We start from the raw sequence: 50,372 nt of genomic DNA, 5'->3' as shown, positions 1-50,372 counted from the left end.
GGTCGTGACGCTCACCCGGCCGCCCGCCCGGTTGTGCCGGACCGCGTTGGCCAGCAGGTTCCGCACCAGGTGGCCGAGCAACGCCCGGTCACCTGCGACCGTCAACGGCCCGAGCTCCCGTACGACGGTCGGCGTCGACCCGGACGGTACCGGCGTCCCGCGCGCCGAGATCTCGGCGGCCAGGTCCCCGACCCCCGCCGCCCCGCCCGCGACCCCGTCCCCGCCCGCCGGCGCGCGGCCGCCGCCCACGACCACCGCGTGCACCGTGGTCCCGTGCGCGGCCGCCCCGTCCGCCACGGTCCCGACCCCCGCCGCCCCGACCACAGCGGCCGTTCCGACCGTCGCCGCCCCCGCCGTCGCGGCCTTGGCCGTCCCGGCCGCCCCCACCGACCCGACCGCGGACCCGGCCGCCGCGTCCGCCACCGCGTCCGCCACCGTCGCCGTGAGGGCCGCCAGGTCCACCGGTGCCGTCGTCTCCAACCCCTCCTCCGAGACGGCGAGGAGCAGCAGCGACTCGATGAGGTGCTCGCTCGACTCCGCGACGCCGATCAGCTTGTGGCGGATCCGGGCCACCTTCTGCGGTGTCGGCTCCCCCGCCAACCCGATCTCGGCCGCCGCCCGCTGTACGGCCAGCGGGGTCCGCAGCTCGTGGGCGGCGTTCGCGGCGAACCGGCGCTGCGCCCCGACCAGGCCCTCCATGCGGTCCAGCATCCCGTCGAAGGTGTCGGCGAGCCGCTTCAGTTCGCCGGGCGGCGCCTGGAGGTCGATCCGTTCGTGCAGGTTGGCGCCGGACAGCCGGCGGGCCGTCTCCGTGATCACGCCGACGGGGCGCAGCACGCGGCCGGCCATCCACCAGGCCAGCCACATGGACACGGCGGCGAAGACGGCGAGGGCGACGAGGGACACGACGAGGAGCTCGTGGAGGGTGGCCTGTTCGACGGCGGCGGAGACGTTGCGGGTGACCCGGTACGACTCCAGTTGCTCGGCGGTCGGCACGGCCTCGGCCGGGAGACGCTCGGCGGGCACCCAGACCTTCTCGCCGGGCACCGGGCCCGCGCCCTGCCGGAAGGCGGGGATGGTGGTGGTCACGGCGCCGTTGATGCGGGAGGGGAGCCCGTTGCGGACGAGTACGTTCACCAGGGCGACCAGGCCGCCGCCGGCGAGCAGGAGCAGCGCGCCGTAGAGGGTGGTGAGGCGGGCGCGCTCGGAGCGGAGCACCGCTCTCATCGCGGACCACCGATCCGGTAGCCGGCGCCCGGCACCGTCTCGATCAGCGGCGGCTCGCCCAGCTTCGCGCGCAGTTTGCTCAAGGTCACCCGTACGGCGTTGGTGCGGTAGGAGGTGTCCTCCTCCCACACGCGCTCGATCAGGTCGTCGCTGCTGAGGACCGCTCCCTCGGCACGCAACAGCGCCTCCAGCACCGCGAACTCCTTGCGGGACAGCGCCAGCCGGTGGCCGTCGCGGGTGGCGGACCGCCGGGCGGTGTCCACGGCGATGCCCGAACGCTCCAGCACGGGAGGCAGCGCCGGATGGGCGCGCCGGCCCAGTGCCAGGACCCGGGCGAGCAGCTCGTCGTAGGCGAACGGCTTGGTGAGGTAGTCGTCCGCGCCGAGACCGAGGCCCTCCACCCGGTCCCGGACGCTCCCGGACGCGGTCAGCATCAGCACCCGGGTCAGCAGCCGCTCGCGCACCACCTGGCGGCAGACCTCGTCGCCGTGCAGGCCGGGCAGGTCGCGGTCGAGCACGAGGACGTCGTACTCGCCGAGGCGCAGCCGGTGCAGTGCCTCCAGGCCGTCGCCCGCCTCGTCGACGGCCAGCGCGTCGCCGCGCAGCCCCTCGGCGATCATCTCCCGGAGGAACTCCTCGTCCTCCACCACCAGAACTCGCATTCGTCCTCTTTACCCGAGAAGGACATTTCCTCGTCGTAAGGCCGGTGGGAGAGGGAAGCGAAACCCCGCCTTGCCCCAGGGTCGGGCCCATGAAGCGACTCATACGGCGGCCCTCGCAGCGATCCATGACCCTCGGCACGGCCGCGGTGCTCACCGGTCTGACCCTCTTCGTGACCGCGTGCACGGGCGGAACAGGTGCCTCCGACGGTTCGGGCGGTTCGGGCGGGTCCGACGGTACGGGCGGATCGGGCGGATCGGGCGGCAAGAAGGACGGCGCGGCCGACGGCAACGCGTCGAGCGGGAGCGGAGGCGGCGGCGACAGCGGGAAGATCGCCGACGACGCGCTCAAGATGCGCACGTGCCTGCGCGAACACGGCATCGACGCGCCCGATCCGGAACCCGGCCAGGATCCGCGCGGCATGACGCTCGGCGGCGGCGCCGATCCGGAGACGATGCGGAAGGCGATGGAGGCGTGCGGGATGAAGGGCCCCGGCTCCGGCGCCGGTCCCACGCAGGAGGAGAAGGACAAGGAACTCAAGTGGGTCCGGTGCATGCGCGAGCACGGCGTCAACCTCAAGGACCCCGAGTACACGGGCGGCATGAAGAGCGCCACGGAGATCCCCAAGGGCCAGGAGAAGGCCTTCGAGGAGGCCCAGAAGAAGTGTGAAGCGGCGTGAGGAGGCGGCGCGGGTGGCTGCTCGCTTCCCTGGCCGTGCTGCTCGCCGCGTCCGGCGGCGGCTACGTGGTGCTGGCCGGACCACAGGAGGACTCCGGCCGTTCCGGTGACCGCCGCGCCGACGGCCTCCCGCCGGCCACCGCCCCCGTCAAGCGCGGCGACCTCGACTCCGGCCTCCAGGTCGAGGGGACCCTCGGCTACGCGAAGGAGCGCAAGCAGAACGCCGCCGGGCCCGGGGTGCTGACCTGGACGGCGGCGGAGGGCTCGGTGGTCGAGCGGGACGACAGGCTGTACGAGGTCGACGGCAGGGCGGTGCGCCTCATGTACGGGGCCACGCCGATGTACCGCCCGCTGAAGGGCGGGGACAAGGGCGAGGACGTCAAGCAGCTCAAGCAGAACCTGCTGGCCCTCGGGTACGGGACGGGCCTGGACGCGTCGGACGGCACCTTCACGGCGGGCACGACGGCGGCGGTCAAGCGGTGGCAGAAGGCCCACAAGGAGAAGGAGACGGGCGAGCTCGCCAAGGAGGCCGTCGCCTTCGCCTCCGGCCCGCAGCGGGTGCAGAAGAACGACGCGGCGGTCGGCGACGAGGCGGCTCCGGGCAAACCGGTGCTGACGCTGACCGGGACGCGGCGCTCGGTCCGTTTCGCGTTGGACGTGGCGAAGGCGGGCTCGGTGAAGACCGGGGACAAGGTCACCGTCGACCTGCCGGGCGGCGGCACGGCCGGCGGGACCGTCGAGTCGGTGGGCAGCACCGCCAATCCCGACGATCCCCCGGGCGGCGGGGGCGGGGGTGCGGGCGGCGGCTCCGGCGGAGGCGACAAGCCGAAGGTGGAGGTGACGGTGGCCCTCGACGACGCCGCCGGGGCCAAGGGACCGGACCGGTCCCCGGTGACCGTGCGGCTGACCGGCGAGACCCGGAAGGGGGTGCTGTCCGTACCGGTCAACTCGCTGCTGGCGCTGGCCGGCGGCGGCTTCGGCGTGCAGGTGGTCGAGGGCGGCGCGGCGCGCGACGTACGGGTCGACCTCGGCATGTTCGGGCAGGGCCGGGTGGAGGTCACGGGCGACTCCCTCAAGGAGGGCATGCGCGTGGGGGTGCCCACCACATGACCGCGCACGACACGCCCGACACCCCGCACGACACGCCCCCGGCCACACCCACACCCACACCCACGCACGACACGACGACACGCCCCTGGGACCGGCCCGGGGCTCCGTCCGCGGACCGACGCGCAGACCCGCCCGCGGACCCGCCCGCGGACCCGCTCGCGGACCGGCCCGCCACGACCGTCGTGGAGCTCACCGGCGTCACCAAGGAGTACCCGGGCGGCGTCGCGGCCCTGCGCGGGGTCGACCTGACCGTCGCGAGCGGCGAACTCCTCGCCATCGTCGGCCCGTCGGGCTCCGGCAAGTCCACCCTGCTGCACATCGTCGGGACCCTGGACCGGCCGACCGCCGGCTCGGTCTCCATCGCCGGGTACGACATCGCGACCCTGTCCGACCGGGCCCTGTCCGCGCTGCGCTCGCGTCATGTCGGCTTCGTCTTCCAGTCCTTCCACCTGGTACCGGGCATCAGCGCCCGGGCGAACGTCGCCGAGGGGCTGCTGTACTGCGGCTTCTCGCGGGCCGAGCGCGGCCGGCGGGCGGCTGCGGCCATGGAGCGGGTCGGCCTCGGGGACCGGATGGACCACCGGCCCCACGAACTGTCCGGCGGGCAGAAGCAACGCGTCGCCATCGCCCGCGCGGTGGCGGGCGAACCGGATCTGCTGCTGGCGGACGAGCCGACCGGGGCGCTGGACACGGCGTCCGGGGAGTCGGTGATGGAGCTGTTGCGCGAACTGAACCGGGACGGTGCCACCATCGCCGTGATCACCCACGATCAGGAGATCGCCGCGAGCCTGCCCCGGCAGGTGCGGATCCGCGACGGCGAGATCGTCGCGGACGTGTGGAACCCCGGCCCGGGACAGGGCGCGGGACAGGGCGCGGACCGGAACCGGTCGGGGGCGGTCACATGAGCGACACCCCCACGAGGGCCCGTACGAAGGGCCGCACGAGGGGCCGTACGAGGACCGGTGCGAGCACCGGTACGAGGATGCGCGCGCGACGGCTCGTCCCGCCGCGGCTGAGCCCCCGCGACGTGTTCCACGTCGGTTCGGCGGGGCTGCGGTCGCGGCCCGTGCGCGTGTTCCTCTCGGCGCTCGGGATCGCCATCGGGATCGCGACGATGATCGCGGTCGTCGGGATCTCCTCGTCCAGCCAGGCCAAGCTGCTGCGGGAACTCGACAAGCTGGGTACGAACATGCTGGTCGTGACGCCGGGGCAGTCCATGTTCAGCGGGCAGGACACGAAACTGCCGAAGGACGCCCCGGGCATGATCGGCCGCATCGAGGGGGTCGAGTCGGTCGGTACGACGGGTGACGTGAAGGAGTCCGTACGCCGGTCGGAGAACATCCCGAAGGAGGAGACGGGAGCCATCGCCGTGAAGGCGGCCCGCGATCGGCTGCTCGACACGCTGCGCGCCCGGATGGCGAAGGGGACCTGGCTCAACGAGGCCACCGGCCGCTATCCCTCCGTCGTGCTCGGCGACGTCTCGGCGCGCCGGCTCGGCATCACGGAGCCGGGCCGGCAGGTCTTCATCGGCGGGCGGTACTTCACGGTGATCGGCATCCTGGAGCCGATCCCGCTGGCCCCCGAGATCGAACGCTCCGCGCTGGTCGGCTGGGAGGCGGCGGAGCGGCTGCTCGGCTTCGACGGCCACCCGACGGCCGTCTACGAACGCTCGGCGGACGACCGGGTCACCGCCGTCCGCGACCTCGTCGGCCGGACGGCCAACCCGTCGAGTCCCAGCACCGTTTCCGTCACCGATCCCTCCGCGGCGCTCCAGGCCAAGGCCGCCACGGAAGGGGCCTTCAGCACCCTCCTGCTCGGCCTGGGCGGCATCGCCCTGCTCGTGGGCGGGGTCGGGGTGGCCAACACGATGATCATCTCGGTGTTGGAGCGCCGTCACGAGATCGGCCTGCGCAGGTCGCTGGGTGCGACCAAGGGGCAGGTCCGGATCCAGTTCGTCACGGAGTCCCTGCTGCTGTCCGGACTCGGCGGCGCGGCGGGCATCGTCCTCGGCGGCGCGGCCACGGCCGTCTACGCCCGGGTCGGCGACCTGCCCTGGGTCGTCCCCCTCTGGGCCGTCACCGGCGGCTTCGCCTCCACCCTGGCCATCGGGACGTTCGCCGGCCTCTACCCGGCGGTCCGCGCCGCCCGCCTCTCCCCGACGCTGGCGTTGCAGGCGGGGTAGGAGGGGCAGGGCGGAACGGAGGGACTGGACCCGGGGGGACGGGCGCGGCCATGATCGCTTCGAACTTCCCGGTGTCTTCCCACGATTGCGAGAACGATGACCGACGCCTTGGTCGAGGACGGCTTCCTGATACTCCACGGTTGGCAGAACCAACGGCCCGCCGGCCACTGGGAACACTGGCTGGCCGACCGGCTCACGGCCTCGGGGCACGCCGTGGACTACCCGGCCCTTCCCGACCCGGACCATCCGGACCTGGAGGTGTGGCTGGCCGAGCTGCGCAAGCGGCTCGGCGCGCTGCCCGGTCGGCGGCGCACCGTCGTCTGCCACAGCCTGGCCTGCGTGCTGTGGCTCCACGCGGCGGCCCGGGGCGACGTGGCGGTCCCGGTCGACCGGGTGCTCCTCGTCGCCCCGCCGTCGGCGGGCTACCTGGGCCGGTACCCGGAGGTCGCCGCGTTCGCGCCGCCCCGGGTTTCGTCCGCGCAGCTGTACGCCACGGCCGGGTACGTCCGGATGGTCGGCGGCGACGACGACCCGTGCTGCCCGGAGGGCGCCGCCGCCGTCTTCGCCGAGCCGCTCGGCCTGCCGGTGGACGTCCTGGCCGGCCAGGGGCACCTGGGCGAGGACGCGGGATACGGCTCCTGGCCCTCGCTCCTCGACTGGTGCGTCGAGCGCGACGACGACGCTCCGATCCGGTCCCGCGCGCGGTGAACCGACCCCGCACGGATCGACCGGGCCCGCGCGGGGTCACCCCGGCCCGCGCCGTGTGAACCGGACCCGCGCCCTTCGGGGGCGCGGGTACCGCCCACCGCCGGGCGGGCACCGCCCACCGCCGATCCCGATTTCGTCAACGGCCCCGCGGAAACGGCCGACTCCCCCGATTTCGGCGTGTTCAATCGTCTGCGCTCCGGGGAATTCGGGAAATGCGCCCGACTGCAGGACAGTTACCGTCCGGCCTTTTCAGTCGTACCCTGATCTGATGAGAACTCCACGTCAGGCAGCGCGCATTGTGGTCCTGTCGCCCACGGGATCGGTATTTCTCTTTCGGGAGAACAACGTGGAAGTGGGCATCCACTGGCTTCCCCCCGGCGGGGGAATCGACCCCGGGGAAAGCCCCGAGGAATGTGTGCGGCGCGAGTTGCGCGAGGAGACCGGGTGGACCGATCTCGAACCTCGCCGGCTGCTCTGCACCTGGGAGCACGACTTCACCCACCAGGGCATCCCCGTCCGGCAGCACGAGCACATCTACGTCACCTCGGGCCCGCTGCGCGATCCCGTCCCGGAGTCGCCCGACGCCCAGTGGAGTTGGCTCTCGCGGGACGCGCTGGCGGCGCTCGGGGAGCCGCTGTGGCCGCCGCGGTTGGCGGACCTGCTGGCGGACGTGTCCGCCGAGCCGGTGCACCTCGGCCTGATGGTGTGAGCCGGGGCCGGCCCGGCTCCGGCCCGTCGGGACGCGGCGCGGCGCGGGACGACCGCGCCGGCGTACCGACGCGGCACGGGACGCCACGGCACGGCGCGACCCACCGCGGCACGACCCACCGCAGCGCGGATCAGCTCGGCACGGCCCACCGCGGTGTGGCTCACCCTGCCGCGATCCACCGCGCCGTGACTCACCCCGCCGCGGATCACCGCGGCGCGGATCACCGCGGCGCGGATCACCGCGGCGCGGCGCTCCCGGGCGTACTCGCGGTCCCGGGCGCGGTCCCGGTCGCGCGGCGGTAGAGGGTGGCCGCGTACTCCCCGAGGACGGTGCTCGTCGAGACGTCGTCCGTGTCGCCGCCCGTCAGCACGCCGACGATCTTGCCGTCGCGGGCGATCCACGCGCTGCCGCTGGTGCCCCCGGGGAAGTCGGCGCAGTCGAACCGCTGCTCCGCCGCCTTCTCGCGTACCGCCACCGCCGTGCAGGTGCGCGGCACGCCGCGGTCGGCCGGGTAGCCGGTCACCGTGACCTGCTCGCCCGTGCGGCCCGTGGTGTCCAGGACGGCCGCGCCGGTGACGTCCTCGATGTTGCGGCCGGAGGAGTCGGGGGCGAGACGGGCGAAGGCGAGGTCGTAGTCGTCGTTCGCGTCATCCGTCCAGCGCTCGTCCTCGTAGACCTCTTCGAGCCGCCAGGCACCGAGCGGGGCCGTGGTGCCGGCGTACGCGGGTGCGAATATCGGGCCGTTCGCGCCCTGTTTGCCGGGGGCCAGGCAGTGCCCAGCGGTGACGATCAGGTTCCGTCCGGGGCTGTGCACGACGGTCGCCGTGCAGAAGTGGTCGCCGTCCACACGGCCTTCCGGGTTGCCTTCGAACAGCGCCCCGGCGAACTTCACGGGTCCGCCCGGGCCGGGGGTCACGGCGGTCGGTCGGGGCGCCGGAGACGTGGACAGTTGCGGTTGCTTCGGCGATTGCGATCGCGATGACGGGCTGGGTGACGCCGACCCCGAGGGAGCACCCTCCGCCCGTGTGGCCGCCGCCTGGTCTGCGGCCGGCACCACCTTTGTCATGGCGGCGGATGCCCCCAGTGCGGCCACCGCGCACAACACCACGGTCACCACGGTCCGCTTGTCCACCACAGCTGTCCTCCCCCGGTTTGCTCTGGCGAATCATGCCCTGGCGTCGCTCCCGCCCGCAAGGCGGGGGTGCGCCAAGGTCGCGCCGGATCAAGCCCCTTGCCCGCCCCGACCCGTCGAACGCCGCGGCGCTCGGCCCCCGGACGCGTTCCGTCCGGGGCCGAGCGCCGTGCCGGGGGTCGCGTCCCGCCGGCCGCCGCGGGCCGGGTGGGGCTTCGGCGCCCGGGTCTACGCGCCCGGCCAGAGACCCTCCGGGGTGAGGCCCAGCAGGTCGATGGCGTTTCCGCGGACGATACGGTCGACCACGTCGGGGGCGAGGTGTCCCATCTGGGCCTCGCCGACCTCCCGGGACTTGGGCCAGGTGGAGTCGGAGTGCGGGTAGTCCGTCTCGTAGAGGACGTTGGCCACGCCGATGGAGTCCAGGTTCCGCAGCCCGAAGGCGTCGTCGAAGAAGCAGCCGAAGACGTGCTCGGCGAAGAGTTCCGACGGCGGGCGCAGCACCTTGTCGGCGACCCCGCCCCAGCCGCGGTTCTCCTCCCACACCACGTTCGCGCGCTCCAGGATGTAGGGGATCCAGCCGATCTGCCCCTCGGCGTACATGATCTTGAGGTTGGGGAAGCGTTCGAACTTGCCGCTCATCAGCCAGTCCACCATCGAGAAGCAGCAGTTGGCGAAGGTGATGGTCGAACCGACCGCCGGAGGGGCGTCGGCGGAGGTGGAGGGCATGCGCGAGGAGGAACCGATGTGCATGGCGATGACCGTGCCGGTCTCGTCGCACGCCTGGAGGAACGGGTCCCAGTCGTCGGTGTGGATGGACGGCAGCCCGAGGTGGGGCGGTATCTCCGAGAAGGCGACGGCCCGCACGCCCCGGGCCGCGTTGCGGCGGACCTCGGCCGCGGCGAGTCCGGCGTCCCACAGGGGGACGAGGGTGAGGGGGATGAGCCGGCCCGCCGCGTCGGGGCCGCACCACTCCTCCACCATCCAGTCGTTGTAGGCGCGGACGCCGAGCAGTCCGAGCTCCCGGTCCTTGGCCTCGGTGAAGGTCTGCCCGCAAAAGCGCGGGAAAGTGGGGAAACACAGGGCCGACTGGACGTGGTTGACGTCCATGTCCGCGAGCCGGTCGGGAACCGCGAAGGACCCCGGGCGCATCTGCTCGTAGGTGATGACTTCCAGTTTGATCTCGTCGCGGTCGTACCCGACCGCGGTGTCGAGGCGGGTGAGCGGGCGGTGCAGGTCTTCGTAGACCCACCAGTCGCCCACCGGGCCGTCGTCGCCCTTCGCCCCCATGACGGGGGCGAACTTGCCGCCCAGGAAGGTCATTTCCTTCAGGGGGGCGCGGACGACGCGCGGGCCGACGTCGTGGTACTTGGACGGGAGCCGGTCCCGCCAGACATGAGGGGGCTCCACCGTGTGGTCGTCCACCGAGATGATCTTCGGGAAGGTCTCCATGTGAACCACGGTAGCGTCGATCTGACGAACCGTCAGCTAGTTGGACGGCACCGGGGAAGCGATCAGTCCGCCGCGGGCTGACGTGTACGTGCAAGACAGGGCAGACTGACCCTTACAACGACGGAAGGCAGGGGGGACGACAGATGGACGGCGTACCGGCCATCCCGCACCAGCGGAACCACCCCGAGGCAGCCCGGACCACCACGGACGCGGTCGACGCCCCGCCCGAAACCCCCTCCCGAACCGTCGCCGGGAGCACCGCCGCGACCGCCCCCCAGAAGACCTCGCCCGCCGGGAGCGCCACCGCCCCGAGGGCCGCCACAGGGGACACCGACCGGCCCCGACCCACCCCCTGCGGGAACCGCTTCGCCGTCCTCGGCCCCATCCGGGCCTGGCGCGGCCCCGAGTTGCTGCCCTCCGGCAGCCCCCAGCAGCGGGCCCTGCTCGCCGTCCTCCTGCTCCGCGACGGCCGCACCGCCACCGCGCCCGAGCTCATCGACGCCATCTGGGGCGAGGACCCCCCGCAGCAGGCCCTCGCCACCATCCGCACGTACGCCTCCCGCCTGCGCAAGGTCCTCGACCCCGGGTTGCTCGTCACCGACGCCGGCGGCTACGCCATCCGCACCCCCGCCGGAGCCCTGGACCTGGGCATCGCCCGCGCCCTGGCCGGCGACGCCGAGAAGGCCCGCGCCGGCGGGGACCGCGCCCTCGCCCGTACGCTCCTGGCCCGCGCCCTGGACCTGTGGGACGGGGAACCCCTCGCCGGGGTGCCGGGCCCGCACGCCGACACCGAGCGCACCCGGCTCGCCGAGTGGCGCCTCCAGCTGCTGGAGACGCGCCTGGACCTCGATCTGGAGGTCGGCCAGCACGCCGAGGCCGTCTCCGAGCTCACCGCCCTCACCGCCGCCCACCCCCTGCGGGAGCGGCTGCGCGAGCTGCTGATGCTCGCCCTCTACCGCAGCGGCCGGCAGGCCGAGGCCCTCGCCGTGTACGCCGACACCCGCCGGCTCCTGGCGGACGAGCTCGGCGTCGACCCCCGGCCCGAACTCTCCGCCCTCCAGAGCCGGATCCTGTCCGCGGACGCCGAACTCGCCCTCGCGGAGGACCCCACGCCGGCCGCCGCACCCGTCCTTGTGAGGCCGGCCCAATTGCCCGCGACCGTACCGGACTTCACCGGCCGCGCCCCGTTCGTCACCGAACTCGGCAAGATCCTGTCCGGAGCGGAGGGCCAGGTCATGGCCGTGTCCGCGCTCGCCGGCATCGGCGGCGTCGGCAAGACCACCCTGGCCGTGCACGTCGCGCACGCCGCCCGCCCGCACTTCCCCGACGGCCAGTTGTACGTGGACCTCCAGGGCACCGAACCGCGACCGGCCGAGCCCGTCGCCGTGCTCGGCTCCTTCCTGCGGGCCCTGGGCACCCCCGACACCGCCATCCCCGACTCCCCCGCCGAACGGGCCGCGCTGTACCGGTCCACCCTCGACGGCCGCCGCGTCCTGGTCCTGCTCGACAACGCCCGCGACGCCGCCCAGGTCCGCCCGCTGCTGCCGGGCACCGCGGGCTGCGCCGCGCTCGTCACCAGCCGGGTCCGGATGTCGGGCCTCGCCGGCGCCCACCTCGTCGACCTCGACGTGATGAGCCCGGAGGAGGCGCTCCAGCTCTTCACCCGGATCGTCGGCGCCGAACGGGTCGGCGCCGAACGGCAGGCCGCCCTCGACGTGGTCGGGGCCTGCGGCTTCCTGCCGCTGGCCATCCGCATCGCCGCGTCCCGGCTCGCCGCCCGCCGCACCTGGACGGTGTCCGTCCTCGCGGCCAAGCTCGCCGACGAGCGTCGCCGCCTCGACGAACTCCAGGCCGGGGACCTCGCCGTGAAGGCCACCTTCGAGCTGGGATACGGACAGTTGGAGCCGGCCCAGCAGCGGGCGTTCCGGCTCCTCGGGCTCGCCGACGGGCCCGACATCTCCCTCGCCGCGGCGGCGGCCGTGCTCGACCTGCCCGAGCACGACACCGAGGACCTCCTGGAGGCTTTAGTCGACTGCTCCCTCCTCGAATCCGCCGCACCCGGCCGCTACCGCTTCCACGACCTGGTCCGTCTCTACGCACGTGCCTGCGCGGAGCGCGACGAGCAGCCGCCGAGCGGGCGCGACGCCGCCCTCGACCGACTCCTGGACTTCTACCTGGCCACCGCCGCCGGGGTGTACGCCCTGGAGCGGCCCGGCGACCGGCTGCCCGCCCACATGGCCGCCACCCACCACCCCGGCCTGGTCTTCACCGAGCCGCGCGCCGCACTGGACTGGCTGTTCGCCGAGGCGGACCCGCTGTTGGCGTGCGTCCGACAGGCCTCCGTGCGCACCACCGGGCGCGGCGGCCTGGTCGACGTGCTGCGCCGCTCCGTGGACCTGCTGTGGGCGGCCAAGGACCTCACCGAGTCGGGGGCCAACTCCAAGCAGTACGAGTCGGCCGCCGTCGCCCTGTGCGAGGCCGCGCACGCCGCCGGGGACCCGCACGCCGAGGGGCGGGCGCGGATCACGCTCACCATCGTGCACCTGGTCGCGGGCCGGTTCGCCGAGGCCGACGGCGAGGCCAGCCGGGCCACGGCGCTGGCCCGCGAGGCCGAGGACCCGCTGCCGAACTGCTGGGCTCCCAACGACCGAGGCATCATCGCCCTGTACGAGGGCCGGCACGCGGACGGCGAACGGTTCCTGTTGGAGGCCATCGAGAACTTCCGGGCCGACGGGAACTTCGTCGGCGAGGCCAGTGCCCTGTGCAACCTCTCCCGGATCCACGTGATGCTGGGCCGGCTCACCAGCGCCATAGAGCTCGCACAACAGGGCATCGACATCTACGACCGGATGGGCCTGACCCTGCGGCTGGCCAACGGCCGGTACGCGCTGGGCATCGCGCTCACCCAGGCGGGCCGGCTGGGAGAAGCCCTGGCGCAGCTCGCGGAGGCGTTGACGCTCTTCCACGACAACCGGCAACCGCTGTGGGAGGGCGTGACGCACTTCCGGCTCGCCGAGGCCCATCTCGCCGCCCGCCGGCCCACGTTGGCGGCCTCGCACGCCGAGCAGGCCATCGCCCTGCGCGGGATCGGCGGCGAGTGGCGGCGGGCCACGGTGCTGACGGTGCTGGGCAAGGCGCTGGTGCGGTTGGGGCAGACGGACCGGGCGCGGGTGTGCTGGCGGGACGCCGAAACGGTCTTCGAGCGACTCGGTTCCTCGGAACTGGCCGAAGTACGCACCCTGCTGGCCTCGCAGGTAGCGGCCTGACCAGCGCTTTCGCCGGATGAACGGGACGTTCATCGTTCGTTTATCGCCGCGGGCCATGATGGGTACATCGACTCGACGCGTCGGGGGGACTCGCGGGTCGACTGGAGGACTACCCGTTCGGCGGTCCACGGGGGAATCGCCGAACGGGCCCGACTCATCCATCAGGAGATCCGATGACGACGAACGAGAACGCTCTTCCCAAGGAAGGCGACATCAAGCCGCTCGACAACCACGCGTCGGGCATCGAGATCAAACCGCTGGACAACCATGCCTCGGGCGGTACGCCGCTGCTCGGGCAGGAAGACAAGGCCGCGGACGAGGAGATCGTGACGCTGGACAACCACGCGTCCGGTCCGCGTCCGTAGCGGAGGCGAGCACGACACGTACGGGGGAAACGTACGGGGACAGCACGGGGGAAACGTACGGGGGACCCACGGGGAACGACTCGGGGGAACGTACGGGGGACGGCGGCCGCGGTGGCCCGGGGGGACCACCGCGGCCGCCGCACGTGCGCGTCCGGACTCGTCGGGGCCACCCCGCGGGCGGGCGACGGCGGCCCGACGCCGTCGGTGATTAGGCTGAGGGCGTGTTCACCTCACAGGGACCAAGCCTTCGCGAACTGGCCGTACAGGCCCTCTCCTCCGTCGAGCGCGGCTACGACCTGCTCGCGCCCAAGTTCGACGGGACGCCCTTCCGGACCCCCGACCGGATCCTCGACTCCGTCGAGGAGACCCTGGCCCTGCACGAGGGATCCTTCGACGCCGGGCTGGACGTCTGCTGCGGCACCGGGGCGGGGCTGCCGATGCTGCGCCGGCTGTGCCGGGGCCGGGTGACGGGGGTCGACCTGAGCGCGGGCATGCTCGCGCAGGCGGCGCGGTCCCTCCCCGAGGGGGTCGATCTCCTCCGGGCGGACGTGCGGGCCCTGCCCGACACGCTCCGGGACACGTACGACCTCGCGGTCAGTTTCGGGGCGTTCGGGCACTTCCTGCCGGCCGAGCGGCCCGCCCTCTTCGCCGCCGTGCACGACGCGCTGCGTCCCGGCGGGGTGTTCGCCTTCCCCGTCGGGGCCCCGCTGCCGCCGAGTTCGCCGCTGTGGTGGGCGACGGCCGGCTTCGACGCGGCGATGCGGGTGCGCAACGCCGTGTGGCGGCCGCCGTTCGTCATGTACTACCGCACCTTCCCCTGGGGTCCGGTCCGTGCGGACCTCCGCGCGGCGGGCTTCACCGTGGAGACGACCCCGCTGGAACACTTCGGGTACCGCCCCGACGGCGCCCCCCGCTGGCGCCTCGCGCTGGCCCGACGGTCGGCCGGCCGACCGTCGGCCTCCGGCTGATCACCGGCCGGGGGCACCGGCGGTCTTCTCAGGCGGGGCGCGCGCGCAGTCGCGTCTTGAGTACCTTGCCGCTCGCGTTGCGCGGCAGGTCCGTGACGAACTCCACCTCTCTCGGCACCTTGTAGTTGGCCATCTCCCGCCGGGACCAGGCGATCAGGTCGTCGGAGGTGAGGGTGGAGCCGGGGCGGCGGACCGCGTACGCCTTGCCCACCTCGCCGAGGCGCGGGTCCGGGACGCCGACCACCGCGACGTCGGCGATGTCCGGGTGCAGGCCGAGGAGCTGCTCGATCTCGGCGGGGTAGGCGTTGAAGCCGCCGACGATGAACATGTCCTTGATCCGGTCGGTGATGCGCAGGTTCCCCGACCGGTCGAGCACCCCCACGTCACCGGTGCGCAGCCAGCCCTCGGGGGTGATGGCGCGGCCCGTCTCCACCGGGTCCTCGAAGTAGCCCCGCATGACGTGGTGGCCGCGGACCCACACCTCGCCGGCTGCCCCGACCGGTCGGGGCAGCCCGTCGGGGCCGGCGACGCGCACCTCGGTGTCGGGGATGGCCCGGCCGGAGGTGGCGGCGATGACCTCGGCCGGGTCACCCCGCCGGCACATGGTGACGATGCCGCCGGCCTCGGAGAGCCCGTACGCGGTGAGGACGACCCCGATGCGCAGCTCTCCCCGCAGCCGTTCGACGAGCCGCAGCGGGACCACGGCGGCGCCCGTGACGACCAGGCGCAGGGCGGACAGGTCGTGGTGGTCGCGTTGGGGGTGGTCGAGGAGGGATTGGTGGAGGGTGGGCGGGCCGGGGAGCACGGAGATCCGTTCGGCGGCGACGTTGGCCAGGACGGTGTCGATGTTGAAGACGGACTGGGGCACCATCGTGGCCCCGCGCATCAGGCAGGCGATGATCCCGGCCTTGTAGCCGAAGGTGTGGAAGAAGGGGTTCACGATCAGGTAGCGGTCGCCCTCGCGCAGCCCGGCGAGTTCGCTCCACACCTCGTAGCAGCGCAGGGTCTGGGCGTGGGTGATGACGGCGCCCTTGGGGCTGCCGGTGGTGCCCGAGGTGAAGATGATGTCGGAGGGGGCGTCGGGCGCGATGGCGTCGGCGCGTTCGCGGACGACGGAGGCGGGCACGCGGTCTCCGCCCGCCAGGAAGTCCTTCCAGGTGCGGAAGGACTCGGGGGCGTCGTCGGCGAGGACGACGACCTGTTCCAGGTGCGGCAGCCCGGGCAGCGGGCCCGTGCCGGCGCCCTCGGCGGTGGCGCGGCGCAGGGAGGCCACGTAGGAGGTGCCGAGGAAGGTGCCGGTGATGAAGAGGAGTCGGGCGCGGCTGCGCCGGAGTACGTACGCGGCCTCGGCGCCCTTGAAACGGGTGTTGAGGGGGACGAGGACGGCGCCGGCCGAGACGGCTCCGAGCGCGGAGACGATCCAGTCGAGGGTGTTGGGCGCCCAGACGGCGACCCGGTCGCCCGGTTCGACGCCGGCGGCGACGCAGGCCGCCGCGGCGCGTTCGACCCGCTCTCCCAGCTGGGCGTAGCTGACGCGGACGCGGCCGTCGACGACGGCCTCGTGGTCGGCGTGGCGGGCGGCGGCGGCGCGCACCAGGCCGGGGATGCTGCGCCAGCGCAGGTCGCCGCGGGGGTCCTCGTTCCCGCCGGCGCCGGAAGGGCCGTCGTTGGCGTTGCCCCGCGTGGTGCCTCGCCCGGTGGTTCGCGCGTCGCCCCGCGTGGTGTCGTCGTCGCGACGGTGTTCGCCCATCGTGCGCCCTCCCCGATGCCCAGTAGCTGACTATCCGTCAGATTAGCTGTAGCCTTCGCGGCTGTCAGTACTGGTGCAGCCCCGGAGGTGGCGATGGCGGCAACGCTCAAGGACGCTACGGCAATAGTCGGCATCGGCCAGACCCCCTTTGCCAAACGACTGCCGGGCTCCGAGAAGGAACTGGCCTGCCGGGCCATCCTCGCGGCGCTCGCGGACGCGGGCATCGACCCCGGCGAGGTGGACGCGTTCGCCTCGTACACGATGGAGGAGACCGACGAGGTGGAGGTGGCCAAGGCCATCGGCGCCGGCGACGTCACCTTCTTCTCCAAGGTCGGCTACGGAGGCGGCGGTTCCTGCGCCACGGTCGGCCATCTCGCCGCCGCGGTGGCCACCGGCCAGGCCTCCGTCGGTGTCGCCTGGCGCTCGCGCAAACGCGGCTCCGGCCCGCGCCCGTGGAAGAACACCGCCGTGCAACTGCCCACGCCCGGCCAGTGGACCCGCCCCTTCGGACTGCTGCGCCCGGCCGATGAGATAGCCATGCTGGCCCGGCGCTACATGCACGAGTACGGGGCCACCCGCGATCACCTGTTCAACGTCGCGATGGCCTGCCGCAACCGGGCCAACGAGAACCCCGCCGCGATGATGTACGAGCGCCCGCTGACCCGCGAGATGTACATGACCTCCCGCATGATCAGCGACCCGCTCTGCCTCTTCGACAACTGCCTGGAGACCGACGGGGCGCTCGCCTGCGTGATCGTCTCCGCCGAACGGGCCCGCGATTGCCGCCAGAGACCCGTCTACGTGCACTCCGTCGCCCAGGGCCTGCCCGCCCAGCACCACGGGATGGTCAACTACTGGAACGACGACCCGCTCTCCGGCCCCGCCTGGACGGCCGCCCGGCACCTGTGGAAGCAGGCCGACTTCGGCCCCGAGGACGTGCACGTCGCCCAGATCTACGACGCCTTCACCCCGCTGATCCCGCTCTCCCTGGAGGGCTACGGCTTCTGCGGGCGCGGCGAGGGAGCCGCGTTCACCGAGGGCGGGGCGCTGGAGATGGGCGGCCGGCTCCCGATCAACACCGGAGGCGGCGGACTGAGCGAGGCCTACGTCCACGGCTTCAACCTGATCAACGAGGGCGTGAAGCAACTGCGCGGCGTCTCCACCGCCCAGGTGCCGGACGCCGCGACCTGCCTGGTGACGGCGGGCGAGGGTGTCCCGACGTCCGCGATCCTGCTGAGGAGCTGATCCCCGTGACCGCCGCCGTGACCCCTTCCGCGACGCCCCCTGCCGCGTCGACCCCGCCCGCGACGCCTGCCTCCGCCTCGGCTCCGGGCGCGGCCGTTCCCGGTACCGACGCGCTCCTCCTGCCCGTGCCGGACGAGGACGGCGCCCCCTTCTGGGAGTACGCCGCCCGGGGCGAACTGCGCGTCCAGGCCTGCTCCGACTGCGGCAGACTCCGCTTCCCGCCGCGCCCGTGCTGCCCGCACTGCCGGTCCTTCGCCTCCGAGTGGCGGCCGACCAACGGCCGGGGCCGCATCTGGTCCTACGTCCGGCCGCACCCGCCCCTGCTGCCCGCCTACGCCGCGCAGGCCCCGTACAACGTGATCCTCGTCGAGCTCGCCGACGCCCCGCACATCCGACTGGCCGGCAACCTCGTGACCTCGGCCGACGCCCCACTGGACTCGGTGGACCCGGCCCGGCTGCGGATCGGGGCGCGGGTCCAGGTCGTGTTCACCGAGACCGGCGGGATCGCCGTGCCGCGCTGGGTCCTGGAGAAGTCGTGACCGTGCGGGTGGAGCGGGACAAGGCGACCGGGGTCGCGGTCGTCACCCTGGACCGGGAGCACCGGCACAACGCCGTCGACCTGGCCACGGCCGCCGAACTGACGTCCACATGGCGGGAGTTCCGCTTCGACGAGGACGTGCGGGCGGTGGTGCTCACGGGCGCGGGCGGCGCGGCCTTCTGTACCGGCGTCGACCGGTCCGTGGAGGTGCCGCAGCCCGCGTCCCCGTACGCGATGGACGATCCGCTGATCGCCATCGGCCCCAAGGCGGCCGACCTGTGGAAGCCGGTGGTCGCCGCCGTCAACGGCATGGCGTGCGGCGGCGCGTTCTACCTGCTGGGCGAGTCGGAGTTCATCGTCTCCTCGTCGACGGCGACGTACTTCGACCCGCACACCAGCTACGGGATGGTCAGCGCCTACGAGGCCGTGTACATGGCACAGCGCATGCCCTTCGGCGAGGTCGCCCGGATGTCGCTGATGGGCACCGCCGAACGGCTCTCCGCGCGGCGGGCGTACGAGATCGGCCTCGTCTCGGAGGTCACCGCCCCCGAGGAACTGCTGCCGGCGGCGCTTCGGTCGGCCGAGATCCTGGCCGGCCATCCGACGGAGGCGGTACAGGGCACCGTGCGCGCGCTCTGGTCGGCGAAACGGGCCGCGCTGCACCAGGCCCTGGACCAGGCGCCGGCGCTGATCACCCTGGGCAACCTGCCGCCGGAGCGACAGGCGGCCCTGTTCACCGACCGGCGATCGGCACCGCGACCGCGGGTGCGCTGACCGCGCGGCGGCGACCGGTCACCGGCCCGACGGGCGGCGTGCCGGCGGGCGGTCGCGCCGGGGCCGGTCGCGGCGGCCGGGTGCGGTGGCCCAGCCTCAGCGGTTGGACCGCGGCTTCGGTTTGGTCGTGGTCTTGGGCCTGCTCGTGGACGTGGACCCCGAGGTGCCGCCGGAGCTCCTGCTCGGGGTCGACGACGGGCGGGCGGTCGAGGACGAGACGGTCTCGACCCGCCCGACCACGCACCGCAGGACGTCGGCGACACGGTCCGGGAACGTCATCGGCACGTCCACGGCGCGGCTCTCGCCGGCTTTCAGCCGCACCTCGGCGGAGCCGGAGTCGACCCGCCCGTTCGCGCCCTCGAAGACCACGGACACCGAGAAGGTGCCCTCGACGCCCGACACGGAAGTGACCTTGAGCGTGGCCTCGGGCCGGCCCGGAGCGGCGCAGGTGACGAGTTCCGCGCGGGCGCCGGCGGCGGTCGGGGTGGGCGAGGACGTCGAGTTCCCGCTGCCGCTTCCACCGCTGCTGCTGCTGTTGCTGTTGCTCCCGCTGTAGGACTTCTTCTTGGAGCCGCTCTTGGAGCTGGAGCAGCCTCCGCCACCGCTCTTGCTCTTGCTCTTGCCGCTCGACCCGCCGTGCGAGGAGAAACCGGTGAGCGCGAGCACCACCCCCACGAGGACGGCGATGAACCTGACACGACGTCCAGCCACCATGGCCTGACCCCTCCCCTGGGCAACGGCGCGTCACGCTACCAGCCGTACGGGCCGGTGGGCGGGGTCGAAGCGACGGGCCGGCCGGACGTATCGGCATTCGTCCACCCATGACCGGAACAATTGATTCCGCTCTCTCCGCCGCCGGCGAAGATCCCCGGGCCGCCGGCCACGGCGGACGGAATCCGTGGTTCCATCCCGACGACCGAACCCGGTGGCGGAACCGCACACCCCCGCGTCCCTTCGGTGCACACCGACCACCACGAGGAGCACCGCACCAGTGCGCACCATCTCCACCACCATCACCATCGACGCGACACCGGAAGAGGTCTGGGCGACGCTGTCCGACCTGCCCCGCCACTGCACGTGGAACCCGTACATCCGCGAGGCTTACGGCGAGCCGGTCCCGGGCGGGCGACTGACCCTGCGGACGCACCCGGAGGCCGGCGACCCGGTCACCCTGCGACCGAGGGTCGTGGCGGCCCGGCCCGCCGCCGAACTGCGCTGGGTCCGCCGGACCCTCGTCCCCGGCCTCCTCGACACCGAGCACTTCTTCCACCTGGCCGAGGGTCCGGGCCGCACCACCCGGCTGGAGCACGGCGAACGCGTCCGCGGGCTGCTGGCCCCCTTCCTCGGCAGGCTCCTGACGAGGAACGCCCGGGACTTCGCGGCGATGAACGAGGCCCTGCGCGCCCGCGTCGAAGCCGCGCCCACCACCCCCTGAGCCGCCCCACCCGTCGGGCGCCCCGCCGGCGCCCGACCCTCCCCCGCCCCCGCCCCCGCCCGCCCCGTCCGGCGTGCGGGGTCGGGGGACGGGGGCGTAGCGTCGGGATCACGACCGACCAGGACCGCTACCTCGGAGGGCCGGGCATTGATCCGCAACGTACTCGGCTCCCTGCTGGGCCTGATCGGGGCGACGGTCGCCGTGTGGAGCCCCTTCCGCGTCTGGTACGAGGGCCGGCACGGGCGCGACTACCGCCTCGCGGACCTCTTCTCGTCGGCCGGCGTGACCGACGCCAGGGGCGCGCTGCTCGCCTCGTTCGTGATGCCGTTCGTCCTCGCCGCGCTCCTCACCCTCACCGCGATCCTGCTGCGCTCACGGCTTCTGATGGCCCTCGCGGGCGTGGTCGTCATCGGCTTCGCCGTGCTGTGGATGGTCCGCCAGGGGCAGGCCGCGGGCAGCCTCTCGGTCGGCGGTGACGGCGGGGGCCTCGGCGACGGGGTCGCCAACGCCTTCGGGGGCGGCGCGCTGCTCATCCTCGCGGCGTTCGTGATGCGCGGCCGCCCCGCGCGCCGCCGGCCGCGGGACCTCCCCGCCACGGACGCCCCGTACCCGCCGAACACCTCGTACCCGCCGAACACCTCGTACCCGCCGAACACCTCGTACCCGCAGGGCGACCCGTACCCCCCGCCCGCCTCCCACCCGCAGGGCGACCCGTACCCGCAGGGCGGGTCGTACCCTCCGGACGCCTCGTACCCGCCGGCGACCGAGCCGTGGCACCGGCCGCCCCCGACGCGGGAGCAGCCGTAGTCCGTCGGTTCGGCGCGTCGGGTCGGGTCAGTGCGGTGCGTCGGCCGCCGGGCCGCGTTGGCGCAGGTCGTCCAGGGAGTCGACGTACTTGAGCATGAGGCGGGCGAAGTCCAGGCGTTCGCCTTCCGGCCAGTCGGCGGTGATGTACTCGAAGGCCGAGCGCTGATGGCGACGGAAGCGTTCCATGAGTTCGCGCCCGGCCGGGCTGAGGTGGAGCACGCTGCGGCGGCCGTCCTGCTGGGAGGCGCCGCGGACCAGGTAGCCCGCCTTGATGTTGTCGGTGACCATCCGGCTCGCGACCGAGGGATCCACCGCGAGGAGTTCGGCGACCCCTCCGACGGTGATCTCCTGCTCCGGGTCCCGGGTGGCCTCCATGACGTGGTTGAGCACCAGCGTGCGGCTGAGGTCCTTCGCCGAGATGGGGTTCTCGACCTCCAGCAGTGAGGTGCGGCGCAGCTTGGAGAAGGCCGGGCCCACGGCGTCCAACAGCTCGTCGGCCGTCTTCGGCTCGTTCGGCTCGTTCGTCGTCATGTGCCGCATCGTACATTCATGGCACCGACCACATATGTGTTGACGTGAAATTACGTGCGTGCAAGCATGCATATGTACGCAACCATGAATGGAGACCTCCCATGACCGTCCTCGTCACCGGAGCCCGCGGCAGGATCGGGCGGGCGGTCGTCGACCGCCTCCACGCGGCCGGCACCGCCGTCCGCGCCGCCAGCGCCCGACCCGCCGAACTGGCCGTCCCGGCCGGCGTCGACACCGTCGAACTGGCCCTGAATCGCCCCGAGACCTTCGCCGCCGCACTCGCCGGCATCCGCCGCGTGTTCCTCTACCCCGAGCCCGACGGCATCCACGACCTGGTCGAGGCGGCCGGATCCGCCGGGGTGGAGCACGTCGTCCTGCTGTCCTCCGCCTCGGTCCTCGCGCCCGACGCCGACACCGATCCGCTCGCCTCGCACAGCCTTCGGGTCGAACGCGCCCTGGCGGACGCCCCGTTCACCGTGACGCTGCTGCGCCCGGACGCCTTCGCCGGCAACGCGCTGGGCTGGGCGTACCCCATCGGCCGGCGGCAGCCCGTCCGGCTCGCCCACCCCGACGCCGCCCTCGCCCCCATCCACCCCGACGACATCGCCGACATCGCGGTCCGCGCCCTCACCGGCGACGACCTCGCCGGCCGCGCGATCACCCTGACCGGGCCCCGGTCGCTGACGTTCCGCGAGCAGCTCGCCGTCCTCTCCGACGTCCTCGGCCGGGACATCCCCGTGGAGGAGATCACCCGCGCGGAGGCCGAGCGGGAGATGGGCCGATACATGCCGGCCCCCGTGGTCGCCTCCCTGCTCGACCTGTGGGCCGCCGCCACCGTCACCCCGGTCGCCCTCGCCGACACTACCGAGACCCTGCTCGGCACCCCCGCCCGCACCTTCGCCCGGTGGGCCCGCGAGAACGCCGCCGCCTTCACCGACCACTGACCACCCCACCAACCCACCGGCGGGGGTAACGGGCCGGACATGGCGGCGGCCCCGGTCCCCCCGAAGGGGGCGGGGCCGTCCGGCGCGAACGCGGGTGGGTCAGATCACTTCTCGACGACGCCCGAGGCGGCGATCTCGATCTTGGCGCGGGTGGCGCCCGACTGGGAACCGAGGGACTCGATCTTCTGGACCAGGTCCGAACCCTCGACGACCTCGCCGAAGACGACGTGCTTGCCGTCGAGCCACGGGGTGACGACGGTGGTGATGAAGAACTGCGAGCCGTTGGTGTTGCGGCCGGCGTTCGCCATCGACAGCAGGAACGGGCGGTCGTGCTTCAGGTCGAAGTTCTCGTCGGCGAACTTCTCGCCGTAGATGCTCTTGCCGCCCGTGCCGTTCTGGTTGGTGAAGTCACCACCCTGCAGCATGAACTGGGGGATGACGCGGTGGAACGGCGAACCCGCGTAGCCGAAGCCGTGCTGGCCGGTGGCCAGCTCGCGGAAGTTCTGCGCCGTCTTCGGAACGACCTCGTCGAAGAGGTTGAAGACGATGCGGCCGGCGGCCTCGCCGTTGATGTTGATGTCGAAGTAAACGTTGCTCATGGGGTCCATCCTGTCACTCCCGGTGCGGTACGCGAATCGGCGGGGCCGCGGCGCCGTCACGTGCCGGTACGGGTACCCGTGCCCTTCGCCGCGTCCAGGGCGTACACGCAGCGGTCCTTGCTGCACGCGTAGACCACCCCCGCCTCCGCCACCGGAGCCCCGGTGATCTCCCCGCCCGTCGCCAGCTTCCAGCGGAGCTGACCGCCCGCCGCGTCCAGGGTGTAGAGGCAGTGGTCCGCCGAGCCGAAGTGCACCCGGCCGTCCGCGACCGCCGGCAGGCCGGTGATCTCGCCGCCCGCCGCGAACCGCCACTTCGGGGTGCCGGTGACCGCGTCGAGCGTGTACAGGGCGCTGCCCGACCCCAGGTGGACGTTGCCGTTGGCCACGACCACCGGGTCCGCCGACTGCCGGGGCTCGGTGGCGATGCGCCAGCGGTCCTTGCCGGTGACCGCGTCGAGGGCGTACACGGTGCCCAGGTAGTCGACGAGGTAGACCCCGCCGCCGGTCACGGCCGCGCCCGGCGCGAACGCCGGGGCCGCCAGGAACACCGCCGGGGCCTCGAAGTGCCAGCGGACCCGGCCGGAGGCCCGGTCCACGGACAGCACGCGGGTGCCGGCGGCGACGTAGACGTTGCCGTCGGGGGCCGGCGTGACGCGTACGGGGACGTTGCCGCACGCGGCGGCGTCTCCGACGGGATACGACCAGGCCTCCAGGCCGCTGCGGGCGTCCAGGGCGCGCAGCCGGGCGTCCTGCCACACGTAGACGGTGCCCTCGTGCAGGACGGGAGCCGCCTCGGGCGTCTCGAAGTCGGACTGGGCGCCGGTCAGCTCCCACAGCTTCTGACCGTTGGAGGCCTCCCAGCCCTGCACGCCGCCACCGCGGGTGGCGGTGATGACGGTGCCCCGGTCGGCGCGCAGCGCGTACACCCAGGCATCGGTGGCCAGCCGCCACCGCTCGGAGCCGTCGGAGGAGTCCAGCGCGTACAGGGAGGGCCCGTCGGAGGCGTGGATACGGCCGTCGGAGACGGCCATCGACCAGGCGACGTCGCGGGTCTTGAACTGCCTGCGGCCACTGCCGACGTCCAGGGCGTGCACCTCGAAGGAGGTGACGTACAGCAGATCGCCCGCGACGGTCGGGGTGCCCCAGACCTCGTTGGACATGCGGAAGCGCCACGGGCGCCAGCGGCCGCTGTCCGGGGACGGGCCGGGGCTCGGGACGGCGGGCGCGCCGGTCACGGCCGGCACGGCCTCCACCGCCGAGGCGGTGCCCCCGCCGGGCGGCCGGATCCAGCCGGTCGCCGTGTCGGCCACCATCGCGGAGGACGCGGCGGCCGTGGCACGCGGCCCGGGCCCGATCGGCACCGGCGAGGCGCCGAGCCGCACGGGATCGCCGGAGGGCACCAGGCCCGGCTGCGGCGGGTGGTGCGGGCGCGGCGGGGCGGCCTGGCCGGTCCGCGGGTCCGCCCAGGGGTCGGCGCCGCGCTGCCGGCGGTGCGTGGAGGGGCCGGAGGCCGGCCCCTGGCCGCCCCCGGAGGCGGGACGGCCCGGCGCGGGGCGACCGGGTGCGGACCGACCGGACGGGACGGCCGCCGTGCGCAGGCCCGCGCGGCGGGCCTCGATCATCGCGACGGCGCGCCCCGGGAGCCACGCCGAGGCGGTACCGCTGTCGTCGTCGCCGTCGAAGAGGTGCGGGGCCAGTTGCGCCTGGAGGTCGGCGGGACTGGGGCGCCGACCGGCCTCCATCTGCATGCAGGACTCGATGAGGGGCCGCAGCTCGTCGGGGAGCCCTTCGAGGTTCGGACCCTCGCGCAGCAGCATGAACACCGTCTCGACGGGGTTCGCGCCGTGGTAGGGCGGGTGACCGGTCGCGGCGAAGACCAGCGTGGAGCCGAGCGAGAACACGTCGCTGGCGCCCTTGACGCTGCGGGAGTCCTTGGCCTGCTCCGGCGACATGTAGGCGGGGGTGCCCACGGCGACGTTCGTCATGGTCAGGCGGGTGTTGGAGACCCCGCTGGCGATGCCGAAGTCGATGACGCGCGGGCCGTCCTCGACGACGAGCACGTTCGACGGCTTCAGGTCGCGGTGGACGAGTCCGGCGCCGTGGATGGACTGCAGGGCCTCGGCGATGCCCGCCGCGAGCCACCGCACGGCCTGGGCGGGCATGGGCCCGCACTCGTTGACGATCTCCTCCAGCGAGGGCGCCGGAACGTACGCGGTGGCCAGCCAGGGCACCGCCGCCCGCGGGTCGGCGTCGACGACGGCGGCGGTGTAGAAGCCGGAGACGGCGCGCGCCGCCTCCACCTCGCGGGTGAAGCGCACCCGGAACAACTGGTCCTCGGCGAGTTCGGTCCGCACCGTCTTGATCGCGACCCGACGTCCGGACGCCGACCGCGCGAGATAGACCAGCCCCATGCCGCCGGCGCCGAGCCGTCCCAGCACCTCGAAGGGGCCGATCCGTCTCGGGTCGTGCTGCGTCAGCTGCTCCACCACTCGCCTCCACACCTCCCCGTACGGGCCCACGCCGGACCCGCTTCCACCAGCACGCACAACGGCACGGCGGTCGATTCCGCGCAGGGCCTGCCGTGCGGGTCCCACATGCGGGTCCCGCGTACGGGGGTTCGCCCCACCGCACCCGTGCAGCGTCTCACCCCGGCGGTGCCGGACGTCGCGCAAGACTCGATTCTGTCAGGCCCGCGCCGGGTCCGGCCCCGGGTCAGGCGTGGCTTTCGGGAGCGGCTTTGGTCCGGGGCTCCGAGAGCAGGCCGAAGACGGCCCCCTGGTTGTCCGCGACGACGGCGATCCGACCGTACGGCGTGTCGAAGGGATCGGCGGTGACCCGGCCACCGAGACGCTGCACGGTGGCGACGGTCTGGTCGCAGTCGGGGACGGCGAAGTAGACGAGGAAGTGCGCGGGCATGATCTCCGGGAAGGCGGCGGTGATCAGGCTGCGCCCCAGCACGGCGGTCTCGGATCCGGCCCGGTTGCCGGGCGGGGACCAGACGCGGTACTCGATGCCGGTCTCCGGGTCGTCCTGGTCCTCGGCGACGTAGCCGAAGACCCTGTCGTAGAAGACGTCCACGGCGTCGCGGGCCCGGGTGTAGACCTCCGACCAGCAGTAGCTGTAGGGCTGTTGCTGCGCTTCGAAGCCGTGGTGGGTGCCGGGCTGCCACAGCCCGAAGACGGCCCCGCCGGGGTCGGCCGCCATGGCGGCGGTGCCGTACGGGCCGACGGGCTGGGGGTCCATCACCATCTGGCCGCCGGCGGCCCGGATGCGGGCGGCGCAGGCGTAGGCGTCGGAGGTGTACAGGTAGACGCCCCAGACGGTGGGCATGCGGCCGTCGGGCTTGGGGGCGAGGGCGGCCACGTTGTGGCCCCGGGCGTAGGCCTGCGTGTAGTGGCCGTACTGGGCGCCCGCACTGTCGCCGAAGGACCATCCGAAGAGCTCACCGTAGAAGCGCTTGCCCGCCTCGACGTCCGGAAGCGAGGCGTCCACCCAGCAGGGGGAGCCTTCCGCGAATGCGGCCATCAGCCCGGTTCCTTCCGTTGTGCGGGGGTGTGTACCCTCCGTACCTCCCAGCCATGATGTGTCCGAAAACTTGTCCACAGCCTGTTGACAAGACTATTCGGGGGATACGTCACGATACGCACGGGGTCCCGGATGCGGGCCTGGGCGGGCCCCGAACACGGGCGTGGGCGGGTCGCGAGCGGGGGCGGGGGCGGGTCGCGAGCGGGGGCGGGGCACGGGCGGGGCACGGCAGTGACGCCGGTGGTGCGCGCCGGCCGGAAACCGCCGGCTCGAACCTTCGCCCGCGGGGCGCGGAACCCGCCCCGCGGGCCCGGTCGGGGAGCCGACCCGCAGCTGCTCCCGTGCAGGCCGGCGGCCTCGTAACCCCATTTGCAGGCGGCCGAATAGCGCCCCGATCACCCCTCGGTAAGCTGACGGCATGACAGGACAAGTACGCACCGTCGACGGGCGTGTCGCCGGCCGGCGCGGCCAGGCGACGCGGCAGAAGCTGCTCGACTGCCTCAGCGAGATGCTCAGCTCCTCGCCGTACCGCGACGTCAAGGTGATCGACGTCGCCCGCAAGGCCGGAACCTCCCCCGCGACCTTCTACCAGTATTTCCCGGACGTCGAGGGCGCCGTCCTGGAGATCGCCGAACAAATGGCCACGGAGGGCGCGCAGTTGACGGCGCTCGTCGAAGGTCGCAACTGGGTCGGCAAGGCCGGCTGGGCGGCGGCCGAGGAACTCGTCGAAGGGTTCCTGGAGTTCTGGCGACGCAACGACGCGATCCTCCGGGTCGTCGACCTCGGCGCGGCCGAGGGCGACAAGCGGTTCTACAAGATCCGCATGAAGATCCTGAACTCCGTCACGAACTCCCTCACGGAGTCGATGAAGGAACTCCAGGCCAAGGGCAAGGTCGACAAGGACCTCAGCCCGGCGGCGATGGCCGGTTCGCTGGTCGCGATGCTGGCCGCGGTCGCCTCGCACCAGAAGGGCTTCCAGACCTGGGGCGTCAAGCAGGCCGAGCTCAAGCCGAACCTGGCGCTGCTCGTCCACCTCGGCATCACCGGCAAGAAGCCGACCAAGTAGCGGCGGACCCCGGGCCCCCGCCAGGGGTCCTGGTCCGCCGCCCGGGCCCGCTCCCGCAGCCCCCACCACCCGCCGGTCCCCGCCGGCGCCCACCCCCGACCCCGTCGGTTCACCCCCGGCTTCGCGCCGGGCCCCCGGCTTCGCGCCGGCGCTCCACCGGCTCCCCGCCGTGCTTCACCCGGACCTCCGCCGCGATCAGCGACGCTCCAGGCGGAACAGCCGGATCTCGCGCTCGATGCGCGCCTGGTACGTCGCGTACGGCGGCCAGAACCTCAGCGCCGCCTGCCACGCCGCCGCACGTTCCTCGCCCTGCAACAGCCGGGCCCGTACGGCGATGTCCCGACCGCGCCAACTCACGTCCGCGTCCGGGTGTTTGAGCAGGTTCCCGGTCCAGGCGGGATGTCCCGGGCGGCCGAAGTTGGAGCCGATCAGCAGCCAGCTCGCGCCGTCGTCCTCCGGCATGCAGGCGAGCGGTGTGGTGCGCGGCAGGCCGGACCTGGCTCCCTTGGCGGTGAGGATCACGCCGGGCAGCATCTGCGCGCTCAGGATGACCTTGCCGCGGGTCAGCCTGTGCACGGCCTTGTCCATGGCCGGGATGACGTGTGGTGCGATCTTGGCGAACAGCATGGTCGAGGAGACCTTCTGCATCAGCCTGACGCCGACGGGAGCCATCAGACGGCCATCCTCTCCGTGGTCGTGGTCGTGGTCGTGGACGTGTTCGCGGTCGTCGACGTGTTCGTGTTCGCGGTCGTGGACGGGACGGCGGACGGGACAGGCGGGCCGAACAGGCCCGCCCGCCGGGCGGCGTGTGCCCGCAGCCGGTGCACCGGGCCGAAGAGCAGCTCGTCGGCCGCGGCCCGCTTGAAGTAGAGGTGCGCGTCGTGTTCCCAGGTGAATCCGATGCCTCCGTGCAGTTGGATCGCCTCGCCCGAGGTGATCCGCAGCGCCTCCAGCGCCTGCGCGAGGGCAAGGCCCCCCTGGTCGGGGTCCCAGGCGGCGTAGTAGGCGGCGGAGCGGGCCGCCTGCACCTGTACGTAGAGGTCCGCGAGGCGGTGTTTGACCGCCTGGAAGGACCCGATGGCGCGGCCGAACTGTTCGCGCTGCCGTACGTGGTCCACGGTGCGGGCCAGCGCCTGATCCGCCGCACCCACCGCCTCGGCGGCCAGCACCCCGGCCGCGGTGCGCCCGGTGGCGGCGAGGGCCGCCGGTACGTCCCCCTGCCCGTCCCCGAGCAATTCGGCCGGTACGTCGCGCAGTTGGATCCGGCCCTGGGCCCTGGTCTCGTCCAGGGTGGACTGCCGGGCCCGTACGAGTCCGGGCGCGTCCTCCCGTACGAGGAACAGCAGGGTCCGGCTGCGGGCGAAGCCGCCGGTGTGCGCGGCGACCAGGAGCAGCCCGGCGCTGTGGCCGTCCAGCACCTGGGGGACCTCCCCGTAGAGCCGCCAGCCGTCCTCCCCCGACGTGGCCTGCACCCCACCGGCGCGTCCGCCGCCGGCCCACTCACCCGGCACGTTGTCGCCGGTCAGCGCGAGGGCCGTGGCCAGGGCGGGCCCGGGTACGGCGAGCGCGGCGGTCAACCCGCCGGCGGCGAGCGGGGGCAGCAGCGCGGCGCGCTGGGCCTCCGTCCCGAGGGCGGTGATCAGCGGCGCGGCGAGTACGGCGGTGGCGAGCAGCGGCGAGGGCAGCAGGACCCGGCCGGTCTCCTCGCAGGCGAGGGCGAGGTCGGCCGGGGCGCAGCCGACGCCGCCGTACTCCTCGGTGATGGCGATGCCCGGCAGGCCGAGTTGCCGGGCGAGCTGTCGCCACAGTTCACGGTCGTGTCCGGCGGTGGTGCGGACGGCGGCCCTGACCTCGTCCGGGCCGCAGCGTTTGCCCAGGATTTCGCGCAGGGTGCGGCGCATCTCGTGCTGCTCCGCGGTGAAGGCGGCATCCATCGTCGGGCTCCTCCCCGTATCTGACGGGCCGTCATGTTAGGGCGGCGGGAGCCAGATGCACAGGGGGCGGGCGAGGGGGGTTCGACGACCCGCGACGGGGCGGTCAGCGGCGACCCCGCCCGCCGAGGAGTTCGGCGACCGCGAGGAGTGCGCAGCCCAGGCAGGCCATGACGACGCCGCCGAGGATCTCGTGACCGTCGGGGACGAGGAACCGCAGGAAGCCCAGGAAGCGGATGAAGCCGAACCACTCGTGCAGCAGGGAGCTGACGCCGCCGACGAGCAGGACACCGCCGAGCAGGGCCGCCACCGCCTTGAGCGGGTGGTCGGCGGAAGGCGAGGAGGTCATGGGGCGACCGTACGAGCCGGGGCACGGCGCCCGCGTCGAACTTCCGGTGCGAACGGTCGCGACGAAAGAGAACAGTCGAGCCAACCCCCCTTACCCCCACTAGCGTCTGACGCAGCGTCAGATATACCGTCGCCCCATGCCTGGACTGTCTGGACCGCCCCGAACCCCCACCGCCCCCACGCCGCGCCGCCGGGTCGCGGTCGCCGGCGTCGCCCTCTCGGACTGCGGCCGGGTGGACGGCCCCACCCCCTACGCCCTGCACGCGCAGGCCGCCCGCCGGGCCCTCGCCGACTCCGGACTCGACCGGTCCGTCATCGACGGCTTCGCCTCCGCCGGCCTCGGCACCCTGGCCCCGATCGAGGTCGCCGAGTACCTGGGACTGCGCCCCACCTGGGTGGACTCCACCTCGGTCGGCGGCTCGACCTGGGAGGTGATGGCCGCCCACGCGGCCGACGCCATCGCCGCCGGCCACGCCCGGGCCGTCCTGCTGGTCTACGGATCCACCGCCCGCGCCGACATCAAGGCCCGCAGGCGCACCGCGAACCTCTCCTTCGGCGCACGCGGGCCCCTCCAGTTCGAGGTCCCGTACGGACACACGCTCGTCGCCAAGTACGCGATGGCCGCCCGCCGCCACATGCACGAGTACGGCACGACCCTGGAACAGCTCGCGTCGGTGGCCGTACAGGCCCGGTCGAACGCCGCCACCAACCCGGACGCGATGTTCCGCACCCCGCTCACCGTGGACGAGGTCCTCTCCTCCGACATGATCGCGGACCCGTTCACCAAACTGCACTGCTGCATCCGCTCCGACGGCGGCTGCGCGGTGCTGCTGGTCGCCGAGGACCTCGTACCGGACACCGCCAAGGCCCCGGTCTGGATCCTGGGCGCCGGTGCCTCGGTCTCCCACACCACCATGTCGGAATGGGAGGACTTCACCGTCTCCCCGGCCGCCGTCTCCGGCCGCCGGGCCTTCGAGCGCGCCGGACTGACCCCGGCGGACGTCGATCTCGCCGAGATCTACGACGCTTTCACGTACATGACCCTCGTGACCCTGGAGGACCTCGGCTTCTGCGCGAAGGGCGAGGGCGGAGCGTTCGTCGAGAAGGGCCGACTGCTGCGCGACGGGGAACTCCCCGTCAACACCGACGGCGGCGGACTGTCGGCCTGCCACCCCGGCATGCGCGGCCTCTTCCTGCTGGTCGAGGCCGTACGCCAACTCCGCGGCGAGGCCGGCGCCGGCCAGGTCACCAAGGCGGGCGGCCGGCTCCCCGAGGTGGCCCTCGCCTCGGGCACGGGCGGCTGGTTCTGCTCCTCGGGGACGGTCATCCTGGGCCGGGGTTGAGACCTCAGTACTGCCAGCGCGGCTGCTTGCCGTCCTGCCGGCAGTGGATGAGCCGGCCGTTGCCCGCGTGGGTGGACCGCCCCACGTCGACCTTGCGGCAGAACTGACCGGCGTTGTAGCAGTTCCCCGCGTTGGAGACGATCTCGCAGTCCGCCGCCGCGGGCTCCGGCGGCGCCTTCGTCGGGGCCTTCGTCGGGGCCTTGCTCGGAACCCTCGTCGGCGCCTTGGCCGGGGCCTTCGTCGGCACCTCGACCGCGGACCCGGTCGGCGCCTTCGCGTCGGGCGTCCCGGCGGCCGGGGTCGCCTTGGGCAGCACCACCCGGGTGGGCGTCGGGGTCACCGCCGCCGACAGCGACGAAGCCGCGGTCGGCGCGGCCTTCGGCGGCGCGGAGGTCGGCGCCACCGGAGCCGTCGACCGGATCACCGACGGCGAACCGGCCGGCCCACCCGTCTCGGCCGGCCCGCACGCCACGGCCACCCCGGCCACCAGCACCGCCACCAGCGCCCGTCTGACGCCCCTGCCCTTGATTCCGCGCATGCCCAACCCCCACCGGTATCCGTCCGAAACAGACGCATCATATGAACGGCAGTTCGCCCGCGTGAGGACAATCCCCTCATTGGTGCGATGGTGTTCGATGGCGTCATGACCAGTGAGACGAGCGACGCCGACTTCCACGCCACCCTCCACTCCCTGCGCGTGTGGGACACCCGGCTGCCCGGCTTCGACCCGGACACGGCACCGACCGACCCGCTCCCCCTCTTCCGGGAGTGGCTCGTCGACGCCGCCAAGGCCGGACAGCTCGAACCGCACACGATGACCCTGGCCACGGTCGACGCCGAAGGGCGCCCCGACGTACGCACGCTGATGCTGCACGACGCCGACGAGCGCGGCTGGCACTTCGCCTCGCACGCCACCAGCGAGAAGGGGCGACAACTCGCGGCCCGACCCGAAGCCGCCCTCGGCTTCTACTGGCCCGCGGTCGGCCGGCAGATCCGCCTCCGCGGCCGGGTCACGGCGTGCGGACCCGAGGAAAGCCGAGCGGACCTCGCGGTCAGGTCCCGCGGCGCGCTCGCCGCCGCCCTGACGGGACACCAGAGCGAGGTCCTGCCCTCCCTCACGGACCTGGCCGAGGCCTCGGCGGCGGCGTGGGAGCGCGCGGGAGCCGAGCCGGACGCGGTGGCACCGACGTGGACGCGGTACGTGCTCGACGCGACGGAAGCCGAGTTCTTCCAGGGCGACGCGGCCCGCCGCCACACCCGCCTCCACTACCGCCGCACCCCCGCCGGCCCCTGGACCCGAACCCTCCTCTGGCCCTGACGGACCCGCCGCGCGCCGCGAACGGCGGCGACGCCATTGCACGAAGCGGACCCGGTTCCGCCGGGCTTCACGGGGCTCCACCCCGCGCCTCAAACGCCGGCGAGGCTGGATTGGCCGGCCCGCACCGGGAGGGTGGGCCCACACCCCGCGCCTCAAACGCCGGCGAGGCTGGATGGACCGGACCGCACCGGGAGGGCGGGCCCGCACCCCCGCGCCTCAAACGCCGGCGGGGCTGGATTGGGCGGCCCGGACCGGGAGGGTGGGCCCGTACCCCTGCGCCTCAAGCGCCGGCGGGGCTGGATTGGGCGGCCCCCGTACCGGGAGGGTGGCCTGACCCCCACCCCCCAGCCTCGCCGGCGCTTGAGGCGCCCGGCGCAGCCGGGGCCGGCGGCAACCGGCCGCAACCACCACCCGGCGCAGCCGGGCCCCGCAGCCGGGGCCGGCGGCAACCGGCCGGACCACCAACCACCCGGCGCAGCCGGGCACCGCGGCCGGGGCCGGTGGTAATCGACCGCGAGCGGTCCTCACGGCAGCAGGCGCTGTTCCTTCGCCACCGACACCGCCCCCGCGCGCGTGTCCACGCCGAGCTTGTCGTAGATGCGGCCCAGGTGGGTCTTGACCGTGGCTTCGCTGATGAACAGGGCCCGGGCGATGTCCCGGTTGCCGAGGCCGCGGGCCAGTTGGCCCAGGATGTCCAGTTCACGGTCCGTCAGGGTGGGCCGGGTGCCCCGCATGTGGGCCATCACCCGGCTGGCCACCGGCGCGGAGAGCGTGGTGCGGCCGGCCGCCGCGGAGTGGATCGCGGCGAAGAGTTCCTCGGGGCGTTCCGCCTTGAGGAGGTAGCCGGTGGCGCCCGCCCCGATGGCCCGGGTGATGTCGGCGTCGGTGTCGTAGGTGGTGAGTACCAGCACGTGCGGCGGGTCGGTGAGCGCCGTGATGCGGCGGGTGGCTTCGACGCCGTCGATGCCCTCGCCGAGTTGGAGGTCCATCAGGACCACGTCGGGGCGGAGTTTGGCGGCCAGTGCGACGGCTTCCTCGCCGCTGCCGGCTTCGCCGAGCACCTCGATGTCGGGTTCGCTGCCCAGCAGGGCGAGCAGGCCGGCGCGGACCACCACGTGGTCGTCGCAGAGCAGGATCGTGGTCATCCGGTGGGCTCCAGGGGGATCGAGGCGGAGAGGACCGTGCCCTCGCCCGGGGTGGATTCGACGGTGAGGTCGCCGCCGAGCTGGCTGACGCGGGCGCGTATGGCCGGGAGTCCGTGGCCGCGGTGGCCGGGTACGGGCCCGCCGGGGACGGGCCCTCCGGGGACGGTCCCTCCGGGGAGACCGGGACCGGCCACGCCAGGTAGGGCCCCGCCCGGGGCGGATCCGCCCTGGGCGGCGGCCTGCGGGGATTGCCTGAAGCCGTGGCCGTCGTCCGCGATGTCCAGGACCACCTGGTCACCCAGGAAGCTCAGGGTGAGGGCGGCGGTTCGGGCGCCGGAGTGTTCGCGGACGTTGGCCAGCGCGCCTTGGGCGATCCGCAGGAGGGCGGATTCGGCCCGGTCCGGGAGGGGGGTCGGGGTGCCCTCCAGGTGGAAGCGGACCTCGATGTCGGGGCCCGCGTCGAGGGCGCGCAGGGCGTCGGCGAGGCCGGCGCCGCCCGCGAGTTCCGGCGGGGCCAGGTCGTGGACCAGCCGGCGGGCCTCGGCGAGGCCGCGCGCGGCGATGTCGGTGGCGGTACGGACGTGCGCGCGGGCGGTGCCGGGGTCGCTGTCCCAGGTGCGGTCGGCGGCCTGGAGTAGCATCTGCTGGCTCGACAGGTGCTGGGCCAGGGTGTCGTGGATCTCCATCGACAGTCGCTGGCGTTCCGCGAGGGTGCCCTCGCGGCGCTCGGTGGCGGCGAGTTCCCGGCGGGTGCGGATCAGGTCGTCGATCAGGACGCGCTGGGCCTCGGCCTGGCGTTCGGTGTGGACGAAGACGGCCGTGGCGAGCGCGGCGACCGCGGGCGGGGCGAGCAGCAGGTTCGGGTCGAAGTCCTGGGACAGCTTCAGCTGGGCGGCCACCACGAACACGGTGAGCAGGGCCACGAGCACGACGGCCGCGCGGGGCGGCAGGGTGCGCAGTCCCGTGTAGAAGAGCGGTACGGCGCACCACGCGAAGCTCGGCGCGAGGACGACGAGGACCACCCAGGTGGCCACCACCAGGCCGAGCCACAGGAGCCTGCGCAGGGTGGGTGCGGCGCCGAGGGCGGGGCCCAGGACGTACAGCAGGGCGAGGACGATGCTGAGCGCGATGATCCACGGGGTGCGGGGCTCGCCGGGGTGCCGGAGCAGGAAGCGGGCCACGGATGCGCCGAGGAGCAGGAAGAACGCCGTGTGCATGACGGTGGCCAGGGCGCGGGTGTCGGGTTTCCGCGGCGGTGCGTGGCTCACGGGGTGCTCCTGGGGTGGGGTGGTGCGTACGTCCATCCTGACGCGTCGGCGAGGCCTTCGAACGGAGCCGCCGGTGCGCGCGCCGATCGCGGGCGCGCTCTGACCAGCCAATCCGCCCGCGCACCCGGCGCGCATCGACCGATCGGTCGACCCCCGGGTCATCCGGTGCGCCGGCCGTCGCGAGCCGGTACGGCGACGGGCGGACGGGGTTCCCGGGCCGAGGCTTGGAGCAGCAGGAAACGAGTCCGACGCATCCAGGAGCAGACATGAACACCCGCACCCGCGTTCTCACCGGTACCGCTCTCGCCGTCGCGCTCGGCGCCGGGACCTTCGGCGCCGCCGGCGCGAGCGCCGCGCAGAGCGAGTCCGCCCCGGCCGCCGCCGTCCAGGCCGCTTCCTCGAAGAAGGACGACGACAGGAACTTCACCACCTCGACCCACCTCACCGTCGACGCCGCCTCCCGCGCCGCCCAGGCCGCGCTCAAGGCCGCCGAGAAGGAGGGCCAGAAGGTGACGGTCGCGGTCGTGGACCGCAACGGCAACACCCTGGTCACCCTGCGCGGCGACGGCGCCGGCCCGCAGTCCTACGAGTCGGCGCAGCGCAAGGCCTACACGGCCGTGTCCTGGAACGCCCCGACCTCGGTGCTGGCCGGCCGGCTCGCCCAGACCCCGAACCTGAAGGACATCCCCGGCACCCTCTTCCTCGGTGGCGGCACCCCGGTCCAGGCCAAGGGCGCCCCGGTCGCCGGCATCGGCGTGGCCGGCGCCCCGAGCGGCGACCTGGACGAGAAGTTCGCGAAGGCCGGCGCGGACTCCCTCGCCAACTGACCCCGCCCGGCCCTGTCGACGCCGTATGCCCCGCCCGGCCCTGTCGTCGACGCCGTGTCCCGCCGGGTGCCCGCTTAGGATCGAACGCGTGGATCAACGCGCGCTCTCCCGCCTCGCCGCCCCCGCCCTCGCCGCCCTGATCGCCCTCACCGCGGGCTGTACGGGCGACACCGTGCAGGGGCGGCCGGGTGCGTCCGGGGTCCGCGATCCGTACTTCCCCAAGGCCGGCAACGGCGGCTACCAGGTGGACCACTACGACCTCGACCTGGCCTACGACCCGGCCGACAAGCAGCTCCACGGCACGGCCGTGATCACGGCCCGCGCGAAGCAGGGGCTCAGCTCCTTCAACCTCGATTTCGCGGGCCTGCGCGTCGAGGACGTCACCGTTCAGGGCGCGGCGGCCCGGTTCAACCGGTCGGGGACCGAGCTGACGGTGCGCCCGCCCGAGGACCTGGAGAAGGGCGAGGTCTTCCGTACCGAGATCGACTACACGGGTACGCCGAAGCCCGTCACCGACCCGGACGGCTCCGAGGAGGGCTGGATCACCACCGCGGACGGGTCCGTCGCGGTGGGGGAACCGGTCGGTTCGATGGGCTGGTTCCCCGGCAACCACCACCCGAGCGACAAGGCGACCTACGACATCAGGCTGACCGTCCCGAACGACTACGAGGCCGTGTCCAACGGCGAGCTGCGCTCCCGCACCGCGGTCGGCGACGGCCAGACCGAGTTCGCCTGGCACAACGCGGAGCCGATGGCGAGCTACCTGGCGACCGCCGCCATCGGGAAGTTCAAGGTGTCCACCGGCCGGACACCCTCCGGCATCGGCGTCTACAACGCCGTGTCCCCGGACGAGGCGCCGTCCAGTGCGGCCGCGCTGGCCCGGATCCCCGAGGTCGTGGAGTGGGGCAGCGGCAAGTTCGGGCCGTACCCCTTCGGCACGGTGGGGACGATCGTGGTGCCGGACGGGACCCTCACCTACGCGCTGGAGACGCAGACCAAACCCGTCTACTCGGGCGCTCCCGACGAGGTGCTGATCGTGCACGAGCTCGCGCACCAGTGGTTCGGCGACTCGGTGTCGCCGAAGTCCTGGAAGGACATGTGGCTCAACGAGGGCTTCGCCACCTACGCCGAGTGGATGTGGGCCGAGGAGCACGGCGGGCTCAGCGCGGAGAAACGGTTCGACGCGTTCCTCGCCGGCGACACGAAGGTCGATCCGGACGCCGGCTCCGACTGGGGCGCCTTCCCGCCGGCCGACCCGCCGGGCCCGGAGGACATCTCCGAGGCGCCCGTGTACGCGCGCGGCGCGATGGTGCTGCACCGGATCCGCCAGGAGGTCGGGGACGAGAAGTTCGCCGCGCTGCTGCGCGGTTGGGCCGTGGAGCACCGGCACGGCAACGCGAGCACGGCCGACTTCACCGCCTACGCGGAGAAGAAGACGGGGCACGACCTCACGGAGGTCTGGGACGTGTGGCTGTACGGCGAGGACCGCCCCGAGGCATAGCCCGTCGCCTCCCGTCCCCCGGCCCCGCCCCGCCCCGAGGCCTGACCGACGCCCCGAGGCCTGACCGACGTCCCGAGGGCCGACCGGCGGGCCGCCCGTTCGGGGCGGCGGCTCAGAGGGCCTTGCGCAGGACGGTGCAGGGGCGCCCGAGTTCCCGGTCGGCGGCCTGACGCAGGGGCACGTACCCCTGGGCGCGCCAGAAGGCGAGGGCGCCCGGGTTGTTGTCGAGCACGGCGATGCGCAGACCCGCGCGTCCCGCGGTACGGAAGCGGTCCGCGACGAGGCCGGCGAGGGTGCCGCCGTGTCCTGCGCGGTGCGCGGTCGCGTCGATGAGGAGGAGACCGATCCAGGGGTCCGGGTCGGTGGAGTCCGGGTCGCCCGGGGAGGGCCCGTCCCGGTGCGCGAGCGTGGCGGCCAGTCCGACGAGACGGCCGGCGGAGCGGGCCATCAGTACCTCGGCGCCCTCGTGGGAGAGTTCGCCGGCGAGGGCCTCGGCGACCTGTTCCACCGTGATGCGGGCCGGGTCGGGGAAGTCGCCGCTGAGCTCGAAGAACGCGCGGTTGGTCGCGTAGAGCGTGGCGATCTCGGTGAGGACCGGGCCGGGGAGGGCGCCGTCGACGGGAACGAGCGGGTGCAGGATCACCGGGCGAACGGTAGCGAAGCCCCCTCCCCGGACGGGGGGAGGGGGCTTCGCCGGCGGCGGGGCCGCGGAGATCAGACGTTGACGCCGAAGTCCTGGGCGATGCCGGTCAGGCCGGAGGCGTACCCCTGGCCGACCGCGCGGAACTTCCACTCGGCGCCGCTGCGGTAGAGCTCACCGAAGACCATGGCGGTCTCGGTCGCCGCGTCCTCGGAGAGGTCGTAGCGGGCGATCTCGGCGCCGCCGGCCTGGTTCACGACGCGGATGTACGCGTTGCGGACCTGGCCGAAGTTCTGGCTGCGGGCCTCGGCGTCGTAGATGGAGACGGGGAAGACGATCTTGTCGACATCGGCCGGCAGGCCGGCGAGGTTGACGTTGATGGCCTCGTCGTCGCCCGAACCCTCACCGGTGCGGTTGTCACCGGTGTGGACGATGGTCTGGTCCGGGGTGGACTTGTTGTTGAAGAAAACGAAGTGACCGTCGGAGACGACCTTGCCCGTCGGGTTGACGGCGATGGCGGAGGCGTCCAGGTCGAAGTCGACACCGGTCGTCGTACGGACGTCCCAGCCGAGGCCGACCGTGACGGCACTGAGGCCCGGGGCCTCCTTGGTGAGCGAGACGTTGCCGCCCTTGGACAGGCTTACTGCCATTTTGACTGGTGTCCCTTCGTCGTCACATGACCGCGAGATGTGGCCAAGTTACCGCTGCCCTTCATAACGCGGGGAGGGGGTCCGTAGGTTCCAGGGCCCCCTTCCCGGCGAAAAATGGGTGACGGGGCCGGGCGGGGGCGGGATCATTGGGGACATGCCTGGTCCCTATGTCATTCGTGGTTCGGTCGTGTTGCCCGAGGGGGAGCTCGGCTGGCGGTTCTCGCGTTCCTCCGGGCCGGGGGGTCAGCACGTCAACACCTCGGACTCGCGGGTCGAGCTGCTGTTCGACGTGGCGGCGACCAAGGCGCTGCCGGACGTGTGGAAGGAACGCGCGCTGGAGCGGCTCGCCTCGCGGCTGGTGGACGGGGTGGTGACGGTGCGGGCGTCCGAGCACCGCTCGCAGTTCCGGAACCGCGAGATGGCGCTCGTGCGCCTGGCCGCGCTGCTGGCGGAGGCGACGGCGCCGCCGCCGAAGGCCCGGCGGGCCACGAAGATCCCCCGGGGCATCAACGAGCGGCGGCTGCGGGAGAAGAAGGCCCGGGGCGAGACGAAGCGCGGGCGGACCGCGCGGGACTGGTAGCGACCGTCGGGGCTCCGCCCCGCATCCCGCGCCCGGGACCCCGAATCCCCGCGCCCCGCCCCCGGATTCCCGCCTCAGCCCGCCAGGTGGCGGTAGCGGCCGCGGAAGTGGGCCAGCGGCGGCGCGTCCGGGTTCGGCAGGGTGGTCGTGAGGACGCGGGCGAGGACCAGGGTGTGGTCGCCGGCCTCGACGCGTGACTCGGTACGGCATTCCAGGGTGGCCAGGGCGCCGGTGAGCAGCAGGGCGCCGGAGACGGCGCCGCGGACCTGGGGCAGGCCCTCGAAGAGCAGGCGGTCGCTGATCCGGCCCTTCATCGCGAACCTGCCCGCCACCTGGAGCTGGCCGTCGGCCAGGATCGAGGCCCCCCAGAGCGGCTGCTCGGCCAGCAGGTCGTCCATGCGGGAGCCCTCGCGCAGGCTCACCAGGACCATCGGGGGATCCAGGGAGACGGACATGAAGGCGGTCGCCGTCATGCCGACGTCCTCGCCGCGCGGGCCGTCCGTCGTCAGGGCGGGTTCGTGTGCGGTGATCAGGCACACGCCCGCCGTGAGCCGGGACATGGCGGCGCGGAACTCGTCGTTGCTCACCCCCTCAGGATGCGGGGTCGGGAACGGGGCGGGAGGTACGGGAGTCGTGTTCGGCACGCCTGGAACGCTAGTCTCACCGTCTCGCCGCACACATCGGGCGCAAGTCCGAGCCGCGTCCCGGCCCCTTGGCCTAGGCCATCACCCCTCGTTTGCCCTCGGAAATGTGGGGGAGCGCTCCCAGCGGACGTACGGCCTGAAGGGTGTCGGGAAGGCCCCGTTATTCATCTCATGTGACTTGAGTCACAGAGGGCAAGATTTGTTGACCCTGTGTACCTGCCGCACAGCTCACTGTGATTCAGTGGACGAGACACCGCAACGAAACGCCGATGACAAACCTGGAGTTGCTGTCGAGGTCTCGGGGAGAGCGAGCAATGGAGACCGAGTCGGAGCCGTACGTCCGTCTTGCGACCCTGCGGCAGCTGCATCGGGTGGTGGCCGAACTCAATACGGCCCGGAGCCTCGCGGACACCCTGCAGACCGTCGTGGACGGCATCGTCGTGGGCCTCGGCTACGAACTCGCCTGTGTCAACCTCGTACGCCCTGACGGGGATCTCGTCGTCGCCGCCTTCGCCGGCGACCCCGCCGCCGAGGCGCTGATCACGGGTCGCGTCGGATCCCGCCCCGCCTGGGACCGCCGGCTGACGATGGGTGAGAACTGGGACGGGCTCCGCTTCATCCCGCACACCGAGGGCTGGGTCCTGATGGAGGACGACGTCCCCCAGTGGCACACCGACGGCCCCGATCCGCGCTTCGAGGACGAGTGGCACCCCGAGGACCGGCTCTATGCCCCCATGTATGCGTCCGGCGGGGAACTTCTGGGTGTCATTTCGGTGGACAGACCGCGCAACGGGCGCCGCCCGGGCGCGTGGGGGCGCGAGGCGCTCCAGATGTACGCCTTCCAGGCGGCGATTGCGATCAGCAACGCACGCCTTCGCGCGAACATGCAAAGGGCCCTCGTCCGGCTCGAAAGGGAGCAGCAGGCGCTCCGCGCCAGCGAGGAGTCGTTCCGCCAGGCCTTCGAGTACGCGCCCAGCGGAATGGCCATCGCCGAGATGGGCGGCGACCAGCACGGTCGGCTGCTGCGCACCAACGACGCGCTGTGCCGGCTGCTGGGCCGGCCGGCTTCCGTGCTGCGCCGGTACTCCTTCTCCGACCTCGTGCACCCCGAGGACATCGGCACCCTGCTGCGGACCTCCGCCGAGGGCGGGCGGGCCGAGCTGAGGCTGGGCCGGCGCGACGGTACGTACGTGTGGGTGTCGCTGCGCAACTCCGTGGTGGCCGACGCGGCCGACGGGCCCCGCTTCCTGCTCACGCACGTCGAGGACATCGAGGAGCGAAAGCGCCACGAGCTACAGCTCGCGCACCGGGCCAGCCACGATTCGCTGACCGGCCTGCCGAACAGTGCCGAGCTGCGCTCCCGCCTGGGGGCGCGGCTCTGTCGCAGGCCCCAGTCCGTGCGCGCCACGGCCGTGGAGGCGCTGGACGCGGCCTTCGAGGGGCGGCCCGAGGGGGGTGGTGCCGTCGAGCACGGCTTTCAACCCGACGTCCCGCACGGATTCGCGGCGCCCGACCCGTTCGAGTTCCCGGGCGCCGCGGTGGGCGGGGCGACGGCCGCCGGCGAGGCGGGGCCGTACGACCACCACGTGCACGCGGTGGCGCCCGACCCGGAGATCGACGACGGAACGAAGGGCCTGGCCGTCCTCTTCTGTGACCTCGACGGATTCAAGTCGATCAACGACCGGTTCGGGCACCACACGGGTGACGCGGTCCTGATCGAGGTCGCCCGGCGGCTGACGACGTGCGTCAGGGACGGTGACACCGTCGCTCGGCTGGGTGGTGACGAGTTCGTCGTCCTCGCGGACGGGCTGGGGGCGGCCGACGCCGCCGACCTGGCCGTCCGGCTGCGCAACGCGATCATCCCGCCGATCAGGGTGGACGGCCGGGCGGTCCGCGTCGGAGCGAGTTTCGGCATCGGCTGGGCCGGCTGCGGGATGTCCGCGGACGAGGTGCTCCGCTCCGCCGACCAGCGGATGTACATCGAGAAGAGGTCCCGTTCCAAGGCGCACCGCAGGGCCGGCTGAGCCGATCGGCCGCCCGTGGGTGCACGTGTTCGGGGTAGGCTCCCGTGGGTCGAAAGGAGTGACCTGCGATGACGACGCCCGCGAACAACGGCCCGAACAGTGGGGCGAACAAGCCCGAGGACGACGATCCGTTCGGCTACCTCTACGCGGACGGCCAGGCCGCCGGAGCCACCCCGCCCACGTCGGGCGGTGGGTACGGCTACCCCGGCCCGACGGGCGGGGGCCAGGCCGGAGCGCAGCCCGGTGTCCCCCGGACCTCGTACAACCAGGTGCGTACGGTCGGCGACCGGTCGTCCCGCGGCCAGCGCGGTGCCGTCCCGTACCAGCAGGCCCCGCAGTCCTACGAGGCCCAGTACCAGGCCCCCGAGGCGCTCCAGGCGGGCGGCTACGGGGTTCCGCCGCAGCACCAGTCCGCACAGCAGACCCAGGTGGTCACGGCTCCGGGCGGGCACGGCGGGCACGGCGGCGGTGGCGGCGGCTCCAGCCGTCGCGGGCTGCTGATCGCGGCGGTCGCGGTGGTCGGCGCGGTCGTGATCGGCATCAGCGCGGCGCTCGTCTTCGGCAACGAAGGCAATAAGAAGGGCAAGGACGACAAGGGCCAGGCGGCCGGTCAGTCCCAGCAGCCGGCTTCCCCGAAGGAGTCGACGAAGCCCGAACCGAGCGGCTCCCCGGAGGCCTCGCAGGCGCCGCTGCCGAAGGGCGACGCGGCGGGCGCCGGCATGTTCCTGTCGGGCGGGGCGAAGTTGCAGAGCGCCGTGCCCGGGTCGAAGAGCACCGGCGGCCAGTACGTGGGTGAGTTCAACCACCAGGGCGCCGCGCTGACGTGGACGGTCGACCTGCCCGAGGACGGCAAGTACACGCTCTTCGTGAACTACGGGGTGCCGGGCAAGGACGCGAAGGCGACCCTGACGATCAACGGGCAGAGCCCCAACCAGAGCCTGAACCTGGCGAACTTCGCCAAGGCGCCCGAGGGCGCCTGGGACAAGGGGTGGACGACCACCTTCGCCTGGATAAACCTGAAGAAGGGCACGAACACGATGAAGATCTCGTGTGAGGCCGGGGACAAGTGCGAGACGATCTTCGACCAGCTCAACCTGGGCCGGGGACACATCAGGCGCTGACCGGGCGCGGTACCCGCGACGGACGGGCCGAACGAAACGGGCCGAACGAAACGGGCCGAACGCACGGGCCGAACGCACGGGCCGAACGTACGGGCCGAACGAAACGGGCGGGGCGCACCACGCGAGTGGCGCGCCCCGCCCGTTCGTCTTCCGGCCCCGCGTCGGATCCTCAGGTCCGGCGTCCGACGCGGCGGTTGTGGGGGCGCGCGCCCCGGTGGGTGTCCGGCGGGCCGGTCGGGGCGGCGCCCGTGACGGTGACGGTGTCGCGGAACTCCTCGTAGGTGCGCGCGTCGAACTCGCCCGCCGCCGGTGCGTGGACGGTGGCCGCCGAGAGGGCGACGGCGCGGGTCAGCCGCTCCGGCCAGTCCAGTCCCTCCGCCAGGCCCGACAGCAGGCCGGCGACCGCGGAGTCGCCGGCCCCGGTGGGGTTGCCGCTGAGAACGCGGGGCGGGGTCGCGCGCCAGGTGCCGTCGGCGGTGTCGGCGAGGAGTCCGCCAGGTCCGAGCGAGGTGACCACGGCGTGGGCGCCGCGCCGGCGGGCGTCGCGGGTGGCGGGCAGCGGGTCGCGGGAGCCGGTGAGTTCGGCGAGTTCGGCCGCGTTCGGTTTGATCATCTCGGGGCGGGCGGCGACGCCCCGGCGCAGGGCCTCGCCGCCGGTGTCGAGCAGGACGGGGACCCCGGCGGCGCGGGCCGTCCGTATGAGCAGCGCGTAGGAGCCGACCGGTACGCCGGGCGGCAGGCTGCCGCACAGGGCGACCGCCCGGGCGCCGGCGAGGAGTTCGCTGTAGCGGGACAGGAACCCGGTCCACTCGGCGGGGGTGATGTGCGGGCCCGGTTCGTTGAACTGCGTGGTGTCGCCCGAGGCTTCGTCGACGACGGCCAGGGTGCGGCGGGTGTCGCCGGCGCAGGGGACCAGGGCGTCCACCACGCCGGGCGAGTCCGCGAGGAGGTCGCGCAGGACCGTGCCCACCGGCCCGCCCGCGAAGCCGGTGGCGGTGACCTCGTGGCCGAGGGCCGCGAGGACGCGGGCCACGTTGAGGCCCTTGCCGCCGGGGCGTTCGCAGGCGCCGGTGACCCGGTGCGAGGTGTGCGGGTGCAGTCGCGGCACCCGGTAGGTGACGTCGAGTGCGGTGTTGAGCGTCACGGTGAGGATCATGGCAGGCCCCGGTCTCGGTGGATGCCGGGATCATGCCAAACGGAAGGCGGCCCGCCCAGTCCCGCCGGCCGACCGCCCCGTTCCCGCCGCCGATCCGGCGCTCAGGAAACCGGGCTGACGATCCATTCGCCGCGCCGCATGACTCCCTTGACCTCGAACTCCGCGTCCAGGACGACCAGATCGGCGTACTTGCCGGCTTCCAGCGAGCCGACCTCGTCGTACAGGCCGAGGAGCTTCGCCGGGTTCGCGGAGATCGCCTGGACGACGGACTCGACGGGGAGCTTGTCCACGGTCACCGACCGCTTGAAGGCGGTGTCCAGGGTCAGGGTGGAACCGGCGATGGAGCCGCCTTCGACGAGGCGGGCCACGCCCTCCTTGACCTCGACCTCCAGCGGTCCGAGGTGGTAGGTGCCGTCGCCGAACCCGGCCGCGTCCATCGCGTCGGTGATCAGCGCGACGCGGTGGGCGCCCGCGTGGTGGAAGGCCAGTTCCAGCATGGCGGGGTGCAGGTGCGTGCCGTCGTTGATCAGCTCGACGGTGACCCGCTCGTCCTCCAGCAGCGCCGCGATCGGGCCGGGGGAGCGGTGTTCCAGACCGGGCATGGCGTTGTAGAGGTGGGTGGCCACGGTCGCGCCCGCGTCGATGGCCTGGCGCGTCTGCTCGTACGTGGAATCGGTGTGGCCGATCGCCGCGATGACCCCGTGCTCGGCCAACAGCCGTACGGAGTCCAGCCCGCCCGGCAGCTCGGTGGCCAGGGTGAACATCCGGGCGGCCCCGTGCGAGGCGTCGATCAGCTTGCGGACCTCGGCCGGGTCGGGATCGCGGAGCAGGTCCTCCTTGTGCGCTCCCTTGCGGCAGGGGTTGATGAACGGCCCCTCGAAGTGGATGCCCGCGATCTCGCCCTGCTGCGTCAGTTCGGCGAGCAGGCCCGCGCGCCGGGCCAACTCGTCGAGGTCCCCGGTGACCGTGGAGGCGATCACCGTCGTGGTGCCGTGCTCGCGGTGGGTGCGTACCCCCCGGAGGACCTCTTCGGCGGTGCCGGAGGTGAAGGAGGCGCCGCCCCCGCCGTGATTGTGCATGTCCACGAAGCCCGGGACGATCCAGTGTCCGGTCAGGTCCACGACGCGGGTGTCCTCGCGGGCGCTGCCCGCGACGCGCTCGCCGTCGACGATGACGCGACCGCCCGCCACGATCCCGGTGGGCAGCACCACCTTGGCGCCGGAGAGAACAGTGCTGTGCGCGCTTCCGGACATCAGGCAGGTACCTCCGTGGCGAGTAGGTCCCAGGCGAGCAGCCCTGCGCCCAGGCATCCGGCGGTGTCCCCGAGGGCCGCCGGAACGATCTCGGGCAGCCGCTGGAACGTCACGCGCTCCTCCACGGCCGTCCGAAGTGGTGTGAACAAGGTTTCCCCCGCCTCGGCGAGCCCGCCACCGATGATCAGCGTGCGGGGGTCCAGCAGGGTGATCGCGGTGACCAGGCCGTCGGCGAGGGCGCCGATGGCGGCCTGCCACACCGCCCGGGCGCGTGCGTCGCCGGAGGCGACGGCCTTGGCGCAGTCGGCCGCGTCGGCTTCGGGGTCGCCGGAGGCGGCGGCCCAGGCGCGGCTGACGGCGGAGGCGGAGGCGAGGGTCTCCAGGCAGCCGTGTTGGCCGCAGCCGCAGGCGGGTCCGCCGGGGCGGACCACGATGTGACCGATCTCGCCGGCGTAGCCGTGCGCGCCGGCCTCGATGCGGCCGGCGATGCCGATGGCGCCGGCGATGCCGGTGCCGAGGGGGACGAAGAGGAACCGGTCCGCGCCCCGCCCCGCCCCGATGCGGCCCTCCGCGAGTCCGCCCGTGCGCACGTCGTGGCCGAGGGCCACGGGGATGCCGCCGAGGCGTCTGCCGAGGAGTGCGCGCATGGGTACGTCGCGCCAGCCCAGGTTCGCCGCGTAGACGGCGATCCCGTTCTCGGCGTCGACGATGCCGGGCACGGCCACGCCGGCGGCCGAGGCGGCCGTGGAGTAGCGGGCGCGGCCCAGGTCGAGGAGTTCGCAGGCGAAGTCCAGGATCGTCTCGACGACGGCCTCGGGGCCCCGCTCGCGGCCGGTGGCGCGGCGTGCCTCGTGCAGCAGGGTGCCGTCCTCGGCGACGAGGGCGGCCTTCATCCCGGTGCCGCCCACATCGAGGGCGATGACGTGTTTCACGGGTTTCACAGAGACAGTCTCGCGCGCTTGGGAGGCAAAGGTCTAGTCCAATGGGGAGGATTGTTGAGCGGCCATACAAAATCGGGACCCTGGTCCGGCAACAGTCCGGACACGGTCCGGGCCCGGGGCGCTCCAGGATGTGGACGCGTCGCCAAAGTGGTGTAGACCTTACGTCGAATCGTACGTACAACAAGGGGTGGATCGAGAACTGTGAAGGGCCGTTACCTGAGCCTGGCCGCGACCGGGGCCGCGCTGTGCCTGACCACGACGCTGACCGGTTGCGGATCCGTGTCGGCGCTCACCGGGGACAACGAGGTGACCCTCCGGGTCGTGGCGGCCGACTACGGCGACAATCCGCAGAACTCCTCGACCGGCTACTGGAAGGGCCTCGCCGAGAAGTTCCAGAAGGACCACCCGGGCGTCAAGGTCGAGGTCAGCGTCTACTCCTGGACCGAGGTCGACGCGAAGGTCGCCGAGATGGTCAAGGCGAACAAGGCCCCCGACATCGCCCAGATCGGCGCCTACGCCGACTACGCCGAGGCGGACAAGCTCTACACCGCCGACGAGCTGCTCTCCGTGCAGACCGAGGCCGACTTCCTCGCCCCGCTCGCCGACGCCGGCAAGCACAAGCGCACCCAGTACGGCCTGCCCTTCGTGGCCAGCACCCGACTGCTCTTCTACAACGAGAAGATGCTCACGGACGCGGGCGTGCTGGCGAAGGACGCCAAGGGCGGCTGGCAGCCGAAGAGCTGGGCGGAGCTGGAGGCGGCCGCCAAGAAGCTCAAGGGCAACGGCGTCCCCACGCCCTTCGCGCTGCCGCTCGGCCGCGAGGAGGCCCAGGCCGAGACGATGAACTGGCTTCTCGCGGGCGGTGGCGGCTACACCGACAACGAGGAGAACTACTCGATCGACTCCGCGGAGAACGTCAAGACGCTGGAGTTCCTGCGCGACAAGCTGGTCGGCCAGGGCCTGACCGGCTCCGTGGAGCCGGGCAAGTACGACCGCCAGGGCGCCTTCGACGCCTTCACCCGGGGCGAGGTCGGCATGCTCAACGGCCACCCCACGCTGATCAAGCAGGCCACCGCGAAGGGTCTCAAGTTCGGCATGGTGCCCATGCCCACGGTCGACGGCACCGAGCACTCCGCCATGGGCGTCGCCGACTGGGTGATGGCCTTCAAGAACGGCCACAAGAAGGAGTCCGGGCAGTTCCTCGACTTCCTGTACGAGGCCGACAACGTGACCTCCTTCACCAACCAGTACGGCCTGCTGCCCGTCACCACCAGCGGCTTCCGGGCCATGCAGAACGCCACCGGCGGCTCAGCCCCGCAGCTGAAGACCTTCCTGGCGGCCCTGCCCACCTCGAAGCTGTACCCGGTCGGCAAGAAGTCCTGGGCGGGCGTCAGCGAGGACGTGAAGAAGAACATCGGCTCGACCGTCAAGCCCGGCGGCAACCCCGAGAAGGTCCTCGGCGAGATCGCCCAGTCCGCGCGGAAGGCGGACGGGGACCAGTGACGCCCGCGCCGCACCGCCCCGGGGCCGCCGGGGCGGTGTCGGTGGCCGGCGTTAATCTGGCCGTATGACGGACGACGGGCGGTTGACGGCCACCGAGGCCGCCGTGCTCGCGTACGAGGGACGTACCTGGTCGGGGCCCGGCGCCAAGGAGCGGGCCATCCGCGAAGGACTGGGCATGCCCCCCGTCCGGTACTACCAGCTGCTCAACGCCCTGATGGACGATCCGCGGGCACTGGAGCACGCCCCCGGCACGGTCAACCGACTCCGCAGGATCCGCGAAGCGCAGCGGGCCCGGCGATAGCCGTCCCACGACCGGACCGTTAGGGTCGTCCCCATGGGGAGCCACCCGCACGATCTGCCGATGCCCGTGCCCGCCACAGCCGCCGGACGCGAGGGGCTCGAAGCCCTGCTCCGCGCACCGCGCCGGTCCGTCGTCGCCCTCGACTTCGACGGCACCCTTGCCGACATCGTTCCCGACCCCGACCAGGCCCGCGCCCACCCGGACGCCGTACCGGCGCTGGCCGCGCTCGCCCCCGAGGTGGCCGCCGTCGCCGTCGTCACCGGCAGGCCCGCCGGGGTCGCCGTCCGCTACGGCGGGTTCGCCGGCGTCCCCGGACTGGAGCACCTGGTGGTGCTCGGGCACTACGGGGCCGAGCGGTGGGACGCCGTCACCGGCATCGTGCACGCGCCCGCCGAACACCCCGGGGTGGCGGCCGTACGCGCCGAACTCCCGGGCTTCCTGGAGTCCATCGGGGCCTGGCGCGGCACCTGGATCGAGGAGAAGGGCCAGGCGCTGGCCGTCCACACCCGCAGGGCCGCCGACCCGGAAGCGGCCTTCGCCGCGCTCCGCGAGCCCCTCGCCGACCTCGCGGCCCGACACGGGCTGATGGTCGAGCCGGGCCGGGCCGTGCTGGAGCTGCGACCGCCCGGCATGGACAAGGGCGTCGCCCTCACCGAGTACCTCGCGGAGGTGGGCGCCGAGGCGGTGCTCTACGCCGGGGACGACCTCGGGGACCTCGCCGCCTACGCCGCCGTCGAGAAGCGCCGCGCCGACGGACTGCCCGGGCTGCTCGTCGCCAGCGGCTCCGAGGTGCCCGAACTCGCCTCCCGCGCCGACCTCGTCCTCCCCGGCCCCGGACAGGTCGCCGCCCTCCTCGCGACGCTGGCCGCGACCCTGCGCGCCTGACGACCCCGGCGGCCGGCGGGAACCCCCGCCGGCCGCCGCCCGCTCACGCGTCCCGCAGGGTGTCCAACTGGGCGCGGAACCAGCGGGCCGGGGGAAGGGCCGTCGCGGCGGCGGCCAGCCGCTTGGTGCGCTCCGTCCGCTCCGACCTCGGCATCGTCAGCGCCAGGTGCAGCGCCTGCGCCGTCTGCGTCACGTCGAACGGATTGACCGTCAGCGCGTCGTCGCCCAGCTCCCCGAACGCCCCCGCACCCGTGGACAGGACCAGGGCGACGCCCCGCTCCGAGACCACCGGGATCTCCTTCGCCACCAGGTTCATGCCGTCCCGCACCGGGTTGACCAGCGCGACGTCCGCCAGCCGGTAGGCCGCCAGGGAACGCGCGAAGTCGTCCTCCACCGACACCAGCACCGGCGTCCAGTCCTCCGTGCCGAACTCCGCGTTGATCTCCGCGGCGAGCTCCGCGACCGCCTCCGTGTACGACCGGTACACCGCGAGGTCCTGCCGCGAGGGGTACGCCGACGCCAGGTGCACCACCTTGCCCACCCACTCGGGGCGGGTGGCGAGCAGCTCCCGGTAGGCCAGCAGACCGCGCAGGATGTTCTTCGACAGCTCCGTGCGGTCCACCCGCACGATCGTCTTGAGGTCGCCGACCTCCGCGCGCAGCGCCGCCAGCTTCGCGTCCACCTCCGGGCGGTGGGCCAGCGCCCGCAGCTCCTCGCCGTCCACGCCCAGCCCGAAGACCGCCACCTCGGTGCTCCGCTGCGGCCAGATCGAGTACCGGCGGTGCTCGACCCTCGTGCCGTGCACCTGTGCCCGGCCCCACGCGTCGTCCAGCTCCATGGACCCCAGGAACGCCGCCGCCCACTCCTGGGTGTGGAAGCCGAGCAGGTCCGCGCCGAGCATGCCCCAGGACAGTTCCTCGACCACGTACTGCGGGAGGATCCGCAGGGAGTCCGGCGAGGCCCACGGGGTGTGCGTGAAGTGCGCGATCCGCAGGTCCGGCCGCAGGACCCGCAGCATGCCCGGCACCAGCGCCAGGTGGTAGTCCTGCACCAGCACCGACGCGCCCTCGCCGGCCTCCTCCGCGAGCGCCTCCGCGAAGGCCCGGTTGTAGGCGCCGTACGACTCCCAGAGCCGCCGGAACTCGGCGTCGAAGGCCGGCTCGCGCGGGATGTCGTACAGGTGGTGGTGGGTGAACCAGAGCACCGAGTTCGCGATGCCGTTGTACGCGTCGTCGTACACCGCCGGATCGATGTCCAGCATCCGGACCCCGGGCTCGGACACGCCCCGACGCACCGCCTCCCGGTCCGCGTCCGACAGCGCCGCG

Annotated in this window: 49 protein-coding genes (1 of these 49 cut by a window edge); 26 read left to right on the top strand and 23 right to left on the bottom strand. The window is 73.3% G+C overall.

Annotated elements, in window-relative coordinates; genetic code table 11:
- Both ADK55_RS21790 and ADK55_RS21785 read right to left on the bottom strand, forming a co-directional pair.
- Positions 1–1,227 (bottom strand): histidine kinase dimerization/phospho-acceptor domain-containing protein (locus tag ADK55_RS21790; protein WP_078999255.1); only part of this gene is annotated, 1,227 nt, incomplete at its 3' end.
- On the bottom strand, positions 1,224–1,889 hold the full coding sequence (locus ADK55_RS21785; protein WP_053681212.1) for a response regulator transcription factor: 666 nt from the start codon (positions 1,887–1,889) through the stop codon (positions 1,224–1,226). The genes ADK55_RS21790 and ADK55_RS21785, both read right to left, overlap by 4 nt.
- Before the next feature lie 89 nt (positions 1,890–1,978).
- Here ADK55_RS21785 and ADK55_RS21780 point away from each other — a divergent pair, with 89 nt between their 5' ends.
- The 6 genes from ADK55_RS21780 (at position 1,979) to ADK55_RS21755 (ending at position 7,274) form a co-directional block, all read left to right on the top strand.
- Entirely contained in the window at positions 1,979–2,566 is a 588-nt protein-coding gene (locus ADK55_RS21780) for a hypothetical protein (protein ID WP_159041505.1), read from the top strand.
- Entirely contained in the window at positions 2,563–3,675 is a 1,113-nt protein-coding gene (locus tag ADK55_RS21775) for a peptidoglycan-binding protein (RefSeq protein WP_053681207.1), read from the top strand. The genes ADK55_RS21780 and ADK55_RS21775 overlap by 4 nt, the downstream gene beginning before the upstream one ends.
- Positions 3,672–4,580 (top strand): ABC transporter ATP-binding protein, encoded by a 909-nt coding sequence (locus ADK55_RS21770; protein WP_078999236.1) that lies wholly within the window; start codon positions 3,672–3,674, stop codon positions 4,578–4,580. The genes ADK55_RS21775 and ADK55_RS21770 overlap by 4 nt, the downstream gene beginning before the upstream one ends.
- 77 nt (positions 4,581–4,657) lie before the next feature.
- Positions 4,658–5,857: an ABC transporter permease gene (locus ADK55_RS21765; RefSeq protein WP_053681205.1), complete on the top strand. Its 1,200-nt coding sequence runs from the start codon at positions 4,658–4,660 to the stop codon at positions 5,855–5,857.
- A 96-nt stretch (positions 5,858–5,953) separates the two neighbouring features.
- Positions 5,954–6,565 carry an RBBP9/YdeN family alpha/beta hydrolase gene (locus ADK55_RS21760; RefSeq protein WP_053681203.1) on the top strand — a complete coding sequence of 204 codons (612 nt, stop codon included), beginning with the start codon at positions 5,954–5,956 and terminating at the stop codon, positions 6,563–6,565.
- A gap of 268 nt (positions 6,566–6,833) precedes the next feature.
- Positions 6,834–7,274: an NUDIX hydrolase gene (locus tag ADK55_RS21755; RefSeq protein WP_053681201.1), complete on the top strand. Its 441-nt coding sequence runs from the start codon at positions 6,834–6,836 to the stop codon at positions 7,272–7,274.
- A gap of 235 nt (positions 7,275–7,509) precedes the next feature.
- Here ADK55_RS21755 and ADK55_RS21750 read toward each other — a convergent pair whose 3' ends face one another.
- Both ADK55_RS21750 and ADK55_RS21745 read right to left on the bottom strand, forming a co-directional pair.
- On the bottom strand, positions 7,510–8,166 hold the full coding sequence (locus tag ADK55_RS21750) for a trypsin-like serine peptidase (protein WP_234350191.1): 657 nt from the start codon (positions 8,164–8,166) through the stop codon (positions 7,510–7,512).
- 468 nt (positions 8,167–8,634) lie between these two features.
- Positions 8,635–9,855 (bottom strand): amidohydrolase family protein, encoded by a 1,221-nt coding sequence (locus ADK55_RS21745; protein WP_053681199.1) that lies wholly within the window; start codon positions 9,853–9,855, stop codon positions 8,635–8,637.
- A gap of 143 nt (positions 9,856–9,998) precedes the next feature.
- On the opposite strand from ADK55_RS21745, the gene ADK55_RS21740 reads away from it, so the two are divergent.
- From ADK55_RS21740 to ADK55_RS21730, 3 genes are all read left to right on the top strand, one after another.
- Entirely contained in the window at positions 9,999–13,121 is a 3,123-nt protein-coding gene (locus ADK55_RS21740; RefSeq protein WP_053681197.1) for an AfsR/SARP family transcriptional regulator, read from the top strand.
- 173 nt (positions 13,122–13,294) lie between these two features.
- The gene (locus tag ADK55_RS21735; RefSeq protein WP_053681195.1) at positions 13,295–13,486 is read left to right on the top strand and encodes a hypothetical protein; all 192 of its coding nucleotides are present in this window, start codon (positions 13,295–13,297) and stop codon (positions 13,484–13,486) included.
- A 221-nt stretch (positions 13,487–13,707) separates the two neighbouring features.
- Positions 13,708–14,454, top strand: a complete 747-nt coding sequence (locus ADK55_RS21730) for a class I SAM-dependent methyltransferase (RefSeq protein WP_053681193.1) — start codon at positions 13,708–13,710, stop codon at positions 14,452–14,454.
- Positions 14,455–14,482: 28 nt separating this feature from the next.
- Here ADK55_RS21730 and ADK55_RS21725 read toward each other — a convergent pair whose 3' ends face one another.
- Positions 14,483–16,204 (bottom strand): FadD3 family acyl-CoA ligase, encoded by a 1,722-nt coding sequence (locus tag ADK55_RS21725; RefSeq protein ID WP_078999235.1) that lies wholly within the window; start codon positions 16,202–16,204, stop codon positions 14,483–14,485.
- 93 nt (positions 16,205–16,297) lie between these two features.
- On the opposite strand from ADK55_RS21725, the gene ADK55_RS21720 reads away from it, so the two are divergent.
- The 3 genes from ADK55_RS21720 to ADK55_RS21710 are packed head-to-tail and all read left to right on the top strand — an operon-like array spanning position 16,298 to position 18,761.
- Positions 16,298–17,449 (top strand): lipid-transfer protein, encoded by a 1,152-nt coding sequence (locus tag ADK55_RS21720; RefSeq protein ID WP_053681191.1) that lies wholly within the window; start codon positions 16,298–16,300, stop codon positions 17,447–17,449.
- Positions 17,450–17,454: 5 nt separating this feature from the next.
- Positions 17,455–17,988 (top strand): Zn-ribbon domain-containing OB-fold protein, encoded by a 534-nt coding sequence (locus ADK55_RS21715; RefSeq protein WP_385261175.1) that lies wholly within the window; start codon positions 17,455–17,457, stop codon positions 17,986–17,988.
- Entirely contained in the window at positions 17,985–18,761 is a 777-nt protein-coding gene (locus ADK55_RS21710; protein ID WP_053681188.1) for an enoyl-CoA hydratase/isomerase family protein, read from the top strand. The genes ADK55_RS21715 and ADK55_RS21710 overlap by 4 nt, the downstream gene beginning before the upstream one ends.
- Before the next feature lie 96 nt (positions 18,762–18,857).
- Here ADK55_RS21710 and ADK55_RS21705 read toward each other — a convergent pair whose 3' ends face one another.
- Positions 18,858–19,475: a hypothetical protein gene (locus ADK55_RS21705; protein WP_053681186.1), complete on the bottom strand. Its 618-nt coding sequence runs from the start codon at positions 19,473–19,475 to the stop codon at positions 18,858–18,860.
- Positions 19,476–19,752: 277 nt separating this feature from the next.
- Here ADK55_RS21705 and ADK55_RS21700 point away from each other — a divergent pair, with 277 nt between their 5' ends.
- Positions 19,753–20,196 carry an SRPBCC domain-containing protein gene (locus ADK55_RS21700; RefSeq protein WP_053681184.1) on the top strand — a complete coding sequence of 148 codons (444 nt, stop codon included), beginning with the start codon at positions 19,753–19,755 and terminating at the stop codon, positions 20,194–20,196.
- Positions 20,197–20,343: 147 nt separating this feature from the next.
- The gene (locus tag ADK55_RS21695) at positions 20,344–21,003 is read left to right on the top strand and encodes a hypothetical protein (RefSeq protein ID WP_053681182.1); all 660 of its coding nucleotides are present in this window, start codon (positions 20,344–20,346) and stop codon (positions 21,001–21,003) included.
- A gap of 27 nt (positions 21,004–21,030) precedes the next feature.
- Here the strand turns inward: ADK55_RS21695 and ADK55_RS21690 are convergent, their stop codons facing one another.
- Complete coding sequence (locus ADK55_RS21690) at positions 21,031–21,534, bottom strand: MarR family winged helix-turn-helix transcriptional regulator (protein WP_053681180.1); 504 nt, start codon at positions 21,532–21,534, stop codon at positions 21,031–21,033.
- A 101-nt stretch (positions 21,535–21,635) separates the two neighbouring features.
- Between ADK55_RS21690 and ADK55_RS21685 the strand changes: the two genes are divergently transcribed.
- Complete coding sequence (locus tag ADK55_RS21685; RefSeq protein WP_053681178.1) at positions 21,636–22,478, top strand: NAD(P)H-binding protein; 843 nt, start codon at positions 21,636–21,638, stop codon at positions 22,476–22,478.
- A gap of 104 nt (positions 22,479–22,582) precedes the next feature.
- Here ADK55_RS21685 and ADK55_RS21680 read toward each other — a convergent pair whose 3' ends face one another.
- The 3 genes from ADK55_RS21680 to ADK55_RS21670 all read right to left on the bottom strand — a co-directional run bounded on the left by ADK55_RS21680 (position 22,583) and on the right by ADK55_RS21670 (position 26,602).
- Positions 22,583–23,077 (bottom strand): peptidylprolyl isomerase, encoded by a 495-nt coding sequence (locus ADK55_RS21680; protein WP_053681176.1) that lies wholly within the window; start codon positions 23,075–23,077, stop codon positions 22,583–22,585.
- 56 nt (positions 23,078–23,133) lie between these two features.
- On the bottom strand, positions 23,134–25,566 hold the full coding sequence (locus ADK55_RS21675) for a PQQ-binding-like beta-propeller repeat protein (RefSeq protein ID WP_199826593.1): 2,433 nt from the start codon (positions 25,564–25,566) through the stop codon (positions 23,134–23,136).
- Positions 25,567–25,789: 223 nt separating this feature from the next.
- The gene (locus ADK55_RS21670; RefSeq protein WP_053681172.1) at positions 25,790–26,602 is read right to left on the bottom strand and encodes a VOC family protein; all 813 of its coding nucleotides are present in this window, start codon (positions 26,600–26,602) and stop codon (positions 25,790–25,792) included.
- Positions 26,603–27,020: 418 nt separating this feature from the next.
- Between ADK55_RS21670 and ADK55_RS21665 the strand changes: the two genes are divergently transcribed.
- The gene (locus tag ADK55_RS21665) at positions 27,021–27,668 is read left to right on the top strand and encodes a TetR family transcriptional regulator (RefSeq protein WP_053681170.1); all 648 of its coding nucleotides are present in this window, start codon (positions 27,021–27,023) and stop codon (positions 27,666–27,668) included.
- 195 nt (positions 27,669–27,863) lie between these two features.
- Here ADK55_RS21665 and ADK55_RS21660 read toward each other — a convergent pair whose 3' ends face one another.
- The 3 genes from ADK55_RS21660 to ADK55_RS21650 form a co-directional block, all read right to left on the bottom strand.
- Positions 27,864–28,340 (bottom strand): nitroreductase family deazaflavin-dependent oxidoreductase, encoded by a 477-nt coding sequence (locus tag ADK55_RS21660; RefSeq protein ID WP_053681168.1) that lies wholly within the window; start codon positions 28,338–28,340, stop codon positions 27,864–27,866.
- Positions 28,340–29,602 carry an acyl-CoA dehydrogenase family protein gene (locus tag ADK55_RS21655; protein WP_053681166.1) on the bottom strand — a complete coding sequence of 421 codons (1,263 nt, stop codon included), beginning with the start codon at positions 29,600–29,602 and terminating at the stop codon, positions 28,340–28,342. The genes ADK55_RS21660 and ADK55_RS21655 overlap by 1 nt, the downstream gene beginning before the upstream one ends.
- Before the next feature lie 103 nt (positions 29,603–29,705).
- Entirely contained in the window at positions 29,706–29,948 is a 243-nt protein-coding gene (locus ADK55_RS21650) for a hypothetical protein (protein ID WP_053681163.1), read from the bottom strand.
- Between the two features lie 136 nt (positions 29,949–30,084).
- On the opposite strand from ADK55_RS21650, the gene ADK55_RS21645 reads away from it, so the two are divergent.
- On the top strand, positions 30,085–31,290 hold the full coding sequence (locus ADK55_RS21645) for a thiolase C-terminal domain-containing protein (RefSeq protein ID WP_053681162.1): 1,206 nt from the start codon (positions 30,085–30,087) through the stop codon (positions 31,288–31,290).
- Between the two features lie 4 nt (positions 31,291–31,294).
- Here the strand turns inward: ADK55_RS21645 and ADK55_RS21640 are convergent, their stop codons facing one another.
- A complete protein-coding gene (locus ADK55_RS21640) occupies positions 31,295–31,828 on the bottom strand; it encodes a hypothetical protein (RefSeq protein WP_053681160.1) in 534 nt (177 codons plus the stop codon).
- Positions 31,829–31,933: 105 nt separating this feature from the next.
- On the opposite strand from ADK55_RS21640, the gene ADK55_RS21635 reads away from it, so the two are divergent.
- Positions 31,934–32,608, top strand: a complete 675-nt coding sequence (locus ADK55_RS21635; RefSeq protein ID WP_053681238.1) for a pyridoxine/pyridoxamine 5'-phosphate oxidase — start codon at positions 31,934–31,936, stop codon at positions 32,606–32,608.
- 524 nt (positions 32,609–33,132) lie between these two features.
- Here the strand turns inward: ADK55_RS21635 and ADK55_RS21630 are convergent.
- Entirely contained in the window at positions 33,133–33,753 is a 621-nt protein-coding gene (locus tag ADK55_RS21630; protein ID WP_053681157.1) for a response regulator, read from the bottom strand.
- Positions 33,750–35,057, bottom strand: a complete 1,308-nt coding sequence (locus ADK55_RS21625) for a sensor histidine kinase (protein ID WP_234350190.1) — start codon at positions 35,055–35,057, stop codon at positions 33,750–33,752. The genes ADK55_RS21630 and ADK55_RS21625 overlap by 4 nt, the downstream gene beginning before the upstream one ends.
- Positions 35,058–35,287: 230 nt before the next feature.
- Here ADK55_RS21625 and ADK55_RS21620 point away from each other — a divergent pair, with 230 nt between their 5' ends.
- Together ADK55_RS21620 and ADK55_RS21615 are read left to right on the top strand one after the other, a co-directional pair.
- Positions 35,288–35,848, top strand: coding sequence for a GlcG/HbpS family heme-binding protein (locus ADK55_RS21620; protein ID WP_053681152.1), 561 nt, complete (start codon positions 35,288–35,290; stop codon positions 35,846–35,848).
- 25 nt (positions 35,849–35,873) lie between these two features.
- Positions 35,874–37,349 (top strand): M1 family metallopeptidase, encoded by a 1,476-nt coding sequence (locus ADK55_RS21615; RefSeq protein ID WP_078999233.1) that lies wholly within the window; start codon positions 35,874–35,876, stop codon positions 37,347–37,349.
- Between the two features lie 112 nt (positions 37,350–37,461).
- On the opposite strand, the gene ADK55_RS21610 is transcribed toward ADK55_RS21615, so the two are convergent.
- Positions 37,462–37,992 (bottom strand): GNAT family N-acetyltransferase, encoded by a 531-nt coding sequence (locus tag ADK55_RS21610; RefSeq protein ID WP_053681148.1) that lies wholly within the window; start codon positions 37,990–37,992, stop codon positions 37,462–37,464.
- Positions 37,993–38,063: 71 nt separating this feature from the next.
- Positions 38,064–38,639 carry a TerD family protein gene (locus ADK55_RS21605; RefSeq protein WP_053681146.1) on the bottom strand — a complete coding sequence of 192 codons (576 nt, stop codon included), beginning with the start codon at positions 38,637–38,639 and terminating at the stop codon, positions 38,064–38,066.
- A gap of 154 nt (positions 38,640–38,793) precedes the next feature.
- On the opposite strand from ADK55_RS21605, the gene arfB reads away from it, so the two are divergent.
- The gene (arfB, locus tag ADK55_RS21600; RefSeq protein ID WP_053681144.1) at positions 38,794–39,219 is read left to right on the top strand and encodes an alternative ribosome rescue aminoacyl-tRNA hydrolase ArfB; all 426 of its coding nucleotides are present in this window, start codon (positions 38,794–38,796) and stop codon (positions 39,217–39,219) included.
- Positions 39,220–39,293: 74 nt separating this feature from the next.
- Here arfB and ADK55_RS21595 read toward each other — a convergent pair whose 3' ends face one another.
- Positions 39,294–39,863 (bottom strand): flavin reductase family protein, encoded by a 570-nt coding sequence (locus ADK55_RS21595; protein ID WP_107089263.1) that lies wholly within the window; start codon positions 39,861–39,863, stop codon positions 39,294–39,296.
- Between the two features lie 314 nt (positions 39,864–40,177).
- Here ADK55_RS21595 and cdgB point away from each other — a divergent pair, with 314 nt between their 5' ends.
- Positions 40,178–41,887 carry a diguanylate cyclase CdgB gene (cdgB, locus tag ADK55_RS21590; RefSeq protein ID WP_053681140.1) on the top strand — a complete coding sequence of 570 codons (1,710 nt, stop codon included), beginning with the start codon at positions 40,178–40,180 and terminating at the stop codon, positions 41,885–41,887.
- Between the two features lie 68 nt (positions 41,888–41,955).
- Positions 41,956–43,008: a CBM35 domain-containing protein gene (locus ADK55_RS21585; protein ID WP_053681138.1), complete on the top strand. Its 1,053-nt coding sequence runs from the start codon at positions 41,956–41,958 to the stop codon at positions 43,006–43,008.
- A 169-nt stretch (positions 43,009–43,177) separates the two neighbouring features.
- Here ADK55_RS21585 and ADK55_RS21580 read toward each other — a convergent pair whose 3' ends face one another.
- The 3 genes from ADK55_RS21580 to ADK55_RS21570 form a co-directional block, all read right to left on the bottom strand.
- Positions 43,178–44,164: a 1-phosphofructokinase family hexose kinase gene (locus ADK55_RS21580; protein ID WP_078999232.1), complete on the bottom strand. Its 987-nt coding sequence runs from the start codon at positions 44,162–44,164 to the stop codon at positions 43,178–43,180.
- A gap of 101 nt (positions 44,165–44,265) precedes the next feature.
- Entirely contained in the window at positions 44,266–45,417 is a 1,152-nt protein-coding gene (gene nagA / locus ADK55_RS21575) for an N-acetylglucosamine-6-phosphate deacetylase (protein ID WP_053681136.1), read from the bottom strand.
- Complete coding sequence (locus ADK55_RS21570) at positions 45,417–46,349, bottom strand: ROK family protein (RefSeq protein WP_053681134.1); 933 nt, start codon at positions 46,347–46,349, stop codon at positions 45,417–45,419. The genes nagA and ADK55_RS21570 overlap by 1 nt, the downstream gene beginning before the upstream one ends.
- A 210-nt stretch (positions 46,350–46,559) precedes the next feature.
- On the opposite strand from ADK55_RS21570, the gene ADK55_RS21565 reads away from it, so the two are divergent.
- From ADK55_RS21565 to otsB, 3 genes are all read left to right on the top strand, one after another.
- Positions 46,560–47,861 (top strand): extracellular solute-binding protein, encoded by a 1,302-nt coding sequence (locus ADK55_RS21565; protein ID WP_053681132.1) that lies wholly within the window; start codon positions 46,560–46,562, stop codon positions 47,859–47,861.
- A 64-nt stretch (positions 47,862–47,925) separates the two neighbouring features.
- Entirely contained in the window at positions 47,926–48,162 is a 237-nt protein-coding gene (locus ADK55_RS21560) for a DUF3263 domain-containing protein (RefSeq protein WP_053681130.1), read from the top strand.
- Positions 48,163–48,195: 33 nt separating this feature from the next.
- Positions 48,196–49,047, top strand: coding sequence for a trehalose-phosphatase (gene otsB / locus ADK55_RS21555; protein WP_053681128.1), 852 nt, complete (start codon positions 48,196–48,198; stop codon positions 49,045–49,047).
- Positions 49,048–49,090: 43 nt separating this feature from the next.
- On the opposite strand, the gene ADK55_RS21550 is transcribed toward otsB, so the two are convergent.
- Positions 49,091–50,372, bottom strand: partial view of an alpha,alpha-trehalose-phosphate synthase (UDP-forming) gene (locus tag ADK55_RS21550; RefSeq protein WP_053681127.1) — the 3' portion only. It continues 152 nt past the right edge of the window; 1,282 of the gene's 1,434 nt are visible here — the last part of the coding sequence; its start codon lies off the right edge, out of view; it ends in the stop codon at positions 49,091–49,093.

It is taken from the genome of Streptomyces sp. WM4235 (genome assembly GCF_001279725.1).
Classification (GTDB): domain Bacteria; phylum Actinomycetota; class Actinomycetes; order Streptomycetales; family Streptomycetaceae; genus Streptomyces.
The sequence above is the reverse complement of the archived record's forward strand: the minus strand, read 5'-3'. Positions and strand labels throughout refer to the sequence as shown.

Coding starts and splice junctions, on each gene's coding strand:
- ADK55_RS21785 (WP_053681212.1), bottom strand. CDS start 1,889: ATGCGAGTTCTGGTGGTGGAGGACGAGGAGTTCCTCCGGGAGATGATC.
- ADK55_RS21780 (WP_159041505.1), top strand. CDS start 1,979: ATGAAGCGACTCATACGGCGGCCCTCGCAGCGATCCATGACCCTCGGC.
- ADK55_RS21770 (WP_078999236.1), top strand. CDS start 3,672: ATGACCGCGCACGACACGCCCGACACCCCGCACGACACGCCCCCGGCC.
- ADK55_RS21765 (WP_053681205.1), top strand. CDS start 4,658: ATGCGCGCGCGACGGCTCGTCCCGCCGCGGCTGAGCCCCCGCGACGTG.
- ADK55_RS21760 (WP_053681203.1), top strand. CDS start 5,954: ATGACCGACGCCTTGGTCGAGGACGGCTTCCTGATACTCCACGGTTGG.
- ADK55_RS21755 (WP_053681201.1), top strand. CDS start 6,834: ATGAGAACTCCACGTCAGGCAGCGCGCATTGTGGTCCTGTCGCCCACG.
- ADK55_RS21745 (WP_053681199.1), bottom strand. CDS start 9,855: ATGGAGACCTTCCCGAAGATCATCTCGGTGGACGACCACACGGTGGAG.
- ADK55_RS21740 (WP_053681197.1), top strand. CDS start 9,999: ATGGACGGCGTACCGGCCATCCCGCACCAGCGGAACCACCCCGAGGCA.
- ADK55_RS21735 (WP_053681195.1), top strand. CDS start 13,295: ATGACGACGAACGAGAACGCTCTTCCCAAGGAAGGCGACATCAAGCCG.
- ADK55_RS21725 (WP_078999235.1), bottom strand. CDS start 16,204: ATGGGCGAACACCGTCGCGACGACGACACCACGCGGGGCGACGCGCGA.
- ADK55_RS21720 (WP_053681191.1), top strand. CDS start 16,298: ATGGCGGCAACGCTCAAGGACGCTACGGCAATAGTCGGCATCGGCCAG.
- ADK55_RS21705 (WP_053681186.1), bottom strand. CDS start 19,475: ATGGTGGCTGGACGTCGTGTCAGGTTCATCGCCGTCCTCGTGGGGGTG.
- ADK55_RS21690 (WP_053681180.1), bottom strand. CDS start 21,534: ATGACGACGAACGAGCCGAACGAGCCGAAGACGGCCGACGAGCTGTTG.
- ADK55_RS21685 (WP_053681178.1), top strand. CDS start 21,636: ATGACCGTCCTCGTCACCGGAGCCCGCGGCAGGATCGGGCGGGCGGTC.
- ADK55_RS21680 (WP_053681176.1), bottom strand. CDS start 23,077: ATGAGCAACGTTTACTTCGACATCAACATCAACGGCGAGGCCGCCGGC.
- ADK55_RS21670 (WP_053681172.1), bottom strand. CDS start 26,602: ATGGCCGCATTCGCGGAAGGCTCCCCCTGCTGGGTGGACGCCTCGCTT.
- ADK55_RS21665 (WP_053681170.1), top strand. CDS start 27,021: ATGACAGGACAAGTACGCACCGTCGACGGGCGTGTCGCCGGCCGGCGC.
- ADK55_RS21660 (WP_053681168.1), bottom strand. CDS start 28,340: ATGGCTCCCGTCGGCGTCAGGCTGATGCAGAAGGTCTCCTCGACCATG.
- ADK55_RS21655 (WP_053681166.1), bottom strand. CDS start 29,602: ATGGATGCCGCCTTCACCGCGGAGCAGCACGAGATGCGCCGCACCCTG.
- ADK55_RS21650 (WP_053681163.1), bottom strand. CDS start 29,948: ATGACCTCCTCGCCTTCCGCCGACCACCCGCTCAAGGCGGTGGCGGCC.
- ADK55_RS21645 (WP_053681162.1), top strand. CDS start 30,085: ATGCCTGGACTGTCTGGACCGCCCCGAACCCCCACCGCCCCCACGCCG.
- ADK55_RS21640 (WP_053681160.1), bottom strand. CDS start 31,828: ATGCGCGGAATCAAGGGCAGGGGCGTCAGACGGGCGCTGGTGGCGGTG.
- ADK55_RS21635 (WP_053681238.1), top strand. CDS start 31,934: ATGACCAGTGAGACGAGCGACGCCGACTTCCACGCCACCCTCCACTCC.
- ADK55_RS21630 (WP_053681157.1), bottom strand. CDS start 33,753: ATGACCACGATCCTGCTCTGCGACGACCACGTGGTGGTCCGCGCCGGC.
- ADK55_RS21625 (WP_234350190.1), bottom strand. CDS start 35,057: ATGGACGTACGCACCACCCCACCCCAGGAGCACCCCGTGAGCCACGCA.
- ADK55_RS21620 (WP_053681152.1), top strand. CDS start 35,288: ATGAACACCCGCACCCGCGTTCTCACCGGTACCGCTCTCGCCGTCGCG.
- ADK55_RS21615 (WP_078999233.1), top strand. CDS start 35,874: ATGCCCCGCCCGGCCCTGTCGTCGACGCCGTGTCCCGCCGGGTGCCCG.
- ADK55_RS21605 (WP_053681146.1), bottom strand. CDS start 38,639: ATGGCAGTAAGCCTGTCCAAGGGCGGCAACGTCTCGCTCACCAAGGAG.
- arfB (WP_053681144.1), top strand. CDS start 38,794: ATGCCTGGTCCCTATGTCATTCGTGGTTCGGTCGTGTTGCCCGAGGGG.
- cdgB (WP_053681140.1), top strand. CDS start 40,178: ATGGAGACCGAGTCGGAGCCGTACGTCCGTCTTGCGACCCTGCGGCAG.
- ADK55_RS21585 (WP_053681138.1), top strand. CDS start 41,956: ATGACGACGCCCGCGAACAACGGCCCGAACAGTGGGGCGAACAAGCCC.
- ADK55_RS21580 (WP_078999232.1), bottom strand. CDS start 44,164: ATGATCCTCACCGTGACGCTCAACACCGCACTCGACGTCACCTACCGG.
- nagA (WP_053681136.1), bottom strand. CDS start 45,417: ATGTCCGGAAGCGCGCACAGCACTGTTCTCTCCGGCGCCAAGGTGGTG.
- ADK55_RS21560 (WP_053681130.1), top strand. CDS start 47,926: ATGACGGACGACGGGCGGTTGACGGCCACCGAGGCCGCCGTGCTCGCG.
- otsB (WP_053681128.1), top strand. CDS start 48,196: ATGGGGAGCCACCCGCACGATCTGCCGATGCCCGTGCCCGCCACAGCC.